Here is a 46248-nt window from a genome sequence, read left to right as displayed (position 1 = left end):
CGCCAAAATCGATAGCAGGGTATCGCTCAAACCATGGGTGGGTTCGCAGCTGCCTTGCAGGAAAATAGCCGGTTTGAACTCAGGCTTGGTGTAAAGCTGATAGTGGCGGTTGACGGCAAAATCAGGCAGGTAGTCCGCAACGGGGGCCAGCAGCCGTTTATGGGTGTCGCGTACATAGCCGGTGGCTAATACCACTGCGTCGTAGCGAGTGGACTCTGTATGGCCGCTCTCCAAATCGCGCACAAGTAGCTCAACGCCTCCAGGGCCTGCTTCGCTGCCAATAACCTCATGGCGGCGGCGGAAGCGGTGGCGGGCCAGGCCGGTTACTTTTTGCTGATAGAACACATCGTAAATCTCCTGAATCAGCGCCAAGTCTGGGGCTGAGTAGTTGGTGCTTTTGTACTCCTGTAGCAGCGCTTCCCGCTGGCCGGTGGGGTTGTTGAATACGTAGTCGGTGTATTCGGGGTTGAATATCTCATTGACGAAAGGGCTATCGTCCGAGGGTTTAAAGGCCCATGCCCGGCTAATAAGATCCACCTGAATGCCTTCGCGGCCGTGCAGATCCAGGAATATCTCTGCGGCGCTCTGGCCCGCACCGATCACGGCGATGCGTTTGGGGGCGTCTTGCTTTGCCAGCTCTCTGAGGTAGTGGCTGGAGTGGAATACCCGCGAGTCGTCTTTTAGCCCAGCGAAGCATTCAGGCACATTGGGCGCACCGCCCACGCTGATCACCAGTGAACGGGTGAGCCTTTCCTGTACCGCGCCGCTCTCATCGCGTGAACGCACGCGGAGGTAAGCGACCTCGTCGTTGTCCGTTTCGGGCAGTACTTCAAATACGTCTTCTCCATAGGCGCACTGGTGTTCAAAGTGGCTGGCAGTCCAGCTTAAGTAGTCATTGAACTCGTGGCGGCTGGGGAAAAAGGTCTGCAGATTGATAAAGTCTTGCAGGCGGCCTTTGCTGTGGAGGTAATTGAGAAAGCTGAAACGGCTTCCCGGGTTACGTGGCGTGACCAGATCTTTGAGAAAAGAGATCTGCATATGGGCATTTTCCAGCAGCATATGCGGGTGCCAGGCAAAGCAGGGCTGGCGTTCAATAAAGAGGGCATCCCGCGCTTGCCCTGCCTGGCGTTGCTCATCAAGCGCAATGGCCAGGGCAATATTGGAAGGGCCGAAGCCGATGCCGATCAAGTCATGAATATGCATAAGAGTCCTCGTGGCTGACGTGTCTATAGGGTGAAGCGTGGGTCGGGTCGTGGCGCTGACCCAGGGTGCGGAGGCAGCGGAACCCAACTGCGCTCGTTAAAAAAGTGTTCGCGTAGCTGCATGCCCAGCATGGCCCGCTTATGGGGGAAATCGAACGCCTTAACATGGGCATAACCGCACTGGGCAAGGTTGTGCAGCATCTTGGCGTTATCTACGCGGGGCTCAATCACCAAGCGTTGGGTGCGGCAGTCATCCAGAAACAGGTAGTGCGAGATAGAGGGCATCCAGGCAGCGACATAGGGCCGCCCGCGAAAAGCAGCTTCGCCGATAAGCACGTGCCAGCCACGATCAAAGTCACTGGCATCGTAATAAGCGCCAATGCGATCCTCTTTTGCCCAGTAGGTTTCGAAATAGCCGAAGGACTCGCCGTCGATACAACCAATCAGCGGTACCACACTGGGATTTTGCAACGTACTCTCCAGCCGTTCGCGGTGCTGTTGCAGATCGCCCTGCTCTTCCCAGAAGTGGGCGACAACCGGGTCGTTCATCCAGCGGTTGAAGCGTTCAAGATCAAGCTCCAGGTCAAGCACTCGGAAACTCAGGGTGGCATTCAGCCAGGCAATATGGCGCTGATACACCGTGCCACTGGGGCGCGGCGGGCGGCGTGGATGGCGTTTTCCATTCTCCAAGATTGGCTGCTGCGGGTAGGGGGAGATGGAAGGGGCGGTGAGCCAAAGCGTGGGCAACTGCCAAAATAACTCCGCATAGGCCCAGAGTTTGCCATGGGAATCTTTAACTGCGATTCCGTTGGCGCACAGAGTGGGGTGTAAAACCGTGGGGAGCTGTAAACGAAGCGCTACAGCCCCTGGGTGAAAGGCGAAAGCCCCTTCGATAGCAGCCAGTAACGCCGGGAGAGGAGGTGCTGAACGCTGTGACCACTGCAGCATCAAGGTGCTGTTATCGTCTACAACCAACCATTCAAGACGCTCTTGATGTCCTTCCACATAAAGTGTCTGCGTGGTTATCCCATAGGTAACTTGATAGGTGCACCCCTCAGGGCGTGAGAGCAGCGAGGCCTCCGTGTGGCTTTCAGAGGGTATGTGTACCTGTGGTTGTGTCTGGACAGAACTGGACACTGCTAAGCTCCTATCAATAAGAACGAATCAAAGAAACGAATAAAAAAACAGCAAAAAAAATCTCCTCATTGGAGGGCGGCGTTACTGACTCCCTTATCTAAGGACGAATGAGAATGAGGCTTGTTTACATAAATATTGGTTAACTTTTTGCGTGCGCGGTTCGTCATTAGAGATAGGTGTCGGTTTTCAATCGCTTTCCAATCGCTTTCCAACGAGGTGAATGTGCTTTCCTATCTGATTCGTCGAACCCGCGGGTTGATGACCGCTGCTGCGCTGGCCAGTATTCTCTCGGGGCTTTTCAGCGTGCTGCTAATTGCCCAAATTAATGCGGCGTTAACCAGCGACTCCGCCAGCCGCGCCAGTGCGGCCTGGGCTTTCGCGGGTATCGCCGTGGCCCTAATGGTCTGTCGGATGGTGTCGACGGCGCTGTTTGAGCGGTTGGGGCAGCGTGCTCTGGCTGAGTTACGCAGTTTTGTCGCCCAGTGTGTGGCCGAGACCCCCTTTGCTCAGTTCGAGCGTGTGGGCAGTGCGCGGATCCAATCGGCGCTCACCGAGCACAGCAACAATGTGGCGGTACTGTTCGTTAGCTTGCCGGTGATTTTGACCAATACGGTCATCGTGGTGGGGTGCTTGGGCTACCTGGCAATGCTTTCATGGCAGGTGTTTTTGTTTGCACTTGGGGTGATTGGGCTGGGTGCTGTCGGTTACCACTTGGTGCACTTACGCGCTATTCACTACCTCCAGGATGCCTCGTCAGAGCAGGATCGATTGTTTGGTCATTTCCGCGCGCTGACCGATGGTGCAAAAGAGCTACGCCTACACCAGCGCAAGAGCCGGGTCTTTATGGATCAGATACTGGGGGAGTCGGTTGAAGGCGTGCGGCGGCTGCGCACCTATGGCATGTCGCTGTTCGTGATCTCGACCAGTTGGGGGCAGTTCCTGATGTACGCCTTTATCGGTCTGGTGCTGTTTGTGTTGGCGGGCGATGGGCCTAATCAAACCCAGGTAATGACCGGATTTGCCCTGGTGTTTGTGTTTATGGTGACCCCCCTTGAAGGATTGCTGATCAATATTCCGCGGATCAATATGGCGCGGGTAGCTGCTAGTCGAATTGATGACATTACACGAGAGATGCCCCAGGGGCAGGAGAGGCAGGCGTCACCTCAGGTGCCTGCTTTGCAGCGTCTTGAGTTGCACGACGTCACCCATCAGTACTACCACGAGCAGAGCGATGACTTCTTTGAGTTGGGGCCGATTAATCTGAGCTTTACGCCGGGGGAAGTGGTGTTTCTGGTGGGGGGCAACGGTAGCGGTAAGACCACGCTGGCCAAAGTAGTGGTGGGGCTTTACCCGCCGGAAGGTGGCGAGGTATTGCTCAATGGAGAGCGGGTCGAAGCGGATGGCTGGGATGCCTACCGGCAGCTCTTCTCGGTGGTGTTCTCAGACTTCCATCTCTTTGAGCGCCTGTTAGAGGCACCACGTGATGACCTGGACGAGGAGGGTAATCGCCTGCTGGCCAAGTTGCACCTGCAGCACAAGGTGCGGGTTGAAAACGGTGCGTTCACCACCCAAGCACTCTCCCAGGGCCAGCGTAAGCGTCTGGCTCTGGTGGTTGCCTACCTTGAGGATCGGCCCTTCTTGGTGTTTGACGAGTGGGCGGCGGATCAGGATCCGTTATTCAAAGAGGTGTTTTACTGCGAGGTGTTGCCCGAGCTAAAACGCATGGGCAAAGCGGTGCTGGTCATCACCCACGATGACCGCTATTTCCACCTCGCAGATCGATTGGTGCGGCTAGAGAGTGGCAAGCTGTTGACTGCTGAGTCTGAGACTGCCGAAGAGCCGCTAGCGGAACCCTCATCGGCCACTTGACCCCACCATACGCGCCAGTACTCGGTCTTTAAGCCAGAAGCGGTGAGTCAGCGCCATCATGATGTGGCCGATGACTAATCCACATAGCAGCCACGAGAGCGGGCCGTGAAGGAGCTCGGCGGGGGCGACCATCCAGGTGATATCGCGTTCCGCTTCGGGCAGCAGCTCCATGCCATAAAAGCGTAGCGCCCCGCCGCGGCCGTACTGGCGCAAAATAGCGAAAGCGGGCAACCACATTAGTAGCCCATAAAAGGTGATATGGACAAAGCGCGCTAAGCGCCCACCTAGCCCTGGCGTGTGGGGCGGGCGTTGTTTGCGATTTATCCATGCCCAGCCAAGGCGAGCCAGCGTCACGATCAGAATCATAAATCCTAATGAGCCGTGAGGCCCGATGCTCGCCAAGAACAGCGTGATAGCGTTTTCGCCCATTCCCCGCCAGGCTAGCAATACGGTAAATTGCAGCGTTACTAGCGCTGCGGTCAGCCAGTGAAGCGCACGGCTGACCCGCCCATAGCAGTTGGGGCTGTCTCGCCAGCCAATAGGCGTTTGAGCTGGCTTGCTTGTGTGGTTACTGTTTAACGCCGTGTTGTTTACCGTTCCTTTAACCATTGGCCTTGCCCTGGCGCCAGTAGCCCATGCTGGTGACGTACTGCTTGGGTAGCCCGCACTCGTTGACCAAATAGCGACGCAGCTGCATGGCGACCTTGGTTTCAGCGGCGATCCAGGCGTAGAAGGGCGCGTTGTCGTCCAGGGTGGCGGGTTCCCAGAGCGGGCCGTCCTCATCGTCGCTTTCATCGTTGGTCGTGGCGCCGGTAGTGGTGCTGGTAGTGGTATTAGCAGGCGTGCCGCCTAGCGCTTGAATCTCCCTATGCAAATCGATATCACGCAGCGCTCTCATCAGCAGCTCGCCGTGTTGGCAGCCGGTTTCAGCTTCACGGGCCAGCCAGCGCAGCTTGGTGGCCTGGGGCAGCGGCTGAATGTCGTCGCCGCGAGGCACTTCGAATAGCGCTTCGACTTTGGGTTTGAGCGGCAAATCATCAAGGGTTTCCAGAATGCCGGCAGCAGCGGGTAGGGCGGTTTCATCGGCGATAATCAGAATACGGCGCACGCCTTGGGGCGGCTTCCACTCGTAGCCCAGCTTTGGGCCTTCCGCGTTAGCGTCGGGGGCTGTCATGGCAAGGCGGTCACCGGGACGAGCGTGCATCGCCCAGCGCGATGCGGGGCCATTGTCGCCGTGGAGTACAAATTCTACGTCCACCTCGGCCTTCTCCGGGCGCAGGGCGCGAATGGTGTAGGTGCGCGCTGAGGGCCTTTGGGCATCCGGCAGTGCGCGGTAGGCGCCGTACCAGTCGTGTTCTTCCAGCTTGGCAATTTCAAACAGCGGGTCGAGACTACCACCGCCTTCGGGAAAGAATAGCTTGACGCGCTGATCCGGTGCGTAGGTCGCCATTTGGCTGACCTCTGGGCCAGTAAAGGTGAACCTGACTAATGAGGCGCTGACTTGGGTGCGCCGGGCTAGGGTGATATCGAAAAGCCGGTAGCTCGGTTTGGCTGCCATGGTGATGTCTCCTTTATATAAGGAGTCAATTGTAGTGCTAATTATTATCATTTAGAATCGTTGTTAGTAATTCAATCGCTAATTTCCATAAACTCGTTTGCATAAATAGTAAGGCTAAGAAAATGACGCTGCTGCCTATCACGTCTCTTTTGGCGAACTGTCCGGTTATCACAAAAGGGTGCTCGCTATGTTAGGCGCCGCGCAATTTACCCAAAGAATGGGGGGAATGTCGCCCGCTAAAGCCTGCTTGTTGCTTAGCCTGCCGATGGTGGTGCTGTTTTGGGTGGGTCTAGAGGGCCAAGGCGGTTTCGCGCTGGGCCTGCAGGCATTAGTGGCCCCCACTTTTGAGAACGTTGACGAGCTGCTGCTTTACTACGCTTGGTGGCCGCGCCTCTCTATCGCGCTGCTAGCCGGGGGCGGCTTGGGGTTGGCAGGCGTGCTGATGCAGCAGGTGCTGCGCAACCCGCTGGCCTCGCCCACCACCCTGGGGGTGGCATCGGGCGCTAACCTGGCGCTGATGACCGCCACCTTGCTAGCGCCGGGGCTGCTTGTCGCCGGGCGCGAATGGGTCGCCTTATTGGGCGGTGCGCTAGCGGTTGGATTAGTGTTTCTGCTCTCCTGGCGGCGCGGGCTGGCGCCGATCGTGGTGGTGCTGGCGGGCCTGGTGGTCAATCTGTACCTGGGGGCGCTCTCTACTGCATTGCTACTGTTTAACCACGAAGCGCTCTCCGGGCTGCTGATCTGGGGCGCGGGTTCGCTGGCGCAAAACGGCTGGGACGGCGTTGCCATCCTCTGGCCTCGGCTGGCAATTAGCTGCGTGGCCGCGTGGTTTTTGCTGCGGCCCTTGGCGGTGCTGGAACTGGACGACGCCAGCGCCAAGAGCTTGGGAGTCTCGCTGACCTATCTGCGCTTTGCGGGGATGGGGCTGGCGGTATTCATCACCGGCAGCATTGTCAGCGTGGTGGGCATCATCGGTTTTATCGGCTTGGCAGCACCCAATATCGTGCGCATGGCCGGTGCGCGCCGCTTAGGGCCGCGGCTAATCTGGTCGACGCTATTGGGGGCCGTGCTGCTGGCTACCACGGATCTGCTGCTGCAGCAGTTCGGTGGCATGGTGGCAGCTTTTATTCCTACCGGGGCGATTACCGGTGCCCTGGGGGCACCGCTGTTAATGTGGCTGATTCCGCGCCTGAAACTGCAGGGCGACCAGCCGCCGAAAGGGGCGGGGGTTTTCGCCCGTCGTCACCCAGCGCCTTCACGTTTAGCCACTGGTTTAATCCTCGCGTTACTGGGGGCAACGGTTCTCGGCTTGCTGTTTGGCCAGGGTGTAGATGGCTGGTACTGGCTGGCGCCCAATAACTGGAATGTCATGCAGTGGCGCATGCCCCGGGTGATGGCGGCAGCCGCCAGCGGGTTAATGCTGGCGATTGCCGGGACTATTCTCCAGCGCCTTTCCGCCAACCCCATGGCCAGCCCCGAAGTACTGGGTATCAGTGGTGGCTGTGCCATTGCGCTGATTTTGGGGATTTTCCTGCTGCCTGCGCCCACCAATATGATGCTGATTGGCGTGGGTACCCTGGGTGCTTTCGCGACGCTGCTGGTGTTGGTGGGTATCAACCGCAAGAGCGGTTATCTCCCCGAGCGTTTACTGCTCACCGGGGTGGCGGTCAGCGCGCTGTTTGATGCAGTGCGCAGCGTGATGCTGGCGGGCGGCGACCCTCGTGGCCAGCAGGTGATTGCCTGGCTGGCGGGCTCCACCTACTACGTGGATATCACCAATGCGGTGGTGGTTGGGGGCATTGCCGCTGTATTGGCGCTGATCACGCTGCCCTTCACCCGCTGGTTGGATATCTTGCCCTTAGGCGCGCCGACGGCCAAGGCGCTTGGGGTAACCCTCAATCGAGCCCGTTTGGCGTTGCTGCTGTTGGTGGCCTTGTTAACCGCCTGCGCCACCCTGGTGGTGGGGCCGCTTTCGTTTATTGGCCTGCTGGCGCCGCATATGGCGCGCTTGGTCGGCTTCTCCCGGGCGGGTCAGCATCTGCTGGGAGCAGCGTTGATCGGCATGTTATTGATGGTGCTGGCTGACTGGGTGGGGCGCCAGATTATTTTCCCCTATGAGATACCGGCAGGCTTGGTCGCTTCACTGATCGGCGGTGCCTACTTTATGTGGGGGCTGCGGCGTTTGTAATCACCAGCGCTTTTAGCTGTTAAAGAAAACAGAATGCCGGGGAGTTGTGGTCATGGAGCTGTTGAAGATTGTATGGCGTGATTATCGCTGGCCGTTTGTGGCCGTGGTACTGCTTAGCCTGACAAGCGCTGGCTTGGGCATCGGTGTTATCGCCTTTATCAATCAACGGCTGCTGGGTACCTTCACTGACCCCTGGCGCATCCTGCCCGAATTCCTGGGGCTGATAGCGCTGCTGCTGATCATTACCCTGGCATCACAGTTGGCGCTGACCACGCTGGGTCACCATTTCGTTTACCGGCTGCGGGGGCAGTTGATCAAGCGAATTCTGGATACCAATATCGAACGCGCTGAACAGATTGGCAGTGCGCGTTTGTTGGCGAGTCTCTCCACCGACGTGAGTTCAGTGACCGTTGCTTTTATACGCTTGCCGGAACTGGTGCAGGGCGGGGTGCTGACGATAGGTGCCATGCTTTACTTGGCATGGCTTTCGCCTGCCATGCTGGGCGTCACCGCGTTCTGGGTGATCGTGACGGTGTTGATTGGCATGCGTTTGGTGGCCCGGGTCTATGGGCATATGGCCAAACTGCGCGACATACAGGATCGTCTTTACGCGGATTACCAGTCGGTGATCGAGGGGCGCAAAGAGCTGGCGCTCAACCGTGACCGTGCCGAATGGCTGTATCGCGATGTCTATACGCCTAACGCAAAGGATTGTCGGCGTCATTTTATTCTTGGTGATACCTACCATCTCAGCGCGGTGAACTGGTTCAACATTATGATGTTGGGTGCCATTGGTGTGGCGTTCTTTTTGGCCAACGGCCTGGGTTGGGCATCGGTGCAGGTAGCCACGACCTTCTCACTCACGCTGCTGTTTTTGCGTGCGCCGTTGATGCAGGCCATTGGCGCTTTTCCGACGCTGATTAACGCCCGAGTGGCGTTTGAAAAAATCAGCAGTTTAGACCTGGCCGAGCACCGCGAGGCGTTCGGCCACTCTGCGCTGCGCCACGACTGGCAAGAGCTAACCCTAGAGCAGGTCAGCTATCGCTACCCGGATGAGGAGTCTCGATCAGGCTTTGCCATCGGCCCTATCGACCTGACCTTGAAGCGTGGCGAGGTGGTGTTTCTGATCGGCGGAAACGGCAGTGGCAAATCGACTTTGGCGAGGCTGCTAACCGGGCTTTACCAGCCCCAAAGTGGCTGTGTACGGGTCGATGGCAGGCCGCTGCGGGAAGAAGACTGGACACGCTATCGCCAGCACTTCTCGGCCATTTACACCGATCTGCACCTGTTTGATCGTTTGATGGGCCCAGCGGGCGAGTCACCCGACCCGGCGCTGGTGGAGGAGTGGCTTGCCGCGCTGGGCATGCATAGCAAGCTTGACTTCGACGGCGATCGCATCACCAACGTCAACCTCTCCCAGGGCCAGCGCAAGCGCTTGGCGATGCTATTAGCGGTCGCTGAACAGCGCGACCTATTGCTGCTAGACGAGTGGGCCGCCGACCAAGACCCGCAGTTCCGCCGGGTCTTTTACCGCGAGCTGTTGCCCCAGTTGCGGGCGCTGGGCAAGACGCTGGTGGTGATCAGCCACGACGACCACTACTTCGACCAGGCCGACCGGCTGCTGGAAATGCGCCAGGGGCAGTTGGTAGAGCTCACCGGCGAACAGCGAGAAGCCGCCAGCCGCGATGCGGTGGCCCGGGTGGGTAGTCATTGATGTGAGTCGCTTAGAATAATTAGTTATAGTGAGTGATATCGCTTAGCTAAGCTGCGCCCTGGTTATGGCGAAGCTGAAATAGGTCATAATTGGTTTGCATGGATAGCCAGAATTCGGCGCTTCCGGCATGCAATTTTTCTAGAGCCAATGCCATTTCAGGTGTGACGGAGGCGCTGCCGTTAATTACCCGGTTCAGGGTGTTACGGTGGCAGCCGAGTTGTTCAGCGACCGATGCCACGCTGCCAATCTTGTGGCCGTCTTCATCCTCAATCAGACGTTGCCGGATAATGCGACCCGGATGTGAGGGGTTATACATCGCCATTGTTTCTTCTCCCATCAGTGATAATCGTCATAGTTCAGCAGGTAAACATTACCGTCTCGGAACTCGAAGAACAGTCGCCAGTTACCCGACACCTTGATGGCATACTGGCCGTCCAGTTTTCCAGTTAGAGGGTGAAGATCCCAGTTGCCAGCCGCTATATCGTCGAGACTCGTGGCTGCGTCCAGTACGGTCAGACGATCACGGAGACGGTCAACATGATCGGCACGGACGCCCTTGGTGCTTCCTTTCTCGAAAAACAGCTTTAGTCCCTTATGTTTGATGCTTTTAATCATCCATCGTACCGGCTTATGCCTAACTGGCTTTTATCTATTGTAGTGTGTCGCGCGACAGTGTGCAATTATGCCGAGACTCGCTCGGACAGCTGCACCACCATTCGCAATACTTGTTATCAACTTTTGCGCTGCTTAATGGCTTTAGGGGCGTAACCGAAGAAGCGTGTGAAGGCTAAGCTGAAGTTGCTGGGGTGCCGGTAGCCTGTGGCATAGGCCGCCTGAGCGACCTGTTGACCGCTCTCCAGCAGCGTATGGGCGTGGTGCATGCGCTGTTGATGAAGAAAGTGTTGAGGCGTCGTGCCAAACATGCGGCGAAATCCCTGTTTAAGCTTCTGCTCTCCTAGTCCCACCCGTACGCCTAGATAGGCTAGGGTCAAAGGGCGATCCAGTTCGCTGAGAAGGATCTCACGAGCCTGGACGATGCGCTCGGCGTCTGCACTAGCGATGTTGCGTATAGGGCTGGGATCCGGCAGCAGCGTCTCGAGTTGTTCCCCCAATAAGCTCAAGGCGTGAATGTGTTGCTGGAGCCGAGCGCTGCCTGTTTGGAGGCCTACCTGGAGCGCCTGCAGATTTGCCCGGCTGGCTGGTGTCGTAGGCTGAAAAGCCAGCGGTCGAATACCCCCAGAGGCAGGAAGTGCTGCTTGATATCGCTCGCCCAGGTAGCGCGCTAGCCAGCCGGTGCTGGCGACTAGGCGTAACTGAAGCACTGTTTCCCCTTCCGGTATATGGCGCTCCCCCTGGCTGTGGTCAAAGGTTGTTACCGTGGTGTGACCGTGACCGAAATCGATGCGCGGCCCCCAGCGCTCTCGGTAATCAGAGCGGCCTTGTAGACCAAAGGTGACAATCACGCCTGCGCCCGTATGGGGTGTGTGGCTCTCTTCGACGAGCGCTTGTTTAGCACGGTAGCGGGTTAACACTACCGAGAGGCCATCATCCAGCCCGCAGCATTGAGAACCTTGCAGAGAGTTGCCAATGGGAGGTGATGCATCGCTACGCATAAGAAGTGAATCGGTTTGCATATGAATGAGTATGATAATTGCTATCGTTTATAGCTAGCCTACTCCCTTGAAGGTTCCCGCGCTAGTCGGGTAGCCAGAAACAGCGCTAAAGGGGGTGGGCGATGCAGAGCAAGGGGTTGAAAAGAAATGCAGCGGTGGTGCTTCTGCTGGGGGATGCGGCGTGGGCAGCATCGCTCAAGGGGAAGGGCCGCCGGTGGTAAACGTGGCGGCTAATAAGGTAGCCCAGGCCGAAGAGGAGGTGCTGTCGAGCCTAGCGCATGAGAACGAAGCGGATGACCGCCAGCGCCTGAGTCTACGCTGGCTACCCGGCAGCGTACTGGTCACCAATGCCGCTGTCGTCCTGCTCAATGGCAGCGTGCGGGAGTACAGCCCGCTCTGGGAGATTGGCCTGCGCTTGGGGGTATCGTTATGAACCATGCCGACGACTTCCTCCCCCATGCACTGCAACCCTATTGGGATCTAGCGCTGGCCTCCGTGCAGGGCGAAGCACTGCAATTGGCGCTGGAAGAGGGGCTCTTCGAAACGCTTCAGCAACCTCACTCGGCGGCGGCTTTGGCCAACGCCAGAGGGTGGCGTCGAGTGAGCGTCGAACACTGGCTAACCCTGCTGTGGAGCATGCGCCTCATCGACCGACATCGAGATGCCCCAGGTGAGTGGCACTATATCTGCACTGACGTTGCACAGCGCTACCTGGCATCTTCTTCGCCGTTATACTGTGGAGAGGCTTGGTGCTTTCGACTCGCCTCGCTGCGAGACTTTGGCGCAGGGCTGACCGATGGTTTGCATGAACAGGGGAAGTCGGTGCCGCTAGCCAGCGGTGAGCGCTGGGCCGCGGCGGCACGTAGCCATCTGGCACGTGAGCAGATGGCGGTGACAGCGCCTTCAGTCTGTGAAGTGGTGGCACAACGGATGGCGCCTGACGCAGCCTGGCGGTTGCTGGATCTGGGCGGTGGCCCAGGGCTAGTCGCCGTAGCCCTGGCTAAGGCGTTTCCGCAGATGAGCGGTGTGGTCTTTGAATTACCCGAAGCTGCCGATGTCGCCGCGCAACATATCGCCCAGGCTGGTCTGGCATCACGCCTCGAGGCGCGGGGCGGGGACTTGGTCAGGGGCGCCCTGGGCACCGGATACGACCTGATCTGGTGCTCCTCGGTGCTGCACTTCGTGCCGGATCTCTCGGCTGGCCTGACCAAACTGCATGCCGCGCTGAAACCCGGCGGTGAGTTGATCTGCGTGCACGCTGAAATTCCTGAAGAACCCGAGGCGGCCCGCCGCATGCTGTCCTACTACCTGCCGCTGCTGTGGCAGGGGCGACGGGTGACCCAGGCCGGTGAGCTGCGTCAGGCACTGCTGGCGCAGGATTTTGAAGTGTGCGAGGAGTGCCAGATTGCGCTTCCCATAGCGCCCGCCACGGCCCTGGTGGCACGCAGAAGGGTAAAATGAACCGCTCTCTGATGGCTAAGTAACTGGCGTTCAGCTGGCTCCACTTCGCCCTGGCACTGCGTGAGCGGCACACACATTGGCTTCTTGCTACAGCTAGCAGGTCTGCCCGCGATACTCAAATTGGTGGTGTCACTTCCTGTGGAACGTTGCCGCCTCGGGGGCGGAGGCTACCACACCTCTCGTGGATTTGCGCATGGTTCCGTATGAACTGCAAATCACCCGTCCAATAGTCGACAAAGCATTTCTGAATGCAACCGGCGCTCAAGGTTTAAGCCCTGTACGGCGCAGGGCTTGGGCTTTTCACGAATAGAGGCAACTGTGAATGTCACGGGAGCGCGACTTAGTTTCTTGCGCTCAGCGCCAGATCCAGCGAGTTGCTTATGTGCCGGCTCAGCGCGGCTCGCGCGCTATCGATGTCTCTGTTCGCCAACGGGCGCAGAAAGGCCAGATGCTCCTCCAACACCCGACGTGCGTTGTCCGATGTGATTTGCAATCGCGATTGCACGACCATGCGTGTCTTGATCAAGGTCACGCGATAGGTGTTGTCGATCAGCTTATTGCCCATCGCCGCCACGATGCTTTCGTGCATCGCCCAATCCAGGGTTTGTAGCTCGTCGCTGACCTCCCGGTGGTGGCCTTGCACGAGTGAGTCTAGCAGCGTCTCGTGGCGTTCGATCCAGGCAGCGATCTGGCCGGGCTGCAGCGATGTCGCGGCGTATTCGATCGCGCCCACTTCGATCATGTGACGGAGTTGATAGGCGTCGCGGACGAAAGCCACATCGAGACTTGGTACCATCAAACCTCGTTTGGGCAGCGTTTGTAGCAGCCCCTCCGCTTCCAGCCGCGGGATGGCGATGCGGATCGAGCCCAGCGTCGCGCCAGTCATGTCCACCAGTTCCCGCTGGGACACTACCTGGCCCGGGTGCAGTGTGCCGCAATTCAACAGCGTCTCTATGCGCTCGTATGCCGTGCGGCTCATCGAGTGTGATGGCTTCTCTTGCGGTGTGTCAGTGGCCTTGCTTTCCTGATCCGTCATGGTACTGCGTCTTCCCGGTTGATGATAAGGCTCCCACCTTAGTCTAGTTGTCTAACATCTATCTGACATGTTACACCTAGTCGTCATAGGATGGATACAGTCGATAGGCCACGTAACGTGTAGGAGAAGTACCCATGAACAAGATCCTTGGCGGTGTCATTCTCACGGCGATGGGCATGGTTTTCGCCAGCTCAGCCAGCGCGGAAACCTTACGTTTCGCTACTACGTTACCCGAGTCTGATAACCCGGAAACCCACGCCATGCAGGCGTTCAAGCAATACGTCGATTTTCACTCCAACGGCGAAGTCGAGGTTCAGTTGTTGCACGGCGGTGTCGGCGGAGACCGCGAGATATTGGAAAGTGTTCGCAACAATATCTTCCAGATGACGGCCACCACTGATGGCGCGCTCGCCCCCTTCTACCCCAAGGTACAGGCGTTCTCAATCCCCTATCTTTTTCCTTCGACTCGGGTGGCGCTCACCTTCATGAACGAGACGGCGGTCATGAAGGACTTCGTCCGTGACGTGGAGGATACAGCCGGGCTGCGCATCGTGGGGTTTGCCGCCGACGGATTCCGTAACTTCGTCAACAACGTTCGCCCGCTCAAGATGCCCGCCGACGTGGAGGGGCTCAAGCTGCGCTCGATGGAGAGCCCAGTGATGATGGCGCTGATGAAGAGCCTGGATGCCGCGCCGACCCCGATTCCTTTCCCCGAGAGCGCCATGGCGATTCGTCAGGGGGTCGTGGACGGTGGGGAAAACCCGCCATCGACGATCATCAACGGCGGCTGGGCCGATGTGATTGAGTACATGTCGATGGACGAACACATCTTCTCGGCCGTATTCGTCTATGCCAATCCCGATTTTCTCGACGGTCTGAGCGACCAGGCCCGGGCTGCGGTGATCGACGGCGTGCAGCTCTATGAAGCCATCATGTTGGCTGAGAAGGGGGTGGGCTACCTTGAGGATACCCAGAAGATCCGTGACATGGGGGTCGACGTGCATATTAACTCTCCCGAAGAGAAGGCCCAGTTCCGTGAAGTGACCCAGCAGCCGGTGCTGGACTTTCTGTCGGAAAATCTCGGTGCCGAATATGTCGATTCGTTCGTGGCCAGCGTGCGCGACATTGAGGAAGAGATCTACACCAGGGGCGAGAGTCGATAAGGCTTGCTTGATGACCACCTACCTAACGTGCCGCAAAGGGAACTCATGAAGTCTATCGCCAACTGGCGCGGCTGCCAGGCCTTCATCTCCGCGAGCCGACGGCTGTCAACTGCATGCGAGAATCTGGCTGCGCTAATACTCGCGCTCATCATCGCAATCAATTTTCTGGCCGTGGCGGCCCGCTATCTGCTTGGCGAGCCGTTCGGCTGGAGTGAGGAAGCCATGCGCTACGCCATTGTTTGGGCGGTCTATCTAGCTGCCGGTAGCATCTTCAGCCGCGGCGAGCAGATGGCGATTGATCTGATCGATCTGGTGCCCTGGCGGATGCTGCGGGAAGCAGCGGCGCTGGTGTCACTGCTCGCCACACTCGCGCTGTCTGCCGTGGTAGTGGGGTTCGGGTTACCTTTCCTGCTGAATACCGGACAGGTGTCGCCTTCGATGCGCCTACCGATGTGGATTCCCTATGCCGCTGTGGTGGTGGGCTATCTGCTGATCGCGATCCAGGTCATCGCTGCCTGGATTGATCCGCCCCAGCGTGTATCTCTGGAGGTCGACACGTGAGTCCCGCTGCTGTATTCGCCAGCTTCTTCGCCTTGGTACTCGTCGGGGCGCCGATCGCCATCGCGCTGGGGCTAACCGGTGCCGCCTCGGCCTGGCTCGCAGGCTTCCCGATGGTGCTCATCCCGACCCGTTTCTTCAGCTCCCTGGACAACTTCGCGCTGCTGGCGGCGCCGTTCTATATTTTCGCCGGTGAACTCATGAACCGCGGCGGGATCACCGAAACGCTGATTACCTTCGCTGCCAAGATGACGCGCTGGGTCAAGGGCGGTGCGGCTTACGCCAATATTCTGGCCTCGATGTTCTTCGCCGGGATTTCTGGCACGGCGATCGCCGATACCGCTGCGCTGGGCAAGATCTTCATCATCGGTATGCCGAAGCAGGGTTACACCCGCGAGTTCTCTGCGGCGGTCACTGTGGCCAGTTCAATGATCGGCCCGATCATTCCGCCCTCGGTGATCATGATCGTCTACGCCTCGGTGGCGCAGGTCTCGATCATCAAGCTCTTCGTCGCCGGCATCGTGCCTGGGCTGCTGCTGGGTCTCGCCTGTGCCGTGGTGGTATTTCTCACCGGGCTCCGCAAGGGCTTGCCGAAGGGCGAGATCGCGGCCGTGCGCAAGCCGGGCGGGCGGCTCGTACTCGAGAGCCTGCTGGTGTTCTCGATACCGGTGTTCATCGTCTGGGGAACGCTCTCGGGGGCCTTCACCGCCACCGAGGCTGGGGGGATCGCTTGCGTCTACGCGTTGGTGCTGGGGCGTTTCGTGTTGCGCACGCTTTCTGGGCCGAGCGTGATCGAGGCGCTGAAGAGTGCGATCCGTACCACCTCCAATCTCTATCTGATCATCGCGGGGGCCTCAGTGCTCTCCTACGTGCTGACGGTGACAGGAGCGATCAGTGGCGTGCGCGAGATGACGGTGCTGTTCGCTGGCGACCCGACAATCTTTCTGTTCTTCGTGCTGGCGGTGTTGCTGATCGCCGGTTTTTTTCTGGAGCCGGGTGTGCAGGTACTGCTGCTGGCGCCGATCCTGCTGCCCATCGCCCGTGCTCTGGGTATCGAAGAAATGCAGTTCGCCATGGTGTTTCTGCTCTCGGGTACGCTTAGTCTGATGACACCACCGGTAGGCATCTGCCTGTTCGTGGCGGCGCAGATCGGCGAGATACGTATCGGCCGCATGTTCATCGCCATCCTGCCGTTTTTGGCCGCGCAGATCCTGGCGATCTCGCTGCTGATTCTGTGGCCCGACCTGGTTACCTTCCTTCCCAACCTGATTGAGTGAGTCATGACCGTAAACAAGGTGCTCGTGCTGACCGAGCAATTCACCCAGGCCAGTCCGCTGTTTGATCCGCTGCGCGAGGCGGGCTACCGAGTCGAGGTCAACGAGACCGGACGCCTGCCGGATGCGACGGAGCTGCGGCAGATGCTGTCGCAAGACGTCGTGGCGACGATCGCCGGTGGGGAGCCCTATACTGCCGAGGTACTGGCCGCGGCCCGCGACCTGAAGATCATTGCCCGCTGGGGAGTGGGCTACGACAAGGTAGACGTGGCAGCAGCGACGCGAGCTGGCATACCCGTGGCCATGGCCTTCGGTGAAAATCACGAGAGCGTGGCCGAGTATGCGCACGCCATGGCCCTGGTGCTGGCCTGCGGTATCGGTCGGCGAGACGCTCAGGTCAAAGCCGGGGAGTGGTGCTTCGACGGCTTCCATCCCGGTCTTTGGGGGCGTGTCGCCGGGCTGGTCGGCCTGGGCCGGATCGGTGGCGCGATGGCACGCCGCCTGCTCGGCCAGGGGATGCAGGTACTGGTGTGTGACCCGGCGTTGAGCGATGCCCAGGCCGAGGCCGCAGGAGTGACCAAGGTGTCGTTCGAGACGCTATTGTCGCAGGCTGACCTAGTGTCGGTGCATGCGCCATCGACCCCGGCGACCCGCCACCTGCTGGACCGCCGGGCGTTTGCCGGCATGAAGCGCGGTGCGATCGTGATCAACACCTCACGCGGGCCGCTGATAGACGAAGTGGCGCTCGTCGAGGCGCTGGAGAGCGGCCATCTGGGTGGCGCCGGACTCGATGTCTTCGAGGTCGAGCCGCTGCCCGAGACCAGCCCGCTCCGGCGCTTCGATAACGTCATCCTCAGCCCCCACGTATCGGGCATGGACAGCATGGCCGAGGCGCGCGTCACCCGGCGTTGCGTCGACAACGTCCTGGCCTGGCTGGGCGGCGACGTCAGCGCACTCACACCCTATGTCATCAACCCCGAGACGCTGGAGGCGGCTGCCCGATGACGCGTGCAATCAATGGTATTATCCCGGTCATGTTGACCCCCTTCAACGAGCGCGGGGAAATCGACTGGAACGGCTATGAGGCGCTGATTGAGTGGTACCTGGCCAATGGCGCCCAGGCGCTGTTCGCGGTCTGTCAGTCTTCGGAGATGCAGTACCTGAGTCTTGAGGAGCGTGTCGCGCTGGCCACCTTCACCGCCGAGCGTGTAAAGGGCCGCGTGCCGGTGGTCGCCTCCGGTCACGTCTCTGACTCGCTGGACGCGCAGCGGCACGAACTCACGGCACTGGTGGATACCGGTATCGATGGCATCGTGCTGGTGACCAATCGTCTGGCCACGCAAGACGACTCGGCCGAGATCTTTCGCCACCATCTGGATGCGCTGCTCGTGGCCCTGCCGACTGAGATGCCGCTGGGCCTCTACGAATGCCCGGCGCCGTTTCGTCGCCTGCTCAGCGATGACGAGCTGCGCTACTGTGCCGATACCGGCAGGTTCGTGCTGCTCAAGGACGTCTCCTGCGACCTGGAAACGGTCACCCGTCGCATCGCACTGGTCGAGGACACTCCACTAGGCATCAATAATGCCAACGCGGCAATTGCCTGGCCCGCCCTGTGCGCCGGCGCTTCCGGCTTCTGTGGGGTATTCAACAACATCCACCCCGATCTCTACCGCTGGTTGGCGGACCACGGCGACCGGCACCCGGCATTCGCCGAAGAGCTGGCTACCTTCCTGGTACTGGCGGCGCAAACCGAGCCGATGGGCTATCCCAAACTAGCCAAACGCTATCATCAACGGATCGGGACGCTGAATAGCGATCATTCGCGAGTCATCGACTTCGATATCCGCGAGCGGTTCTGGGGTGTCGAGCCGGTCATCGACCGCCTGCTGCAGGGCACCGAGCACTATCGTGCCCGGATTCGCGAGCTGATGGCGACAGCCTGAAACGTTGGGCCCGTGGGTCTGCCAACCAGCTCTGGCGTCACATAGGGCCGAGGAGCAAGTGGCTCTAGACAGCGCTATCGCGTCTTTACCACTCCAGTCAGCCGCGCACGAGGAGATGAGGCGGCGTAGGTTCGCTGTGCGCTACTAGAAATAGAAAGTTGCGCGGTGGCTTCCTTCAGCGGCGCCATGATCGCCGAGAGATGGTGCTGACAGAGCTGGCGGTTGAGGGCGGCGGGGCACTGTGCCATAAGTAGGCAACAGTGGTAGATCGCGGTGTCCGACGGCTGGTTGACCTCTTTGAAGGGCGCCGCCTCTTGGCGGCAGCGCTGTCACTCACCGAGCAGCATGCACAACGTCTGAGCATCCAGCCAGCAGGGCGTGTCCTCTCTCCTCGGCGAGGTGGCGACCGAGTTCTGGATCGCCTGGAAGGAAACGTGCAGAAAACGCATGTGTAATACAGCTGGGAGCGTTCCGCGTTCATAGGGCACCATAGCCATATAAATGAGATTGATTTGCATTATTTTATTGATAGCCGTTATGTCAAATGCAGCGTCGAGATACGCGCACAGTCGTTGACACGCCTGAGTATTTGAAAAAGAATAAGAATCATTTTCGTAGAAGTGGGGCACTTTTTATATGGCGGCGGTACCCCGATCAGCCGAGCCTGCGGCTTACCATACCGGCTGTCGAGACTCCCTCGGAGAACTATATCACCACCATCAGCCTTGGTTGCAGCAGTTGCTCAGCCATCGGTTGGGGTGCAGTGAGTCGGCGGCTGACCTGGCGCAGGATGCGTTTGTGCGGTTGCTGAAAACGCCCCGCCACCTGGATAGTTTCGAAGGTGCCCGAGCCTATCTCAGCCGTATGGCCAAAGGGCTATGCGTGGATCATTGGCGCCGCCAGGATATCGAGCGCGCCTGGCAGCAAGCCCTGGCGGCCAGCGCCGAGGCGCATTTGCCCTCTGCCGAACACCAGCAAATTGTCATCGAAACGCTGTGCGAAGTCGACCGCATGCTGGCGCGGCTGCCCGAGAAAGTCGCTAGCGCCTTTTTGGCCTCGCAGCTACACGGTAAACCCTATCGGCAGATTGCTGAGGAGCTGGGGGTTTCCGAACGCATGGTTAAAAAGTATATGGCCCAGGCCACGCTGCAGTGCGCGTTGATCGAAGCGGGCTTCGAGGCGGGCCTCTAAATGGTTTCTGCTGCTAGCGCCGATGAAGCCGCCAAGCGCCGCGCGTTGTCGGAGGCCGCTGAGTGGTTTGCTGAGTGGCAAGCGGGAGAGTTGTCGGCAACGGAGCGTCAGCGCTGGCAGGCATGGCGGGATGTCAACGACACCCATCGTTGGGCTTGGCAGCAGGTGGAGGGCGTAAGCCGCCGCTTCACCGAACATCTAGGCGAAGATGAACGCCAAACCGCTGACAGCGTTATTAGCCTGGCGCGCCAGCGGCGGCGGGGGCGTCGTCACCTGTTGGGTGGGCTGGCAAGCCTCGCGCTGGTCTCTGTACTCACCGCAGCGCTCTGGCAAAGCACACCACTGCCACGACTAGTACAGCAGTGGGGCGCTGATTATCACACCGCCACCGGCGAAATCACTCACATCGTGTTGGAGGATGGCACTCAGGTCTGGCTGAGCAGCGCCTCGGCGCTGAATGTCGATTACGACCAAGAGCATCGCCGTTTGGCGCTGGTGACCGGCGAGATACTGATAGAGACCGGCAAAGACACCGAAAGACCGTTTTACCTGGATACCCGCAGTGCGCGACTAACGCCCTTGGGCACGCGTTTTAGCGTGGGTGAGCAGCCATCAGGCGAACTGCTGGCGGTGTTTGACGGTGCCGTGGCCATCCAGACCCTGGGCGATGCTCAGCATGCGAGCCAGCGGCAGGTGGTCACTGCCGGGCAGCAGGCCCACTACGCCGCTGACCGCATCGGGGAACTCACCCCCGCCGAAGGCCGTCGGGAAGCCTGGGCCAACGGGATTCTGCTGGCCGAGAGCATGTCGCTTAAAACCTTCGCCGCGGCGCTTAGCCGTCATCATCGTGGCCGCCTTGAGGTCGACCCGGCGGTGGCGGATCTCACCCTGCTCGGCGCTTTCCCGCTCGATGACCTAGAGCGCACCCTGAACATGGTCGAGACCACGCTGCCGGTAAAGGTGCGCCAAGTAATGCCCTGGTGGATCAAAATCGAGGCAGGCGAAGCAAGCTCCAGCGAGGAATAAAAAAGAGCAAAAATTGGTTTTTCTGGTTCCCCTTTTTCGCGCTGGTTCGATTCCCCTTTATAAGCACTTAAAACGTATCTGCAAGGGGAATCGATATGCTCCAACAGCGCACTGCACTTCAACCGCTTACTGCCAAGCACCAACCGAGGCTCAACCGCCGCGCCTTGGCGCTGGCGGTTCATTTTGCCGCCGCCGGATTATTGGCCGTGCCGCAGCTATCGCAGCATGCCATGGCCCAGTCCACCCAGCAGCAAGCGCGCCACTATGATATTGCCAGCGGCCCGGTAAGCAGTGTCATCAACCGCTTTGCAGCGGAGGCCGGTGTTTTTATCAGCGGTGCTGGTGAGCTGGGAGAAGGGCGCCAAAGCCCTGGCCTGCAGGGCCAGTATCGCATCGATGAAGGGCTGGAGCGGCTGTTGGATGGAACGGGATTAACGGCAGCCCGGCAGAGTGATGGTAGTTATCGGTTGGAAGAACGGGCGGCTGATGTGGCGTTGACGACGATGCGGGTGGAAGCCGACTGGGTTCAAGAGACAGCTACAGGGCCTGTAGACGGCTACGTGGCGACTCGCTCTGCAACAGGCACAAAAACTGACACTCCCCTTAACGAAGTGCCACAGTCAATATCTGTCATTACCAGCGATGAAGTTGAGGCGCGGGGGGCGCAATCAATCGGTGATACGTTGAATTATACAGCGGGGGTGATTGGTCATTCTAATGGGCTTGACCCTCGACGTGACTTTATTTCGATACGCGGTTTTGGCGGAACAGAATACTTTTATCGCGATGGTTTAAGGCTCACAGGGTTTAACAATCAGGGTCGAACCGTCTCTGAACCTTATGGGTTTGAACGCATTGAAGTCCTGCGGGGGCCTTCATCAGTCCTTTATGGGCAAGGTGGCCCAGGTGGGATTGTCAACCTGATCAGCAAAAAGCCTACAGAAATACCTCAAGGCGAAGTACGAGTGTCCACAGGAGGTAACGACCATCATCAAGTCAATACTGATGTAAGCGGTTACCTAGATGATCAAGGGGAGCTTAAATATCGCTTTGTAGGCTTGCTAAGAGATGCAAATGCAGAAATTGATTATACAAAAAACGATCGCACTTATCTTGCACCAAGCTTCTCTTGGATACCAAATGATAAAACATCTCTTACATTACTAGCAGAATATAAAGAAATAGATACAGTTGGTTCTTATATCGTACTTCCTAGGGTTGGTACACTAGACAGTAACCCTAATGGCCAAATTCCACGTTCACGTTATGTCGGTGAACCTGGTGCTGACAACTTTGAACAAAATTATTTTTCGGTAGCCAGTTTATTCGAGCATGAGCTTAACGATACAGTAACAATTCGACAAAACACACGTTATAGGGAAGCGGAAACAGATATTACAAATATCTATGCTGGCCAAATAATGGATGACCTACGCACGATACCCCGCTTTGGGTTAGCACGCGATGAAAAAATTGACGCTATCACAACTGATAACCAGCTACAGTTTGATTTAGATACTCAAGGAGTTGACCATAAAGTATTAGTAGGTGTTGATTGGCAAAAAGCAAACAATGATCTCACCTATTACTCCGTTCAGGGTCTTGCTCCATTAGATGTTTTTAATCCTATCTATGGGGCTAGCATCCCCATACAGGAAATTTCAGCTCACGCTTCACAAGAGCTTGAGCAAACAGGTATATATCTGCAAGATCAAATTAAAATTGATGAGCGTTGGGCTTTGACGCTTGCTGGTCGTCATGATTGGAGCAGTCAAACAAATCGTGATCGGACTGCAGATACAAAAAATAAAGTATCTGACAACGAATTCACATATCGAGCAGGACTCGCTTACACTGCAGATAACGGCCTCACGCCCTATATTGGTTACTCTACATCATTCTTGCCAGTGGTAGGCCAAGGTGCTGGGGGTGCCACTTTTGAGCCAGAAACAGCTCAGCAATATGAAACGGGTATAAAGTACCTCTCTCGTGATGGCAATCTATCTATTACCGGTTCAGTTTTTGACCTCACGCGCCAGAATGTTACGACGGCTGATTTAGATAACCCCGGCTTTAACCAGCAGACAGGAGAGTGGCGCTCCAGAGGCCTCGAACTTGAGGCAAGAGCGAGTCTACCAGTTGGCGTAGACTTAGTTGCCAGCTATACCTATCTCAACCAAGAAGTCACCGAAAGCAACGGAGATGATCTAGGAAAAAGGCCAACGGGGACGCCCGAGAATATGGCAAATTTATGGACTAATTATCAGTTCGAAAATGGCATGTTAAGTGGATTAGGCCTTGGGGCTGGCGTACGCTATATAGGCTCAAGCTACTACGATAGTGCCAACGAAAACTCACTTCCCTCTACGACACTGTTTGACGCATCATTGAGCTATGACTTTTCAAAAGTCGATGCTAGCTTTGATGGCTGGCATGCACAAGTTAATGCAAATAATGTCACCGACAAAGAGTACGTAAGTGACTGTGGATATTTCGGTGACTCGTGTAAGTATGGTGTTGGAAGAAATGTGATAGGAACGATATCCTACGCTTGGTAGAATGAATCCCCTAAAGTTAACTTTAGGGGATTTTCAGTTAATATTCTGGGCTTCAATAAGACCATGGAAAATAAGATTTTATTAATATCCATTTTTTTTCTTTTCTCAAACTACGCGATAAGTTATGAAAGACTGTCAATTGTTACATCTGACTGGGCTGCCGCTGAAACTCTTAGCATGCTAGGAGTTTCACCGATAGCTATTGCCCAGCTTCGAAACTACCAGGGGTGGACTGGAAACGAAGTTATAGAAAAGGAAGATGGCATTGACGTAGGTTTAAAATCCATGCCGAACATGGAACTAATTTCAAGCTATGAGCCTGACTTCTTGCTCGGTGAAAATTCAATTTTGCTACAGCACGTATCAAAAATAGCGCCCACTATTGACACTTCACTTTACCCTTTTAAGCATGATCCATGGGGGGCAATTGTTGACTTTACTTTTGAGATTGCAGAGCAGCTTAATCTTAAGGAAGAAGCTGAGATTGTGACTGCACAAGCAAACCAACGGTTAGCTATCTTAAGAGATCAAATAAAAAACAAGGAAACACCCATTCTTATTGCTCAATTCAGAGATGATCGCCATGCTTGGGTATACGGGAAAAACAATATATTACATGGAGTTATTGATCAGTTAGGGTTAACCAACGCGTGGGAGCCATCAGCAAGTGCTACAGGTCTTTCAGTCGTTACTATTGATGTGCTAGCTAGAGCAGAAGGTCATTTATTTATTATAGAGAGTCCAGCTTACAAAGAGTGGATCCGTGAAAGCTTAGAAAGTAGTGACATCTGGCAAACGCTGATTAGCCAGCGAGAAGGTAAAATCAGTTACATCCCGGGCGATTTTTGGGGTTTTGGTGCTCTCCCCTCAGCCCTCCGCTTCGCCGAATCCCTCGTCGAGGCTCTGGAGGAGCCAACCACCCCCTAGCGCCATTCTGTTATCTGCAGGTGCTTTACATCGCTATATTGTTTGTAATGATAAGTATTATCACTTATTATTTGTGTCTGGTTTTGCCCCTTTTTTGGGGGCATTTGGCACAGGCAATCAATGGCAACGGGCGATGGTATCGATAAAGCAACAGGGCGGAAGCGAGGTTCCTTTCGACACCCTCTATCACAATCATCATAGCTGGCTGCGGCGCTGGTTGGGCGCCAAGCTGGGCTGTTCCCATACTGCTGCCGATCTCGCGCACGATACCTACCTACGCATACTGGCGCGGGGCACTACGCCAGTGCCGGAACAGTCACGCCGTTTCTTGACACAGATCGCCAAAGGGCTGGTCGTCGACCATTACCGCCGTCGTCGAATCGAAACTGCCTATTTGGAAACTCTTAGCCTGCTTCCAGAGACAATCGCGCCTTCTCCGGAGGAGCGAGCACTCACTATCGAAGCGCTGGTCGAGATCGATGCGCTGCTCCATGAGCTTCCCGACAAACCTCGCAGAGCTTTTCTTATGTGTCGCCTGGACGGCCAGAGTTATCAAGACATCGCCGAGACGCTGAGTGTCTCTGTCTCTTCGGTAGAGAAATATATCGCCCGGGCGCTGCTGGCCTGCCACCGCGCGATAAGCGAATCTCAACCTTAAGTGAATGCTATGAGCCGCACGTCAGCCGACGCTTCCCATGAGGCCATTGATCCTGCCGTGCTGGAGCAGGCCAGCCTGTGGATGGCACGACTATGGAGCGACGACATCAGCGAGGCCCAGCGCGAGGCTTGCCTGGCCTGGCGACAAGCGTCGCCGGAACATGAGCGAGCCTGGCAGCAGTTGCAGGCGATTGATGGCCGGCTGGCTGCGTTGCCGCGTCACGCTGCCCGTAGCGAGCTGTTTTCGTCTTCCCAGGTCTCCCGGCGGGGCTTGCTGCAGTGGGGCGGCTTGGCCGTGCTGTTAGGCGGGCTGGGGTTTGGGCTACCGCGCACGCCCCAGTGGCAGCGTCAGTTCGCTGACTACGCCACTGGTATTGGTGAGAGCCGCGAAGTGACGCTGAGCGATGGTACTCATCTGGTGCTGGATACCGATACCGCCATCGACATAAGGTTCGATGCTCACCAGCGGCGGCTCCACCTGCTACGTGGTGGAGTGCTGATCACCACGGCAAAAACACCGGATGCCCGGGCATTCAGCGTTATGACGAAGGAAGGACTTTCCTATCCGCTGGGAACCCGCTTCAGCGTGCAGCAGCATACTGACAGCACCCAAGTGGCCGTTTACGAAGGCCGGGTGGCTCTGGAGCTGCGTGGAAATACCGAACGGACGACACTGGATGCTGGCCATCAGGCTGCCATGAGCGCCGATGGGGTAACTCCACCTGTTCCCTTAGGGCCCGCTGGATTAGCCCGCTTTCAGGGGCGGCTGGTGGCCGAAGGCATGCGAGTTAGTGAGGTGGTCGAAATATTAGCCCGCTATCGCCATGGCGTGGTGCGCTGCGCGCCAGAGGTAGCCGACCGGCGGGTGAGCGGCGTGTTCTCGCTGCAAGATACCGACCGCGCCCTGGCCAGCCTGGCCGATGCGCTGTCGTTAAAGGTGGTCTACCGAACGCCATTATGGGTTACGGTCGCGTCGCGTAACACTAACGAAAGCTAGAAAGAAAAATTTCAGAAAACATTGAGGGATTCTCGTTCTCGTTCGGAATAGAAGATGTAGACATAAAAATCAACGGGGATCTTCATGACGACGCAGCAAGCGCACTCACGCTTTATCCGAACGCCTTTGGCCCGCGCCATTCAATACAGTCTACTCGCCAGTTGTTTGATGGGTCTGCCCGCAACGGCGCTTGCCCAGCAAGCGGCAGGTCAGGGTGCCGCGGCTCAGCAACGCTATTCCATAGAGGCAGGACAGCTAGATACGGCTTTAAACCGTTTTGCGGTCAGTGCAGGCATCGAGATTGCCTTCGATGCCTCCTTGACCGCTAGCAAGCAAACCGCCGGGCTGCAGGGCAGCTATGGAGTAGACGAAGGTTTGGAGCGCTTGTTGGCAGGTACCGGCCTTGCGGCCGTGCGCAGTGCTGAGGGTAGTTATCGGCTGGAGAGCCTGAATGAGCGTGCTGCTCAGAACTTAGAAACCGTTTCGGTCTACGGCACCCTACCTGCCCGCTATGAAGGCCGCTACGCTGACTCTTCAATGCGTCTTCCCAAAGATATTATTGATGTGCCTCGATCCATCGACGTCATTCCTGAGCAGTTCCTGCTCGATCAGCAGGCTCGAGAAATGGCCGATGCCTTTCGCCTATCACCCAATGTGGTTGTGGCTGATGGCTATGGTGGTACCCGGGAGCACTCATTGATTCGTGGCTTCAACCGCAACGATAACTTCTATCGTAATGGCGTTCCTTTTAGCCATGAAAGCCGTATTGATCCAGCCACTATTGATAATGTTCAACTCATCAAAGGGCCCGTGGCCGATATCGGCCGGATGTCGCCGGGCGGCATCGTTAATATAGAAACCAAGCAGCCACAGTTTCAACGCGAACATTCCATTTCGACAACCTTCGATGAGCATGGGCAACGACGTGGAACCATCGATCTCACGGGCCCCGTCGGTGAGAGCCAAAACTTGGCCTATCGGATCACGGGCTCGCTTGAGGACAGCGAGACATTTCGTGATACCAACGTTGACCGGCAGTTTTTGTCTTCTGCGCTACTCTGGCAAGGTGATTCCGGTGCAAGCGTAGGCTTCAATCATGAGTATTCTAAAGATCGCCGAGAAATAGATAGAGGATTAATTACGGTACCAGTGGGGGATTTGCGACGCCGACTAGCGGATGTTCCTTTTGATACTCGCTTCGATGGAAATATTCCCAATGAGCGCAACAGTGAATATCACCTTGCTGAGCTTGACGTTGTCATTCCGTTGGCAGATTCAGCCTGGGAAATCGACAACAAGCTCTTTTACTCTAGAGAAACGGGAGAAGACCTTCGTGCCGAAGTCATTTCTGTTGGAGCCGATGTTAGCAGCGAGCTTGCTGGAGATACGCTAATCCGGCGTGTTGGTGCCAACCAAGACCGCATGCGTATATATAAATTTGCTCGCTCCCAGCTCATCGGTGAAATCGACACGGCTATACCAATACGTGTAGCAACGGGGGTGGAATATCGAGAGTTCAGCCATGAGTGGCGTTACTTAAGCGGTAATCCTCAGATTGGGGGCACTGTATCATCGCCTGACTCTTTCACTCTTATTAATGACCTTGACTCTCCCAGCAGCGAACAATTTTATGATGTTAGCCAAAAATCACATGGTGTGTTCTCGGCTACCGAGTTCTCGCTAACGGATGCAGTGACGCTTGACCTTGGGCTTAGATATGAAATATCGGAGAGCAGCTACCATAACGATAACTTTTTGACAGGTTCAACAAGCGATATCGACTCAGTTAGCAGCAGTAAGCTTACGAAGGGGCTCGGATTAGTCTGGGAGACCATGCCAGGGTTAAATCTATACTTCAGCTATGCAGACACCTTCGAGCCTCAAAATATATATGTAGGAAATCAAGAAGTTTTCGAACAGGATCCTAGAGAAGGTCGACAGGTCGAAGCAGGTGTGAAGTGGAGTTCTGCCGATAACCGCTACTTTATTACCGGCGCGGTTTTTGATCTTGAAGAAGATAACGTGGTCGAAACCATCAACGGAGAGCCAGTGCCTACTGGTGGCATCACCTCTAGAGGCGTAGAGGTCTCTATCGCCGCTAACCCTGTCGATGGCTTCAACTTGCGTGGCGCTATTGGCTTGCTTGATGCCGAGATAGTTAGCGATAACGAAGCAACGAACGGCAATCAACCGCGTAACGTACCTGACACGACTGCCAGCCTTTGGGCAAGCTACGAATTCCAGAACCCTGAAAGCGCTCTTCGGGGGCTAGGTATCGGCAGTGGCATTACCTATGCTAGCAATCGCTATGGTGATAATGGCCACGTTAATAATCTTGGCGAGACTCTTCATGGCTTTGAGCTTGGTGACTATACCGTTGTTGATGCCGGCCTCTGGTACTACCTCCCTGTCGGTAACGGCAATCGCCTACGTTTTGACTTGGGTATCAAGAACGTTACCGATGAAGAGTATATTGTTGCCTCAGGCGGCAATACCCGGATAAGCGTGGGTGACCCAAGAACATTCTATAGCGGTGTCCGCTTCGAGTTCTGATTGAACTTGCTATGTTCAAAATACCAGCCTCAAAAAAAGAGGGAGGGGGCAGCAGCCCCCATTCTTGGAATTATCCATACTCGTCCTTAGTCGATCATAAGAGAATATCATGCCGGGTTTCACGATCGTCCTTAGGCCTTTATTTAATAGCGTAGTGACGATTGTCGTCATTGCTATTTTAACGCTGCCTACTATAAGCCTAGCGTCTTCTAATAGTTCAGCCATTGCCGCTCTCGATATCCGTATCGTCGAAACAATGGTAGCGATGGATATAATACCTACGTCGCTGACGGATCCTGAGGCCCAATACTTCTCTACCACTAGGTTGATGGGGTCTACGAACCTTGGCATAGGCTTCCAGCCTAACTTGGAACTTCTAAGTCAAGTTTCGCCACAGCAGATTTTGGTTTCGCCGAATTTAGCTCAGATTTCTGCTCGGTTATCTGGTATTTCTTCATTGACGAGCCTAACGCCCTATGACATTGAAACAAGGGCAGACCCATGGCACCAACTGACCTCTTTCACTCGGGAACTTGGCAAATACATCAATGATGAGAGGTCTGCGGAACGCTTAATCCGCGAAACTGAACACCATCTCTATGCATTGCGGGATAGTATCCCAGATAACCAGCCGCCCCTTTTAATCATTCGCTTAATGGATAACCGTCATGCTCGTGTCTTTGGTAACAGCAGCATGTTTCAAAGTGCCTTGGAGCAGTTGGAGCTAACCAATGCCTGGCAAGGGGAAAGCAACCACTGGGGGTTTACGACTGTCAGCATTGACGCATTGATCGACATTGATGCCCGCTTGGTGATATTGGAAAGCCCCTACGCTAACAGCCCCGTTCATGAGCAATTCTCCACACAGGGTACCTGGCAACATATGCGCAGCTTACAGCGCGGGGATGAGATCTACTTGCCTGCGACTTTTCATCATTTTGGTGCTCTTCCTTCTGCCCTAGTCTTCTCCGAAGCTCTTGTTGAGGCCCTAGAAGCGCAAATGGGTCTTTGATGCCATTGATTTCCCGCAATACTGCACTTCTTCTTATTTCGGACTCTGCGAGTGATAGATCACTTTAGGCAGACTTCAATCAACCTAGGATTCTGACGCCATCTAATGATCAAACTACTGTCCCCCATCTTTCAAGGCGATTGGGCACACTACGGTCAAGGTCTGATCTGTAGCGAGACGGCGGGATGCCATGCATATCTTCTTACCGACCTGCTGAGCGAGCCAGAGAAGATCGACGACATTTTGGTACGGCGTGCTCGCTTTTACGATTTTAACGACTTGCGGCCAGTGGCATCTATCTGGCTGCTGAAATACGTCACTCTTCTTATTCCTCCTATCGCCGCCGCCGCAACAGTACTGCAGCATGGATTCCCCGTTAAACCGGAGTATATTTCGGTAATATTGGATGAAAATGCAGCACCAGTCGCTTTCGTAATTCCTCATCTTGGCGAAAGCATTGCTGGGCTCGACGCTCAGCGACGCTATTCTCCTCTAATAAAAGAGCATTTGGAGCCGCTTATTACCTACCTTTCCTCGCGTACTCAAGTGCCTACCAAGATATTGTGGGGAAATGTTGCGCGGCGATTAGAGACACTTCTTACACTCGCACAACAGTTAGATTCATTTTCTCCCGGTACTGCCCAGCGGGCTGCTAACGATAAAACGTACCTGCTGGAGCATCGCACCTGGCCCGGTAACAAACGCAACCCGATGTTCGGCACTAGACGGCAAACGATTCGGGTCACAGAGGAAGGGGAGGTGCCGGTGCGGCTCCATCGGCACTGCTGCCTTGACTATCTTTTGCCAGGAGGCAGTTACTGCGGGCTCTGTCCACTTTCCCCTGAATTTCGCAAGCGAAAGAAGCGTCTACCTGTGTCAAAAAGCACACCACTAAGCTAGATCACTGTTCGGTCAAGGGATCCATGAATGTTAAAAAGATTTTTAATGAGTTCATTCAATGAACCAGCGGCGTGCATTGTGGTAACAGATATCCGCAATGATCTCATCAAGCAGCTTGTGATCATTCGGTGCCAGCCCCTCAGAAACCCAACGGCCGACGATACGGCAAAGCAGCCTTCTGAAATATTCATGTCGGGGAAAGGACAAGAAGGAGCGACTGTCCGTTAGCATGCCGGTGAAGGTAGACAACAGGCCCATTTGCGCCAGATGGTTCATCTGGTTTTCCATGCCGTCAATTTGATCATTGAACCACCATGCAGTCCCCGCCTGTACCTTGCCTGCTATGCCACCGCTTTGAAAGTTACCCGCCGTGGTGACGATGATGGGGTTTTTACTGGGATCCAGCGCATAAAGAATGGTGCGCGGCAGCTCATTGGTGCTATCCATGCGATTCAGCAATTTGTTTAACGGCTCGGCAATGGGCTTATCTTGAATGGAATCAGCACCTGAGTCGCTGCCCGCCGCCGTTAATATTTGCGTACTGTTATTACGTAGTGGCCCTATGTGAAGTTGCATCACCAGGTCAGCCCGCGCGTACGCACGGCCAAGTGCTACCAATACGGCCATACGGAAGCTCTCTGCTTCCTTTGGCTCTAAGGCTTTGCCCTGGCGGCCTTTTCCAAGAATGGCGTCAAGCTGGCTAGCGCTTAGCTCATCGGCCTGTTCTAGCTGGCCAATACCGTGGTCGGCGGCACGGCAGCCGTTGGCAATGAAGTACTCCAGGCGATCCGTGAGTGCGCTTACCAGATGCTCGAAGGTGCTGATGGGCTGTCCGGTCAGGGTCTCCAGTTTTTCAAGGTAGTTATTGAAACCTGCGCCTTCGATTGCCAGCGCGCGATCCGGGCGAAAGGTAGGCACCATGGAAAGCTCACCTTTGTGTGGCGAGGCAGCAAATGCTTGGTGGTGCTCAAGGCGGTCGAGCGGGTCATCGGTGGTGCCAATGAGTTCGACCTTCATCTTTTTTAGCAAACCCTGGGCGCGGAACTCAGGCTGGCTCAGCATTGCTTGCGTGCTTTGCCAAATCTCCTCTGCGGTATCGCCGTTGATCAACTTGCCTTCATCACCAAAGTAGCGCCACAGTTCGAGATGGCTCCAGTGGTGCATGGGGTTGCCAATTGCCTTAGGCAGAATCTGGGCAAACGCCAGAAACTTCTCTTTATCTGTTGCGCTACCGGTAATGTGAGATTCAGGGACGCCCGCCCAGCGCATGACACGCCACTTGTAATGGTCATGGCTCAGCCATAGATCGCCCAGGTTGTCCCAGCTGCGATTGTGAGCCACTTCTTCGGGCGGAAGATGGTTGTGGTAGTCAATAATCGGCAAGTCCGCAGCTACATCATGGTAGAGGCGGCGTGCTGTTTCTGTATCCAGCAAGAAATCAGTGTGTAGGTAATTATTCATAGAAAAGCCTTCTGGTTTACCATTTCAGCGATAGCGGCTCGTGCAAAAGCGCCAAAGTAATGTGTTATCGCTGCTCACGACGCTTCTCCCACGGTGATTAGCCCGCCATGCTCTATGACGCGACCACCGTAGTGCAAGGGGCGATTTTCACCTGCTGGTAGCACTATATTGAGCTGTTTAAATGGAAAAGGCATATCCCCAGCCTGGCTGATTTGCAGTTCCAAACTATGCTCATCGCCGGTAAGCAGCAGAGTGGTGATGCAGTGCGGGCCATCTTTGGACTCGCCGTCATCATCGTAAATCAGTGAGGTGCAGGAAAACGATCCAGGCTGTGGAAACAGTGCCAACGTTCGGCCAACTTGCGCCTCCGGCGTTGCTTTTATGGCCTCATTAGCAAGCGGCAGTATTGATCCAGCCTTAACAAACAGCGGCATATCCGCCAATGAAACCGGCTTCTCAAACCATGTTCCCGGGGCATGCAATTGGCCTGTCCAGTAGTCCCACCATCCTGCATGGTTGTCGGGCAGATAGATGCGCCGCTTATCTGCGCCTTGCTCAACCACAGACGCTACGAGTAGGTCTCGACCTAGAAGAAAATCGTCGGTGTCTGCATAAGTCTGTGCGTCATTCTCATGGTCGAGGAAGGTGGGTCTTAGCATGGGTTCGTGGTTGTTTACCGCCTGCCAAAGGCAGGTATAAAAATAAGGCAACAAGCGGTAGCGGAATTGGATAGCGGCACGGATGCCGTCGGCAACGCTGGGGTGCGTCCAAGGCTCGGTCACAGAGCCATCGTTATTCCAACTGTGAATGGAGAACCGGGGGTGAAAAATGCCGTTCTGAACCCAACGGAGTAAAAGCTCTGGCCCAGGCTGGGGGCCAGCAAACCCGCCGACGTCATGCCCAATGTTGTAGATTCCCGAAAGCGACAGGCCCAGCCCCATGCGGATATTCCAACGCAGGCTCTCCCAACTGGTTTTGTTGTCTCCCGTCCAGGTCTGGGCAAACTGTTGTAGGCCAGCACAGCCTGAGCGGGTCACCACGTATGGGCGATGTTGGGGCGCATGTTGTGACTGCGCCTCCCATGAAGCATGAACCATCAACAGCGAATGCAAGGGCCGTATCAGCCCCACCTCGACCTCTTCACCAAAGCCAACGCAGCGAGCGCCATGATCCCACACTTCAAATTCGTTGTTATCATTCCAAGTGGAAGTGATGCCGAGGTTCAGCAGTTGTTGAGTGACGTTCTCTTTCCACCAACTGAGCGTATCGGGATTGGTGAAGTCGAGATGAGAGCCTTCATCGTCCCAGAAGCTTGAAAGCTCCGGTGTGTCAGATTCACTGTCTTGGATAAATAATTTATTGTTTGCCCCTTCTGCGTAGCGCGGGTGGTTCCTTAACAAGCAGGGCTTGATGTTGGCGATCAATCGCACCCCGGAATCATTAAAGGCTTTCGTCAACGTGGTTGGATTGGGCACCTTGTCGTTATTCCAATGAAACACATAACGCTTATCTTCAATGGAGGTGTAACCCGAAGAAAGATGAAAGCTGTCGCAGGGGATAGCCTCGTTCTCCAGCTTTCGCAAAAAGCCGATGAGCTGATCCTGAGCGTCGGGTGCATCGGTATAGGCCATGGTTGACCCGGAATAGCCCAGCGACCAGCGTGGCGGAAATGCCATCCCCCCGGTTAAGGCCAACTGGCTCTTCACCAGGTCTAGAAGCTGTGGAGACCAGCGGAAATAGTAATCCAGGTCGCCATCATCGGCCGTAAAGGAGCGATAAGGGGCGTGGTAGTTATCAAGCTCCTGCCCTATGTTCAATACACAGGTGTTCAAAGTGTCGTAGAAGATACTAAAACTACCGGTGGACGCGGTTTGGGTAAGGGTGAACGGCAGGTGTTTATACAACGGGTCGGTGCGCTCTGCGTCATATCCCATGGCGTCTAAACTGCGCATTTCGAAACGCCGCCCCGTCCGCTCTAACAGCCCGGCTTTTTCGCCCAAGCCATAAACCCGCTCATCGGGGTGCCGACGTAAATAGTGGGCGTGGGCATGGTTCTTAACGCCCAGCATATAAGCGCCGGTGGGTCTGTCTTCAGTTAAATACTTCCAGCCCTCACCCACGAAGGCTTCCCACCTAAAATGCAGTGGCTGAGAGACGATGAGCCGTAAGGCATCGGTCTCGATCTGCAACTGCCCATCCGACCACCCAAGCTTGTACTGGGGACAACTGAACCCCGTCACCGAATCACGAGAGCGGCCCTTTGGTAAGGTGTGGCCATCCGGGTTTACCGTCCATGAGCGGTTAAGGCGCCATGCACCATCTTTTAGCAGCCGCACTCGGAACAATTGGTTGTCGAGAATGTTGATGGAGATTAAATGTCTATCGTGCACTCTCAGTTGCACTGTCGTGTCGTCGTGGTGCTCCAGGCGCCAGTTTTTTAAGGTTTTCATTGTTTATCCTTTGATTCCTGAATTCAGGATTTAACGGTGGTCATCACCTGGAACCAACTCGTTAATAACCTAAAATAAGCTGGGGCAAAAATAAGCTGATTTGTGGAACGAAGGTCACCAGTAGAACAATGGCTATCAAGACTAAATAAAATGGCAGGATGGGTTTCATCACTTGACCAATACTCACGCCACTGATGGAGCAGCCGACAAACAGTGCTGAGCCCACTGGCGGGGTACAGATACCGACGCAGAGATTGATCGTCATGATGATGCCGAAGTGAACCGGGTCTATACCGATATCCTGCATCACTGGCATAAGGATAGGGGTGAAGATAAGCAGTGCTGGTGTCATATCCATAAAAGTACCAATCACCAGCAGTACGGCGGTAATGCACAGTAGAATGATGATCGGATTATCAGATATACCGATCATAAAAGAAGAGATCGTTAAAGGTATGTCGCCGAACGCCATGGCGCGGGACATGGCAATGGAGCAGCCGATTAAAAATAATACGATAGACGTTGTGACGACCGAGTCGATAAAGATCTTGGGAAGATCCGTTACCCCTATTTCTCTGTACCAACATAAAGACAGGAACAGTGAATAAGCAACTGCGATCGCTGAGGCTTCGGTCGCCGTAAATACGCCACTAATAATACCGCCAATCACCACTACAATAAGGCCTAAAGGTAATATCGCCCGGCGTACTGCTGATTTAACTTCAGCAAGGGAGGGTTTCTCCGCGACGGGGTAGCCCTTTCTTTTAGATATGATCCCTGCCACCACCATCAGGGATAAGCCCATGATGATACCGGGGATATAACCCGCCAAAAAAAGCGCGGCTATCGACGTGCCGCCAGTAATCAGCGAGTAAACAATGAGTGTTGTGCTGGGAGGAATCAACAGGCCCGTAGGACAAGAGGTGACGTTAATGGCTGTCGAAAAAGCAGGATCATAACCCTCCCGCTTCTGGATAGGAGCCATTACGCCCCCAACGGCCGCCGCTGACGCAACGGCTGAGCCGGATAAAGCGCCGAACAGCATATTGGAAATGATATTGACGTGGGCAAGCGAGCCGGGAAGCCTTCCGGCAAGCACTTTCGCTAAATCGATAAGGCGAAGTGCGATGCCGCCTCGATTCATAATGTTGCCAGCTAAAATGAAGAAGGGGATGGCTATTAACGTAAAGCTATCAAGCCCCGACGCTATTTGCTGGGCAACAATGCTGAGGGATTGGTCGACGCTCATGAATAGCAGGAAGGTGAGTGTCGCAGATACGCCAATCGCGAACGCAATGGGTATGCCTAAGACCATTAAAAGCGCGAACGACCCAAAAAGCACCAGGACGGTTATATTCATATTAATCTCTCTCTTGTGGAGCAGGTGCTTGTTGCGGATCGATAGTGAAGCCGCCCTCCGACTTAGGGTTAAGCCAAACCCGCCCTAAAAAGATAAAACAGTAAAAAATGATGATTAGCCCGGAAGCTGGAATGGGACCATATACATAGCCCATGGGGAGTCTCAACGTGGGGGTGATTTGGCCCGATGCCAGCGTTCGGGAGACCATTTGCCAACCACCCCAAACCATTACAAAGAAGGCAAAGCCAGCCACGATTAACAGTATGAGTGTATTAAGTAACTGACGTGAGCGGCCGTTTAAGGCAAGAGGCAATATATCAATGGCGAGATGTCGAGCTTGGCCAAAGGTGTAAGCACCTCCAAGTAGCGCTAACCACATGAACAACAAGCGAGCGATTTCACTTGTCGCTGTGCTTGGGGTGCCTAGTACGTACCGGGATAATACTTGCCACGTCACACTGACGACGATGATCAACAGTATTAAAAACACAGACGTGCCAAGCACATAGTCCATTGTGCGTTTCATACGTAAGACCTCTGGTTTTATTTTTGTGTATTGGTGACTAGCTTCTTACTCCCTAGTCATTGTGCAGAGAGTCGCTTCTACTCTAAAAGATGTCAACCAATTTGTTTTATTGGTTGACATGATATAGTCGGTAAGCCATCTTGCATCTGTAACTTAGAAAGTGAGTGCCTCAATGACAGTCGGCTTTCACGACAACAATCACAACAACAAGCATAACAAGCAGGAGAAACAGCTGATGACAACAAAAGCCTTGCGACATACGGCTCTAATCAGTGCGGCGCTGTTCATGTCAGCGGCCTCAGCTCAAGCCCAGACACTGCGGCTGAACCACAATAATCCTGAAGACCATCCTACTCATGTCAGCATGCAGTACATGAGTGAACGTCTTTCAGAGCTCACCGATGGTGAACTGGATATCCGCATTTATGCCAACGCACAGCTTGGCTCGCAGCGTGAATCCATGGAGTTGGTACAAAACTGTACATTGGATATGGCGCGCAGCAATACGGCCGAACTGGAAGCATTCGAGCCAATGTACAGCGCCATGAATTTACCTTTCATTTTTGAAAGCGAAGAGCATTTTGAACGGGTCATTAACGGAGATATTGGCCAAGATATTCTTAACGCGTCACGTGATAAAGGATTCATAGGGGTTGCCTTTTTAACCGAGGGGGCTCGCTCCTTTTATGGTGACCGGGCCATTCAATCGCCAGCAGACCTAGAGGGCCTGAATGTAAGAGTACAACCAAGCCCATCAGCGGTAAGAATGGTTGAGCTGTTGGGAGGCAATCCGACACCTATTGATTGGGGCGAGCTTTACAGTGCGCTTCAGCAAGGGGTGGTCGAGATGGCAGAAAATAACCCAACGGCCCTGACGAACGCGCGTCATGGCGAGGTAGCAAGCCATTTTTCGCTTGATGAACATACCATCATCCCATCCGTGGTAGTCATCTCCAGCTGCGCCTGGGATCGTATGTCGGAGGATCAGCAAGCGGCGATGAGACAGGCGGCATCAGAAGCTCAGGCATTCCATTCCGATTCCTGGAATAAAGCGGCAATGGCAGCATTGGAAACCGCAGAGACTGAGATGGGGGTTGAGATTCATGAAGTAGATAAAGCGCCCTTTATTGAAGCGGTCATGCCTATGCACGATGAAGTGGCCAACCAATCTGCTGAATTGGCCGACCTAATCAGCCGAATCAAGGCCGAGGCTAACTAAAACCGCTGCAGGGGAGGTGGGAGATGCTAGAGCGATCATCCTTGGCTGAGAATGCCCTAACGTCGTTACATGACGAAGAGTACGACGTGCCGTTCAATCTGCAAAATCTGAACCACTCCACAATGGTGTTCACGAAAGGCCGCACGTCGACGTCGCTTAACGGCAGTTGGAATTTTTGCGTGGATTTGCTTGATACAGGTCTGCGTCAAAAGTGGTATGAAATGCAGCCGGCCAACCCTGTTGATCGCATTGAACCCTGGGACTACGACCCATTTATGGGTGAGTCCATCCCGGTGCCCTCAAACTGGGCCATGTTAAAGGAAAAGTGGTACTTCTTTGAGGGCAGTGCTTGGTACACCAAAAAGCTGCCCCCAGAGCTTTTTAAAAAGCGAGAGAGTGACGCGGAATCAGACCAACGCTACATCCTTAGGGTCGGTGCGGCTCAGTACGACTGTAAAGTATTTCTTAACGGAAAATTCCTAGGCAATCACTATGGCGGCTCGACGCCCTTCTACGTTGAGTTGACGGATGACCTTGCCGAAGAAACCAATTGGCTGATGCTGTGTGTCAATAATACCCGTACGCTGGATCGCGTCCCGATGCGCAATACAGACTGGTTTAATTACGGTGGCGTTTACCGCGAGGTCGAGCTCTTTAGCTTACCCAGAGAATTCATTCGCGATATGTTCATTCGCCTTTCTCAGGATGGAAGGGCGATAGAGGTTGATGTAGTTGTTGATAGAGCTGTTGATAGCGCTGTTGATGGCCCCAGCATTCACCATGCTCACCTTGAGATACCTGAATTAGGAATTGCTCAAAAGATTAACATTGAACATGGCAAAGGTACTTGCCGAATAGCAGCAGAGCCAGAGCGATGGTCGCCTGAAAACCCACGCCTATATAAAGTGGTGCTGACGGCTGGTGAAGACCGTATCACTGACAATGTTGGATTCCGCTCCATCGTTCGCCAAGGGGTAGATATTCTCCTAAACGGCGAGCCTATCTGGCTACGCGGCATTTCTGTCCATGAAGACGACGACATCCTAGGGAAAGTGACGTCCGACGAAGACATTCGCAGACGGCTCGCTCATGCGAAAGAGCTCGGGTGCAATTTTCTTCGCCTCGCGCACTATCCCCATCATGAACGCGCAGCTGAACTAGCCGATGAGATGGGCTTTTTACTGTGGCAAGAAATTCCCGTTTACTGGGCCATTGACTTTGATAATCACAACACGCTTAAAGACGCTAAAAACCAACTCATTGAATTAATAAAGCGTGATCGCAATAGGGCTAGCGTCATTATTTGGTCGATTGGTAACGAGAATCCAGATACGGATAGTCGTCTCTCTTTTATGCGAGACCTGGCTGAAACTGCACGCTTGTATGACCCCACGCGCTTAGTCGCCGCAGCGTGCCTAATTAATCATGCAAAATTGAAAATTGAGGATCGGTTAGTCGACCATTTAGACGTTATAGGCATTAATGAGTACTACGGTTGGTACGATGAAAACTTCGACGACCTGTACGCCATCGGAAAAAATTCCGACCCTGATCGCCCCGTCATCATTTCTGAAACGGGGGCGGATGGCGATAACTCGTCTCAAGGCCCATCTGAAGGCCTGTTCAGCGAAAAGTATATGGCGGATGTTTACCGGCGGCAGATCGATACGCTGCAAAAATTAGCGTATATCAAAGGCATGTCGCCTTGGATTTTATACGATTTTAGAGTTGAGCGAAGACAAAATATCTTCCAGAGAGGATTCAATCGAAAAGGGTTAATTGCTGCTGATAAATCTACAAAAAAAGAAGCATTTAATGTTCTAGCTTCTTTTTACCACTCTATAAAAGATTAAAAATGGAAATGAAATCTAATGCATAAAGGTTTACGGCGTTACCAGGAGCTGGCTCGCGACTTAAAGATTTTGATTCAGCAGAAAGGGTATAAAGTCGGCGATCGTATTATGACTGAGCGTCAGATTTCAGAGGCTTTGAACGTGGGCAGGTCTGCCGCACGCGAAGCCATACTCATGCTTGAAATTGAAGAGCTGGTTGAAGTGAGAAAAGGGTCTGGCATCTATTTGCTTTCCGACAGTCGCTCGGTAGCACAGCCTGTTGTGGATGATATAGGACCGTTTGAACTGTTACAGGCAAGGCAGCTTTTGGAAAGCAGCATCGCCGGCTTTGCCGCGGTGTCAGTCACCAAAAACGATATTGTACGCATGCGGGAAGCGCTTGATATGGAGCGCAAGGGCATTGAAGAAAAGAATAACGACTACTCCAGTGATGAACTATTCCATCGCCTGATAGCAGAGGCCACGCAAAACAGTGTACTGGTCGATATGGTTTCTGAACTGTGGGCCAAAAGAGACCAGAGCTTGATGTGGGCCAGACTGCATGAGCGGATATTTGATACCAACTACCGAGAAAAATGGCTAAAGGATCATCAGGATATTCTCTCTGCACTGCAGCTAAAAGATGCCGAAGGGGCGCGTAAGGCGATGTGGGTTCATTTAGATAACGTCCGAGACACCCTAATGGAGCTTTCCGACGTGGAAGACCCGAATTTTGACGGTTATCTGTTTAACAAGAGCACGATTTAATAAGAGCATTATTTAACACTAATAATACGGGGGAGAAGGTTGATGAAACATACATGGCGCTGGTTTGGGCCGGACGATCCAATCAGCTTGTCGGATGTACGACAAGCGGGCTCGACTGGTGTTGTGACGGCTTTGCATCACTTACCGAACGGTTGTGTGTGGCCCTTGAGTGAAATCATGGAGCGTAAAGCTATTATCGAAGCTGCTGGGCTTGAGTGGACAGTAGCAGAAAGCATTCCAATTCATGAGGATATAAAGACTCACGCCCATGGTTGGGAAATACTGGCCGATGCCTGGGCTGAAAGTGCCATTAACCTTGCCGAGGCTGGCATAAAAACCATCTGTTACAACTTTATGCCCGTCCTTGATTGGACCCGGACGTCCTTGCGCCATGAGTTACCTGATGGGGCCTTATGCTTAAGGTATGACGCGCTTAGCGTCGTCGTTTTTGATTTGCTTATACTGCAGCGCCCCGGCGCAGCGTCAGATTATGACGAGAAAACGCAGGAATCAGCCCGGGCTCGCCTATCTGAAATGAACGCAGATCAGGTTGAGGAACTAACGAATACTATTATTGCTGGCCTACCAGGCGCTGAAGAAAGCTACAGTCTCGATAGCTTTAGCGAGCGGCTCGCTGCCTACAAAGACATTACTGCTGAGGTCTTGAGAGAAAACCTCGCTTCGTTTCTCTCAAGAGTCATTCCAAAGATAGCGCATACAGGCGTTCGATTAGCGATTCATCCAGACGATCCACCGTATTCTCTGTTCGGGCTGCCGAGAGTGGTCTCAACCGCCCAGGACTTAAGAGATATTGCGAATATGGTCGATTCGCCGGTAAATGGTTTCACGCTCTGCTCTGGATCACTGGGCGTACGAGCTGATAACGATGTGCCTGCAATATTGCAAGAACAGGCGGATAGAGTGCACTTTTTGCACTTACGAAATACTACCTTGGAAGCAGATGGGGCCAGTTTCCACGAAGATGCCCATTTAGAGGGTGATACCGATATGGTTCGCCTAGTCGATATCATTCTGGACATTGAAGCAAAAAGGGGCGAACAACTTCCCTTCCGTCCAGACCATGGTCATGCGATGTTGAGTGATTTGCGCAGCGACTTTAAACCTGGCTACCCGGCAATCGGGCGTTTGCGCGGCATGGCGGAAATTCGTGGTGTTGAGCGTGCGCTTCAGTTCAAACGTTCCAACAAACCATAGCCTTGGAATCAAAATAGATAGGCTGTGTGTAAGAGGGTGAGTATAAGAAAAACTAATACCCCATTAGCAGGATGATTTTTAGCAATCAGCATTCCCGGTTACTTTATTGCCAGATTAATTAACGCGACGCTAATTCCGGCAATGGGGGCAGGGCAATGTGGGAAAGTTATATCACCGGGCTAGTGGTGTGCGGCGGGATTATCATGGCGATTGGGGCGCAAAACGCCTATATCCTAGGGCTGGCTATTCGTCGTGAGTACCACTGGTGGTCGGCAGGGTTGTGCATCAGCGCGGATATTATCCTGCTCACGGCGGGCATGTTTGGGGTGAGTGCTTTTCTGCTGACGATGCCCAACGCATTGGAGGCAATGCGCTGGGTGGGCGTAGTGTTTTTAAGCTGGCTGGCGGCTCAGGCGCTGTTTAGAGCCTTTAGCGGGCGGCAAGGGTTAAGTGCCGAAGCGGGCAAAGCGCGCAGCTTAACCAAAGTGATTTTCGCCACTCTTGCCGTCACCGTGCTTAACCCCCAGGTATATCTGGATACGCTGCTGCTAATACCCGCCATTGGCGCCCAGCAGGAGAGCGCCGGTGTGTTTGTGGCGGGGGCATCTACTGCGTCCATCCTTTGGTTCAGCCTTCTGGCCTGGGGCGGCGCTGCGCTTTCGCCTTGGCTTTCAAAACCCATCGCATGGCGCATTATCGATGGCCTGATTGGCTTGATGATGGCGGGTATCGCCGTGCATCTTGCTCTAGGGGCGACATCGCTTAGCTAAGCCATTTATTGGTTAATGACGACTCGTTTTTAATGGCGACTAAAATAGGCCTCCATCACCGCGATGACTTTGTCGATATCTGCGTCATTAAGATCACGATGGGTAACGAAACGCGTGGCGTAAAGCAGCTCAATCAAAATGCCGTGCTCTTTTAGCCAGGCGGAGAGTGGCTTTACATGCTCGTCGGGAAAATGCGCGAATACCATATTGGTTGTCTGAGCGCTGATCTCGACTCCTGGCAGCTTTGCTAAGCCCGCTGCAAGGCGCTCTGCACGGCGGTGATCGTCGGCTAAGTCTGCCACGTGGTGATCTAACGCATACTGGCAGGCGGCGGCGATAATACCTGATTGGCGCATGCCACCACCCACCACTTTACGCCAGCGCCGAGCGCGGTCGATCAATGCTTGTGAGCCCACCAGCGCCGACCCTATTGGCGTACCCAGGCCTTTTGAGAAGCACAGCGACACGCTATCGAACGGCAGGCACAGCTGCTTGAGCGAGGTGTCGGTTGCGACAGCGGCATTGAATAAGCGCGCCCCGTCTAAATGCGTTGCCAGGCCGCGCTCGCGAGCAAGCTCAGTGGCTTTTAATACGTACTCTGCGGGCAGCACTTTGCCGCCAATGGTGTTTTCTAATGCCAGCAGCTTAGTACGCGCAAAGTGAAAATCGTCGGCTTTAATCGCGGCACTGATTTTTTCCAGTGGCAGGCTACCGTCAGCGGCGTTTTCAATGGGCTGGGGCTGGATACTGCCCAGCACCGCGGCGCCACCGCCTTCCCAACGATAGGCGTGCGCGGACTGCCCAACAATGTACTCATCGCCGCGCTCGCAGTGGGACATTAGTGCCACTAGGTTGCTTTGAGTCCCACTAGGAAACAGCAGTGCCGCTTCTTTACCTGCCTGTTCGGCCAGATTTGCTTGAAACGCGTTGACCGTTGGGTCATCGCCCCACACATCATCGCCAACCGGGGCGGCCATCATGGCGTCTTTCATGGCAGAGGTCGGACGGGTCACCGTATCACTGCGTAAATCAATCATGCGCATCTCCTTTATTGTGTGGAGCAATCACTCGGAAGCGTTTTCTCAAGCAAGTTCTGGGGAACCATCTATGGTTAACAGCATACTGCAAGTCTCTCAAGCAAAGGCAAACAGATGGATCTGAAAAGTGGTTATCCCTTTTGGGCAGTCAAAAATGGCCTGTTGAAAACCTTTCCTCAATTGACTCGCGATCACCAATGCGAGGCTGTTGTGATTGGTGGCGGTATTACGGGGGCGTTGATTGCTGATGAGCTAAGCCGCAGTGGCCACCATGTGGTGGTGCTTGAACGCCGGGATGTTGGGTGGGGCAGTTCAGCCGCCAGTACGGCTTTGCTGCAGTACGAAATTGACACCCATATGACAGAGCTAGCCGAGCGCTATGGCGAAGCCGATGCAGTGCGTGCTTACCGCGCCTGTGCAGAGGCCATTGGCGAGCTTGAGTCCCTGGCGGCAGGGCTGGGCGATGTGGACTTTGAGCGTCAGCAAAGCCTTTACTATGCCAGTAGCGAAGAGGATGTCGCATCGCTTCAGGAGGAATTGGCGCTGCGCCAAAAACACGGTTTTGAAGCCGAGTGGCTTGAGCGCAAGGCTATTTTGGCGGAGTACGGCTTTGAGGCACCCGGCGCTATTCTTACTCAGCTAGCCGCCACTATTGATCCTTATCGCATGGCATATCAGCTGTTTTCCAGAGTGGTCGCGCGTGGGGGAGAAGTATATGACCGCACACAGATGGAGACGATGACGCCGGATGATCAAGGCGTCACGCTCACTCTGGCCAATGGCGCCAAGCTGCGTTGCCAGTACGTAGTGATGGCCGCAGGGTATGAGTCTCAAGCCTGGCTGCCAGAAAAGGTGGCCGTCAATCGCAGTAGCTATGCGCTGATTACCGACCCACTACCGCCAGAGGCATTGGGCAAACTGCGCCACACCATGATGTGGGAATCATCGCGCCCCTACCTGTATATGCGCACTACCTGCGATGGACGACTTCTCGTAGGGGGAGACGACGACGATGAAGATATTCCCAAGCGCCGCGATGCGAGGGTAGAAGAAAAGGCCGAAGGGCTAACAGCTAAAATAGAAACGCTATGGCCTAAACTCGAGATTAATCCTACATTCTCTTGGGGTGGCACCTTTGCTGAAACCGACGACGGTCTACCTTTTTTCGGCCCGCATGACGCCCTAGGCCCTCGCGTTCATTTTGCCATGGCCTACGGCGGCAACGGCATTAGCTATAGCATGATAGGCGCCAAACTGCTGCGCGCGCTTATAGAGGGTAGAGAACACCCTTTGGCGGAGCTGTTTTCATTTAGACGCCTGGCCAAAATGGCCTAACCTAAAGGCAAGAACCGAGTGGCGGGCAAGTTTAAAACGAGTATTCTTAACGGATATTCATAAGGAAAGCGGGCAATGGGCCATACACTTTATTTGCGTGCACTGGAGCGCAACGACCTGCGCTTTGTTCATGAGCTAAATAATAACCAGAGCATTATGTCGTACTGGTTTGAAGAGCCTTACGAGTCATTTGATGAGCTGGAGGAGCTGTATAACAAGCATATCCATGACAACGCCGAACGGCGCTTTGTCGCTGAAGATAGCCATGGAAATGCCATCGGTCTGGTAGAACTGATCGAGATCGACTACATCCATCGCAGCGGCGAGTTTCAAATCATTATTACCCCGGAGCATCAGGGCAAAGGGTTTGCGCGCACGTTAATTCGCCAAGCGCTGCATTACTCGTTCACCATTCTAAACCTGCACAAGGTATATCTCATTGTGGCGGTGGATAATGTCAAAGCGATTCACCTTTACGAGGAGAGTGGCTTTATAGAAGAGGGCCACTTGGTGCAGGAGTTCTTTATCAATGGCAAATACCGCGATGTAAAGCGGATGTATATCTTGCAGGGCACTTACCTGACGCAACTGTCCGAACAGCAAGAAGAGGGGGGCGAGTGGGCTTAGTGGGGGTAAGAAAAATCGGTAAACCTAAGCAACCAATACTCCTGCCATTCATTATCAAGACTAACTTGGCAGGAGTACCAGTGCCTGAGCTTTACTGGAACGAAGCTTCTAGGCGCTCTGCACGATCACCCGCTGCTGGGTGGCTGGAGAAGACGCTGCTGTTGTTGCCGTATTTGGCTTCCATTTTGCGTAGAGCTGCAACTGAAGCCTCTGCATTCATGTCGTGGCGCTGCATTAGCTCAATGGCATAGTCATCAGCTGCACTCTCTTGGCTTTGAGAGAACTGAGCATTGATCAGTTTTTCGCCCAGGTCACCAAGCTCAGAGCTTGATAGTGCGGCGGCGGTAGTGCTGCCGCTGGCCGCAGCTGCTTCACGTGCAGCGGAAGCCGCATAGGCAACCTGGAAAGCACGCTTGGAGTGTCCTAACGAGACGTGGCCGATCTCGTGGGCGATAACGTAACGCACTTCATCGTCGGTCATCTCATCCATCAGCCCGCTATGCAGTCGAATGGATCCGTTGGGTACCGCAAAAGCATTCATTTCTTCTATTCGATAAACGTTATAGTCAAGCGTATGGCCGTCGACTGTTTCCCAGCCTTGGGTTAACTCGGCCAAGCGTTTTGCATACTGGCTATCGTCTGCAACAAGGTGGTTCTGGGAGTCAAGCTGGGCGATGGTTTGATCGCCTAGTTGTTGCATTTGCTGATCTGACATCGTGGCAGCGCCGGCTAAGCTGGAGCCCGCAGACATTAAGCCTCCGAGATCAGCGCCTGATTGACAGCCGCTAAGGGCGAGTGTCGCCACTAAACCTAAAGCATAAGATGTTTTGCGAACCAAAAAAGGTGTTTGCATCGTCCGTTCCTTCGTCAATGTGCGTGCATAACAAGAAGAGTCTGCACGTTGAGTATTGCGCCTTTATCAGCCGAATTAATATTAGACTATTTCTTTATATAACTCCATACCCAGCCGTGAAGTAAATGATTTGGGGGGACTATGTATACTGAAGCGTCGAGGTGGTTATCATTAATCCACTAGGTATTGCAATACTATTTGTTTTTTTAAAGAGGTGACAAATATAATTAAGGAAGCTCTGAAAAAGTCACTGCCATC

41 protein-coding genes are annotated in these 46248 nt (G+C 54.7%); 27 read left to right on the top strand and 14 right to left on the bottom strand.

The window, feature by feature from the left end; translation table 11 throughout:
* Both K7H09_RS21295 and K7H09_RS21290 read right to left on the bottom strand, forming a co-directional pair.
* Window positions 1-1203 (bottom strand): lysine N(6)-hydroxylase/L-ornithine N(5)-oxygenase family protein (locus tag K7H09_RS21295; protein ID WP_230805919.1); only part of this gene is annotated, 1203 nt, incomplete at its 3' end.
* A gap of 23 nt (window positions 1204-1226) precedes the next feature.
* The gene (locus K7H09_RS21290) at window positions 1227-2339 is read right to left on the bottom strand and encodes a GNAT family N-acetyltransferase (protein ID WP_230805917.1); all 1113 of its coding nucleotides are present in this window, start codon (window positions 2337-2339) and stop codon (window positions 1227-1229) included.
* Between the two features lie 222 nt (window positions 2340-2561).
* Between K7H09_RS21290 and K7H09_RS21285 the strand changes: the two genes are divergently transcribed.
* Complete coding sequence (locus tag K7H09_RS21285; protein WP_230805916.1) at window positions 2562-4208, top strand: cyclic peptide export ABC transporter; 1647 nt, start codon at window positions 2562-2564, stop codon at window positions 4206-4208.
* Here the strand turns inward: K7H09_RS21285 and K7H09_RS21280 are convergent.
* Both K7H09_RS21280 and K7H09_RS21275 read right to left on the bottom strand, forming a co-directional pair.
* Window positions 4194-4817, bottom strand: coding sequence for a cytochrome b (locus K7H09_RS21280; RefSeq protein WP_230805914.1), 624 nt, complete (start codon window positions 4815-4817; stop codon window positions 4194-4196). The two genes, K7H09_RS21285 and K7H09_RS21280, sit on opposite strands and share 15 nt — an antisense overlap.
* Window positions 4810-5766 (bottom strand): siderophore-interacting protein, encoded by a 957-nt coding sequence (locus K7H09_RS21275; protein WP_230805912.1) that lies wholly within the window; start codon window positions 5764-5766, stop codon window positions 4810-4812. The genes K7H09_RS21280 and K7H09_RS21275 overlap by 8 nt, the downstream gene beginning before the upstream one ends.
* A 187-nt stretch (window positions 5767-5953) precedes the next feature.
* On the opposite strand from K7H09_RS21275, the gene fhuB reads away from it, so the two are divergent.
* Together fhuB and K7H09_RS21265 are read left to right on the top strand one after the other, a co-directional pair.
* The gene (gene fhuB, locus K7H09_RS21270) at window positions 5954-7954 is read left to right on the top strand and encodes a Fe(3+)-hydroxamate ABC transporter permease FhuB (RefSeq protein ID WP_230805910.1); all 2001 of its coding nucleotides are present in this window, start codon (window positions 5954-5956) and stop codon (window positions 7952-7954) included.
* Between the two features lie 52 nt (window positions 7955-8006).
* Window positions 8007-9668 (top strand): multidrug ABC transporter permease/ATP-binding protein, encoded by a 1662-nt coding sequence (locus K7H09_RS21265; protein ID WP_230805908.1) that lies wholly within the window; start codon window positions 8007-8009, stop codon window positions 9666-9668.
* Between the two features lie 46 nt (window positions 9669-9714).
* Here the strand turns inward: K7H09_RS21265 and K7H09_RS21260 are convergent, their stop codons facing one another.
* The 3 genes from K7H09_RS21260 to K7H09_RS21250 all read right to left on the bottom strand — a co-directional run bounded on the left by K7H09_RS21260 (window position 9715) and on the right by K7H09_RS21250 (window position 11281).
* Window positions 9715-9990, bottom strand: coding sequence for a HigA family addiction module antitoxin (locus K7H09_RS21260; RefSeq protein ID WP_039860845.1), 276 nt, complete (start codon window positions 9988-9990; stop codon window positions 9715-9717).
* 14 nt (window positions 9991-10004) lie between these two features.
* Window positions 10005-10283 carry a type II toxin-antitoxin system RelE/ParE family toxin gene (locus K7H09_RS21255; RefSeq protein ID WP_138799746.1) on the bottom strand — a complete coding sequence of 93 codons (279 nt, stop codon included), beginning with the start codon at window positions 10281-10283 and terminating at the stop codon, window positions 10005-10007.
* Between the two features lie 116 nt (window positions 10284-10399).
* On the bottom strand, window positions 10400-11281 hold the full coding sequence (locus K7H09_RS21250) for a helix-turn-helix domain-containing protein (protein ID WP_230805906.1): 882 nt from the start codon (window positions 11279-11281) through the stop codon (window positions 10400-10402).
* Between the two features lie 181 nt (window positions 11282-11462).
* On the opposite strand from K7H09_RS21250, the gene K7H09_RS21245 reads away from it, so the two are divergent.
* Both K7H09_RS21245 and K7H09_RS21240 read left to right on the top strand, forming a co-directional pair.
* Window positions 11463-11714: a hypothetical protein gene (locus tag K7H09_RS21245; protein ID WP_141439788.1), complete on the top strand. Its 252-nt coding sequence runs from the start codon at window positions 11463-11465 to the stop codon at window positions 11712-11714.
* Window positions 11711-12742 (top strand): methyltransferase, encoded by a 1032-nt coding sequence (locus tag K7H09_RS21240; RefSeq protein ID WP_141439787.1) that lies wholly within the window; start codon window positions 11711-11713, stop codon window positions 12740-12742. Before K7H09_RS21245 ends, K7H09_RS21240 begins: the two co-directional genes overlap by 4 nt.
* 340 nt (window positions 12743-13082) lie before the next feature.
* Here K7H09_RS21240 and K7H09_RS21235 read toward each other — a convergent pair whose 3' ends face one another.
* Complete coding sequence (locus tag K7H09_RS21235; protein WP_208797143.1) at window positions 13083-13778, bottom strand: GntR family transcriptional regulator; 696 nt, start codon at window positions 13776-13778, stop codon at window positions 13083-13085.
* A 134-nt stretch (window positions 13779-13912) separates the two neighbouring features.
* Between K7H09_RS21235 and K7H09_RS21230 the strand changes: the two genes are divergently transcribed.
* The 15 genes from K7H09_RS21230 (at window position 13913) to fhuF (ending at window position 30537) form a co-directional block, all read left to right on the top strand.
* Window positions 13913-14941, top strand: a complete 1029-nt coding sequence (locus K7H09_RS21230; RefSeq protein ID WP_230805904.1) for a TRAP transporter substrate-binding protein — start codon at window positions 13913-13915, stop codon at window positions 14939-14941.
* 45 nt (window positions 14942-14986) lie between these two features.
* Window positions 14987-15502: a TRAP transporter small permease gene (locus K7H09_RS21225; protein WP_041157736.1), complete on the top strand. Its 516-nt coding sequence runs from the start codon at window positions 14987-14989 to the stop codon at window positions 15500-15502.
* On the top strand, window positions 15499-16776 hold the full coding sequence (locus K7H09_RS21220) for a TRAP transporter large permease (RefSeq protein WP_052475527.1): 1278 nt from the start codon (window positions 15499-15501) through the stop codon (window positions 16774-16776). The genes K7H09_RS21225 and K7H09_RS21220 overlap by 4 nt, the downstream gene beginning before the upstream one ends.
* 3 nt (window positions 16777-16779) lie before the next feature.
* Window positions 16780-17778: a phosphoglycerate dehydrogenase gene (locus tag K7H09_RS21215; RefSeq protein WP_041157737.1), complete on the top strand. Its 999-nt coding sequence runs from the start codon at window positions 16780-16782 to the stop codon at window positions 17776-17778.
* Window positions 17775-18716: a dihydrodipicolinate synthase family protein gene (locus tag K7H09_RS21210; RefSeq protein ID WP_230805902.1), complete on the top strand. Its 942-nt coding sequence runs from the start codon at window positions 17775-17777 to the stop codon at window positions 18714-18716. The genes K7H09_RS21215 and K7H09_RS21210 overlap by 4 nt, the downstream gene beginning before the upstream one ends.
* Window positions 18717-18976: 260 nt before the next feature.
* Entirely contained in the window at window positions 18977-19171 is a 195-nt protein-coding gene (locus K7H09_RS21205; protein ID WP_161575194.1) for a hypothetical protein, read from the top strand.
* Window positions 19172-19352: 181 nt separating this feature from the next.
* The gene (locus tag K7H09_RS21200; RefSeq protein ID WP_230805900.1) at window positions 19353-19907 is read left to right on the top strand and encodes a sigma-70 family RNA polymerase sigma factor; all 555 of its coding nucleotides are present in this window, start codon (window positions 19353-19355) and stop codon (window positions 19905-19907) included.
* Window positions 19908-20933: a FecR domain-containing protein gene (locus tag K7H09_RS21195; protein WP_141439784.1), complete on the top strand. Its 1026-nt coding sequence runs from the start codon at window positions 19908-19910 to the stop codon at window positions 20931-20933. It abuts the gene before it with no gap.
* Window positions 20934-21028: 95 nt separating this feature from the next.
* Window positions 21029-23491, top strand: a complete 2463-nt coding sequence (locus K7H09_RS21190) for a TonB-dependent siderophore receptor (RefSeq protein WP_141439783.1) — start codon at window positions 21029-21031, stop codon at window positions 23489-23491.
* Between the two features lie 63 nt (window positions 23492-23554).
* Entirely contained in the window at window positions 23555-24418 is an 864-nt protein-coding gene (locus K7H09_RS21185; protein WP_230805898.1) for an ABC transporter substrate-binding protein, read from the top strand.
* 133 nt (window positions 24419-24551) lie between these two features.
* The gene (locus K7H09_RS21180; protein WP_230805896.1) at window positions 24552-25076 is read left to right on the top strand and encodes a sigma-70 family RNA polymerase sigma factor; all 525 of its coding nucleotides are present in this window, start codon (window positions 24552-24554) and stop codon (window positions 25074-25076) included.
* Window positions 25077-25085: 9 nt separating this feature from the next.
* On the top strand, window positions 25086-26072 hold the full coding sequence (locus K7H09_RS21175) for a FecR domain-containing protein (protein WP_230805894.1): 987 nt from the start codon (window positions 25086-25088) through the stop codon (window positions 26070-26072).
* 84 nt (window positions 26073-26156) lie between these two features.
* Window positions 26157-28625 carry a TonB-dependent siderophore receptor gene (locus K7H09_RS21170; RefSeq protein WP_230805892.1) on the top strand — a complete coding sequence of 823 codons (2469 nt, stop codon included), beginning with the start codon at window positions 26157-26159 and terminating at the stop codon, window positions 28623-28625.
* Window positions 28626-28734: 109 nt separating this feature from the next.
* Window positions 28735-29637, top strand: coding sequence for an ABC transporter substrate-binding protein (locus K7H09_RS21165; protein ID WP_230805890.1), 903 nt, complete (start codon window positions 28735-28737; stop codon window positions 29635-29637).
* A 105-nt stretch (window positions 29638-29742) separates the two neighbouring features.
* Window positions 29743-30537, top strand: coding sequence for a siderophore-iron reductase FhuF (gene fhuF, locus K7H09_RS21160; RefSeq protein WP_141439779.1), 795 nt, complete (start codon window positions 29743-29745; stop codon window positions 30535-30537).
* Between the two features lie 51 nt (window positions 30538-30588).
* On the opposite strand, the gene uxaC is transcribed toward fhuF, so the two are convergent.
* The 4 genes from uxaC to K7H09_RS21140 form a co-directional block, all read right to left on the bottom strand.
* Complete coding sequence (gene uxaC / locus K7H09_RS21155) at window positions 30589-31998, bottom strand: glucuronate isomerase (RefSeq protein WP_230805888.1); 1410 nt, start codon at window positions 31996-31998, stop codon at window positions 30589-30591.
* Between the two features lie 74 nt (window positions 31999-32072).
* On the bottom strand, window positions 32073-34448 hold the full coding sequence (locus K7H09_RS21150; RefSeq protein ID WP_230805886.1) for a glycoside hydrolase family 31 protein: 2376 nt from the start codon (window positions 34446-34448) through the stop codon (window positions 32073-32075).
* Window positions 34449-34509: 61 nt separating this feature from the next.
* Window positions 34510-35808, bottom strand: coding sequence for a TRAP transporter large permease (locus K7H09_RS21145; RefSeq protein WP_138799759.1), 1299 nt, complete (start codon window positions 35806-35808; stop codon window positions 34510-34512).
* Between the two features lies 1 nt (window position 35809).
* Window positions 35810-36334: a TRAP transporter small permease gene (locus tag K7H09_RS21140; protein WP_009287128.1), complete on the bottom strand. Its 525-nt coding sequence runs from the start codon at window positions 36332-36334 to the stop codon at window positions 35810-35812.
* Between the two features lie 172 nt (window positions 36335-36506).
* Here K7H09_RS21140 and K7H09_RS21135 point away from each other — a divergent pair, with 172 nt between their 5' ends.
* The 5 genes from K7H09_RS21135 (at window position 36507) to K7H09_RS21115 (ending at window position 42138) form a co-directional block, all read left to right on the top strand.
* Window positions 36507-37553 carry a TRAP transporter substrate-binding protein gene (locus K7H09_RS21135; protein ID WP_230805884.1) on the top strand — a complete coding sequence of 349 codons (1047 nt, stop codon included), beginning with the start codon at window positions 36507-36509 and terminating at the stop codon, window positions 37551-37553.
* 23 nt (window positions 37554-37576) lie between these two features.
* Window positions 37577-39406, top strand: a complete 1830-nt coding sequence (locus tag K7H09_RS21130) for a glycoside hydrolase family 2 protein (RefSeq protein ID WP_230805882.1) — start codon at window positions 37577-37579, stop codon at window positions 39404-39406.
* Between the two features lie 18 nt (window positions 39407-39424).
* Window positions 39425-40153 (top strand): FCD domain-containing protein, encoded by a 729-nt coding sequence (locus K7H09_RS21125; RefSeq protein WP_027959959.1) that lies wholly within the window; start codon window positions 39425-39427, stop codon window positions 40151-40153.
* A gap of 42 nt (window positions 40154-40195) precedes the next feature.
* Entirely contained in the window at window positions 40196-41368 is a 1173-nt protein-coding gene (gene uxuA, locus K7H09_RS21120) for a mannonate dehydratase (protein WP_230805880.1), read from the top strand.
* A gap of 155 nt (window positions 41369-41523) precedes the next feature.
* Window positions 41524-42138 carry a LysE/ArgO family amino acid transporter gene (locus K7H09_RS21115; protein ID WP_009287132.1) on the top strand — a complete coding sequence of 205 codons (615 nt, stop codon included), beginning with the start codon at window positions 41524-41526 and terminating at the stop codon, window positions 42136-42138.
* A 29-nt stretch (window positions 42139-42167) separates the two neighbouring features.
* Here K7H09_RS21115 and ltaE read toward each other — a convergent pair whose 3' ends face one another.
* Entirely contained in the window at window positions 42168-43175 is a 1008-nt protein-coding gene (ltaE, locus tag K7H09_RS21110) for a low-specificity L-threonine aldolase (protein ID WP_039859237.1), read from the bottom strand.
* Between the two features lie 114 nt (window positions 43176-43289).
* Between ltaE and K7H09_RS21105 the strand changes: the two genes are divergently transcribed.
* Together K7H09_RS21105 and speG are read left to right on the top strand one after the other, a co-directional pair.
* Complete coding sequence (locus tag K7H09_RS21105; protein ID WP_230805878.1) at window positions 43290-44510, top strand: NAD(P)/FAD-dependent oxidoreductase; 1221 nt, start codon at window positions 43290-43292, stop codon at window positions 44508-44510.
* 75 nt (window positions 44511-44585) lie between these two features.
* Entirely contained in the window at window positions 44586-45137 is a 552-nt protein-coding gene (speG, locus tag K7H09_RS21100) for a spermidine N1-acetyltransferase (RefSeq protein ID WP_009287135.1), read from the top strand.
* Between the two features lie 91 nt (window positions 45138-45228).
* Here the strand turns inward: speG and K7H09_RS21095 are convergent, their stop codons facing one another.
* Entirely contained in the window at window positions 45229-45990 is a 762-nt protein-coding gene (locus tag K7H09_RS21095) for a M48 family metalloprotease (protein ID WP_022521788.1), read from the bottom strand.
* Window positions 45991-46248 lie beyond the last annotated feature (258 nt).

It is taken from the genome of Halomonas sp. IOP_14 (assembly GCF_021021315.1).
In the GTDB taxonomy this organism is placed as follows: Bacteria; Pseudomonadota; Gammaproteobacteria; order Pseudomonadales; family Halomonadaceae; genus Vreelandella; species Vreelandella titanicae.
Note: the sequence above shows the minus strand (reverse complement) of the source record. Positions and strands in the feature narration are given on the sequence as shown.

Bases quoted from the DNA above. Each gene is read 5' to 3' on its own strand.
- K7H09_RS21280 (WP_230805914.1), bottom strand. From the start codon at position 4,817: ATGGTTAAAGGAACGGTAAACAACACGGCGTTAAACAGTAACCACACA.
- K7H09_RS21275 (WP_230805912.1), bottom strand. From the start codon at position 5,766: ATGGCAGCCAAACCGAGCTACCGGCTTTTCGATATCACCCTAGCCCGG.
- fhuB (WP_230805910.1), top strand. From the start codon at position 5,954: ATGTTAGGCGCCGCGCAATTTACCCAAAGAATGGGGGGAATGTCGCCC.
- K7H09_RS21265 (WP_230805908.1), top strand. From the start codon at position 8,007: ATGGAGCTGTTGAAGATTGTATGGCGTGATTATCGCTGGCCGTTTGTG.
- K7H09_RS21260 (WP_039860845.1), bottom strand. From the start codon at position 9,990: ATGGCGATGTATAACCCCTCACATCCGGGTCGCATTATCCGGCAACGT.
- K7H09_RS21255 (WP_138799746.1), bottom strand. From the start codon at position 10,283: ATGATTAAAAGCATCAAACATAAGGGACTAAAGCTGTTTTTCGAGAAA.
- K7H09_RS21250 (WP_230805906.1), bottom strand. From the start codon at position 11,281: ATGCGTAGCGATGCATCACCTCCCATTGGCAACTCTCTGCAAGGTTCT.
- K7H09_RS21240 (WP_141439787.1), top strand. From the start codon at position 11,711: ATGAACCATGCCGACGACTTCCTCCCCCATGCACTGCAACCCTATTGG.
- K7H09_RS21235 (WP_208797143.1), bottom strand. From the start codon at position 13,778: ATGACGGATCAGGAAAGCAAGGCCACTGACACACCGCAAGAGAAGCCA.
- K7H09_RS21230 (WP_230805904.1), top strand. From the start codon at position 13,913: ATGAACAAGATCCTTGGCGGTGTCATTCTCACGGCGATGGGCATGGTT.
- K7H09_RS21225 (WP_041157736.1), top strand. From the start codon at position 14,987: ATGAAGTCTATCGCCAACTGGCGCGGCTGCCAGGCCTTCATCTCCGCG.
- K7H09_RS21215 (WP_041157737.1), top strand. From the start codon at position 16,780: ATGACCGTAAACAAGGTGCTCGTGCTGACCGAGCAATTCACCCAGGCC.
- K7H09_RS21210 (WP_230805902.1), top strand. From the start codon at position 17,775: ATGACGCGTGCAATCAATGGTATTATCCCGGTCATGTTGACCCCCTTC.
- K7H09_RS21200 (WP_230805900.1), top strand. From the start codon at position 19,353: ATGGCGGCGGTACCCCGATCAGCCGAGCCTGCGGCTTACCATACCGGC.
- K7H09_RS21195 (WP_141439784.1), top strand. From the start codon at position 19,908: ATGGTTTCTGCTGCTAGCGCCGATGAAGCCGCCAAGCGCCGCGCGTTG.
- K7H09_RS21190 (WP_141439783.1), top strand. From the start codon at position 21,029: ATGCTCCAACAGCGCACTGCACTTCAACCGCTTACTGCCAAGCACCAA.
- K7H09_RS21185 (WP_230805898.1), top strand. From the start codon at position 23,555: ATGGAAAATAAGATTTTATTAATATCCATTTTTTTTCTTTTCTCAAAC.
- K7H09_RS21180 (WP_230805896.1), top strand. From the start codon at position 24,552: ATGGTATCGATAAAGCAACAGGGCGGAAGCGAGGTTCCTTTCGACACC.
- K7H09_RS21175 (WP_230805894.1), top strand. From the start codon at position 25,086: ATGAGCCGCACGTCAGCCGACGCTTCCCATGAGGCCATTGATCCTGCC.
- K7H09_RS21170 (WP_230805892.1), top strand. From the start codon at position 26,157: ATGACGACGCAGCAAGCGCACTCACGCTTTATCCGAACGCCTTTGGCC.
- K7H09_RS21165 (WP_230805890.1), top strand. From the start codon at position 28,735: ATGCCGGGTTTCACGATCGTCCTTAGGCCTTTATTTAATAGCGTAGTG.
- fhuF (WP_141439779.1), top strand. From the start codon at position 29,743: ATGATCAAACTACTGTCCCCCATCTTTCAAGGCGATTGGGCACACTAC.
- uxaC (WP_230805888.1), bottom strand. From the start codon at position 31,998: ATGAATAATTACCTACACACTGATTTCTTGCTGGATACAGAAACAGCA.
- K7H09_RS21150 (WP_230805886.1), bottom strand. From the start codon at position 34,448: ATGAAAACCTTAAAAAACTGGCGCCTGGAGCACCACGACGACACGACA.
- K7H09_RS21145 (WP_138799759.1), bottom strand. From the start codon at position 35,808: ATGAATATAACCGTCCTGGTGCTTTTTGGGTCGTTCGCGCTTTTAATG.
- K7H09_RS21140 (WP_009287128.1), bottom strand. From the start codon at position 36,334: ATGAAACGCACAATGGACTATGTGCTTGGCACGTCTGTGTTTTTAATA.
- K7H09_RS21135 (WP_230805884.1), top strand. From the start codon at position 36,507: ATGACAGTCGGCTTTCACGACAACAATCACAACAACAAGCATAACAAG.
- K7H09_RS21130 (WP_230805882.1), top strand. From the start codon at position 37,577: ATGCTAGAGCGATCATCCTTGGCTGAGAATGCCCTAACGTCGTTACAT.
- K7H09_RS21125 (WP_027959959.1), top strand. From the start codon at position 39,425: ATGCATAAAGGTTTACGGCGTTACCAGGAGCTGGCTCGCGACTTAAAG.
- uxuA (WP_230805880.1), top strand. From the start codon at position 40,196: ATGAAACATACATGGCGCTGGTTTGGGCCGGACGATCCAATCAGCTTG.
- K7H09_RS21115 (WP_009287132.1), top strand. From the start codon at position 41,524: ATGTGGGAAAGTTATATCACCGGGCTAGTGGTGTGCGGCGGGATTATC.
- ltaE (WP_039859237.1), bottom strand. From the start codon at position 43,175: ATGATTGATTTACGCAGTGATACGGTGACCCGTCCGACCTCTGCCATG.
- K7H09_RS21105 (WP_230805878.1), top strand. From the start codon at position 43,290: ATGGATCTGAAAAGTGGTTATCCCTTTTGGGCAGTCAAAAATGGCCTG.
- speG (WP_009287135.1), top strand. From the start codon at position 44,586: ATGGGCCATACACTTTATTTGCGTGCACTGGAGCGCAACGACCTGCGC.
- K7H09_RS21095 (WP_022521788.1), bottom strand. From the start codon at position 45,990: ATGCAAACACCTTTTTTGGTTCGCAAAACATCTTATGCTTTAGGTTTA.